We start from the raw sequence: 57,172 nt of genomic DNA on the forward strand, positions 1-57,172 counted from the left end.
ACGCCGGCCGACGGGGCGGGGGCGAGGCTGAGGGTCATGGTCATGGAGCCGTTCCGGTCTCTCGGGAGTGGACGCGCGCAAAAAGCCGAAGCCAAAACGCCTCAGACAAACAACGCGCGAAGATGATGAGGAGAGTGCGCATCCCGCCTTCTCATCAGATTCTTCGGACGGCGGTCCGCAAGAGCCATGCCACGCCTTTGTCCGGAACAGTGGCCGCCAGACCGATCAGGCGTCCGCCGCGCCCAGGGGCCGGGATTCCTGAGGACGACGGGATCTTGTCGCGCCGACCTCACGCGAGCCTCCGGCGGCCACGATGGTCTCGACGTCTCAAAACGGCGACAACGGTTGGCTTCGCCGAGACGGATCGGCCCTGCGGACAGCGATACTGACCGCCCGAAGCGGTTGGCACGCGGCTTGCCGACGACGGTCATGGACCAAGCGCGGGCGCCGAGCGCGGCCGTGGGCCGCTCGACGACGACGGACGCGCCGACGCGTTGCAACCCGCTTCTCTCGCACAGGTATCGGCATGAACGAGCACGACTATATCGTCATCGGAGCGGGCTCGGCCGGCTGCGCGGTCGCGGGCAGGCTTTCCGAGGACGCGGCTTCGAGCGTCATGGTGCTCGAAGCGGGCGGCTCCGACCGCAGCATCAACATCCAGATGCCGGCGGCGAGCTATCTCAAGGCGATCGGCAACCCTCGCTTCGACTGGCGTTACAAGGCGGCGCCGGACCCGACCCGCCGCGGCCGCATGGATTACATGCCGCGCGGCAAGGTGCTCGGCGGATCGAGCTCGATCAACGGCATGCTCTATGTCCGTGGCCAGCCGGAGGATTTCGACGACTGGGCCGAGCTCGGCTGCAAGGGCTGGGACTACGCGAGCGTGCTTCCCTATTTCAAGCGCTCCGAGGACAACGAGAACGGCGAGGACGACATCCATGGCGACGGAGGGCCGCTGACGGTCTCCAACCTCCGCTGCTCGCACGAGATATCGCAGGCCTTTCTCGACGCTGCGGTGGCCGCCGGACTGCCGCTCAAAAGCGACGTCAACCGCCCGCCCCAGGAGGGCGTGGGCTACACGCAGGCGACCCAGCGTAACGGTCGGCGCTGCAGCTCCGCGCGGGCCTATCTGTGGGACGCGATGAAGCGCAGCAATGTCCGCGTCGAGACCGAGGCCCATGTCCGCCGCATTCTGTTCGAGGGCGGCCGGGCGGTCGGAGTGGAGTATCAGCGCGGCGGCGAAATCCGGACCGTGAAGGCGCGCCGGGCCGTGGTGCTGTCGGCGGGCACGCTGTCCTCGCCGCAGATTCTTCAGCTCTCAGGCGTCGGGCCCGCCGGGCATCTCCGCCAGATCGGCGTGCCCGTCGTGATCGATCTTCCGGGCGTTGGCGAGAACTTCCACGATCATCCCGGCGTGAACCACACCGTCTGGGTGGACCGGCCGACCTACAACGTGCAGCACGGCCTCGGCCACATCCTGACGTTCGGCGCGCAATGGCTGTTCTTCGGAACCGGACCGGGCTCGACGCCCGACACGCATGTCCTCGGCTTCACGCGGTCGCGACGTGAACTCAACCGGTGCGACCTGCAGTACCATTTCACGCCGGTCGGATACGACCTCGCCGAGAACGGGCCGATCCTGTTCGACAAGCCTGCGGCCACCGGCCTCACCAACATCCACCGTCCTTATTCCCGCGGGCATATCAGGCTGAAATCACGCGATCCGCTCGAGCAGCCGGAGATTCAGCCGAACCTCTTCGGCGACGAGAGGGACATCGAGACGCTCGTCGCCGGCGCCAGATTCCTTCGACGCATCTTCGAGACGGAGCCGATGAAGCGCCACGTCGTCGGCGAGCTCAACCCCGGCAGGGACGTCCAGACCGACGACGAGTGGCGCAGCTTCGTGCTGCAGTCCGCGACCGGCATCTACCACCCAGCCGGCACCTGCAAGATGGGCGGGGGTCCCGAGGCCGTCGTCGACGACCGGCTCCGCGTGCGCGGGGTGGAAGGCCTCTATGTCGCCGACGCCTCTATCATGCCCGTCATCGTCAGCGGCAACCTCAACGCCAACTGCATCATGATCGGGGAGCGCTGCGCGGACTTCGTCAAGGCGGACGCCCGGTCCGCCGCACAGGCGGCGTAAGGCGCGCCACGCCGAACTTCGAGGCGGATGCTCCGGGGTCGCGGGGCCGCCGTCAAGGACGCGCCCGCCAAGCGGCGCGCCGCGCCAGCCACACAAGAGCCTGAGCCCGCGATGTCGAAGATCACCGCCGTCCGCGTCTACAGCGTGACGAGCTCAAAGCTTCACCCGATCGTCGTCGAGGTCGAGACCGCCGACGGCGTCGTCGGCGTCGGGGAGGCTGCGATCGCCTATGGCGTCGGCGGGCTCGCCGCGGCGGCCATGATCGCCGAAATGGCGGAACGCTATGTGCTGGGCTGGGACGCCTCGCGCATCGAGGCGCTCTGGCATGAACTCTACGACCATTCGTTCTGGGCGAAGGGCGGCGGCGCGATCGTCTTCGCCGCGATCGGGGCGATCGAGACCGCGCTCTGGGACATCAAGGGCAAGGAGCTCGGCGTTCCGGTCTACGAGCTTCTGGGCGGCCTCGTGCACGACAGGCTTCCGGTCTATGCCAACGGCTGGAACACCGAGTTCTCAGACGCCGAAGAGTGGGCGCGCGCGGCCGAAAGACCCGTCGCGGACGGCTACACGATGATCAAGACCTATCCGTTGGCGATGCCGATGGAGGAAGGCCGCACCTTGCGGCACGTGACGCGCCGCGCTCTCGACCGCGACATGACGAAGCTCGCCGTCGAGCGCGTCCGGCTGTTGCGCCAGGTCGTTGGTCCCGACATCGTCATCCTTCTGGATCTCTCCGGAGGACTGACGACGGACGAGACGATCAATTACTGCAAGCGCGTCGAGGAGTTCGACATCGGCTGGATCGAGGAGCCGTGCGACCCGTTCGACGTCGGGGCTCTCGCCCGGATCGCCGGGAAGATCGACATTCCGCTCGCGGCCGGCGAACGGCTCTACACGCGCTATGGCTTTCGCAAGGTTCTCGAGAGCCAGGCGATCGGGATCGTGCAGCCCGACATCGGAAACACCGGCGGAATGCTGGAGACCAAGAAGATCGCCGCGATGGCGGAAGCCTACAATATGCGGTTCTCGCCGCACAATTGCGCGAGCGGCGTCTCGACCGCCGCCGCCGCGCAGATCGGCGCCTGCACCAGCAACTTCATGACTCTCGAAGTCTACCCGTACTTCCGCGAGTATCCGAACTTCGTCGAGATCGCGAAATCGAACCCCGAGCTGCGGATCAGGGACGGGCGCCTCGATATGGATCGCAGCCCCGGCCTTGGCGTGGAGCTGGACCACGCCGTGGTCGACCGGTTCCTGTGGGCGGAGCGACGCCGGCCCGCCTAGCCGATGCGGTCGGCGCGCGCCTCGTCAGCGCGCTCCGAGGTTCGCCACCCTTGGCGCGACCTCCCGGCCGAGCAGTTCGAGGCTCCGCCTGAAGGCGTCGGGATCGTCGAGGAAATCAAACGCCGGCGTGACGAGAACGCCGAAACCGCCCAGCTCGTCATAGACCCGCGTGATCTTGTCGACGACAGTGTCGGGAGAGCCGACCAGCCAGACGTTCCGCGCCAGATAATCCGCTGTGATCTGATCCTCCGGCACGCCCGGCGCGAACGACCCGAGCAAGCCGAAGCGTTCGTAAACCCGCAGCACGAATTCGTCGAACACGCGGCGCACCGGAGCCGCTGTCGCAAGCGCCAGCGCTTCCTCGTCGCTTCGTCCGACGAAGATCATCTTGAACAGCCTCCAATCCTCCCGGCGCGGCGTCAGTCCGGTCTCCGCCGCTCCTTCCGCATAGGCGGCCCAGTGTCCGCGCAGATAATCCGGCGCGAGATCGAAGCTCATCGGAATGAAGCCGCGGCGCCCGGCCTCGCGAAGGCTCGAAGACCCGGCGCTGATGCCGGCGACGGCGACGCGCGGATGAGGCGTCTGGTGCGACGTCCAGTTGGGTCCGCCCCAGAACGGGTCGTAGGGCGGATAATCGACGCTGAAATGCGCGTTCACGAGCTTGAACGGCCGCGGCTGCGTCCAGATCGCCAGGATGACGTCGAGCGCGTCCTTGGCGATCAGCCGGCGTTCGTCGAGATCGGGCAGGCCGAACAGCTGCGCGTCCGTCTCGTAGCCGCCGGCGCCAAAACCCGCGATCAGGCGGCCTCCGGTCATCTGGTCGAGTTGCATGAGCCGATGCGCCAACGCGATCGGGTTATGATACGGGAGAAGGTTCGCCCCGATCGCCAGCCTGATGCGGCTCGTGACTTGGGAGGCCGCCGCCACGATCAGTTCCGGCGCGCAGGTGTTCTCCCAGCCCAAAGTGTAGTGCTCGGCGTACCAGGCTTCGTGGAGGCCGTATTCTTCCGCCCACCGGGTGACCTGGACGTCCCATTTCAGCCCGTCGGCGAGGCTCGTCTCTGGCAGCCGGAAGGGGACCGCGAATACGCCGAACTCCATGCGCCTGGCTCCTGCATCCTCGATCCCGCCCGGTCGGGCTCGCATAAGGCTGCGGTCAGCAAGTTGCGCGCCAGTGGAACGCGCCGCGGTTCGGATCTGGGAAACGCTCGCCGACCAAGACGCCGGGGGCGGCGATCGCGGGATGTCGGAGGTCACTAAGCCATTCGATTCTCATTAGATTCAGCCGCCGGATCGACTGTGGCGCCAGCGGTCCGGTGACATGCCCGCATGTCCTGGGCTTCGGCCGCAATCGCCGAAATCGCCTTGCTGGAGCGCCCATCTCGGGCGGCCCGCGCGCTGTCTCAGCTGTCTGTCTCAAGAAGCAGCGGCGCTCGGCCGACGTCCGCCGGCGTCTGCGGATAGGGACGAACCGGAATGATGCGACAGGGCGCCAGCGGGATCGCCTTTAATTTGGGCCCGCGAGGATTGATCAGGCAGCGTTTCCAACAATCCGGCTGCAGGCTCGGTGGAGATTTCCGCCGAAACCCTTGTGGGTCTTGAGTTTCAAGGCTTCTCGAAACAGTTAAACGAGTTGGCGCGGGTTTTGCGTCTCCTTGTATTCATCCCCAGTGACGCGTGCAGAAGGACCTGATGAGCGCTCCTCACACTCAAAAGGTGCTTTCGGCTCTGCGGGCGAACAATGGCGACGTCACGGCTCAGCCGCCGTTCCCGTTCTCGTCCTGGTTGCGGTGCTTGGTCGAGTACGATCTCGATCCGGGCGCGTCCAGCGACGTTCCTGTGGTCGGCAATCGGGAGATCAATCAGGCGCGCGACGCGCTCGAGGAGAACCTCACGATAGCCTACGACGAAATCGACCTTCTCTACTCGGTCGTCGGCGACATCGGCTATTCTGTGACATTGACGAACGCCGACGGATTGACTGTCGCCGAGAAGGCCGATCGCTGCTCGGCCTATTATGCGCGGCAAGATAAACCGGGCTCGATCTGGAGCGAACGGTACGCCGGGACGAACGGGGTCGGCACCTGCCTTCGCGAGGCGAGGATCACCTCGGTCTACCTGGACGAGCACTATTTCAGCGAATTCATCGACATGTCCTGCGCGGCGATTCCGCTGTTCGCGCCCGACGGCTCGTTATGGGCGGCGCTGAACGTCTCGACCCAGAATCCTGATTTGAGCCCCGAGACCCACGCTCTCGCCCTCGCGGTGGTGAGGAGCTCGGCCGAACGGCTCTCGGAGGCGATTTTTCGCAACCAGTTCCGCGACCAGACGATCGTGAAGCTCTGGCAGCCCGACGGACGGCCCTGCCTGCTGGCGGTCGATGACGACCAGACGGTCTCCGGCGCCGACGTCGCCGCACGGCGGATGCTCGAGATTCCGACGACGAATTTCTCGCCCTTCTCGTTGTGGAGATTGTTCGCGGAAGATCGAAAGGCGCTGCAGCAGCGCAGGGACGCTCCGGCTCCGCTGGAATTCCTGCGCCTCGATAACGGCCACACGGTGCGTGGCGTGGCGTCCCCCGCGCCGCCCAAAAGGATCAGCGTGAGCGTTCAGGCGAGGCCGCGCCCACTGGCCGGACAGCCGAGCGAGCAGCAGATCACGATGGATGGCTGGGCCGGCGGCGATCCCAGCATGATCGAAAGCGTCAGCATTCTACGCCGGCTGAGCCACACCCGGCTGCCCGTTCTGATCCTGGGCGAGACGGGCGTCGGCAAGGACACGCTCGCCCGCGGCTATCATGCTGAATCGCCACGAGCGGCCAAGCCGTTCGTCGCGCTGAACTGCGCCGCCGTGCCTGAATCCCTGATCGAGAGCGAATTGTTCGGCTACGCCAGCGGCGCGTTCACCGGCGCCCGCAAGGAGGGCTCGGCCGGACGGTTCGTCCAGGCCCATGGCGGCACGCTGTTTCTCGACGAGATTGGCGATATGCCGCTCCAGCTGCAGACGCGCCTGCTGCGCGTGCTCGAGTCCGGCGAAGTCTCTCCGCTTGGTTCCGGGCGGACGGAACGCGTCGATGTGCAGTTCATCGCGGCGACGAACCAGAAACTGGAGCAACGCGTCGCGGACGGCGCCTTCCGCGAGGATCTCTATTACCGCCTCGCCGGCGTCGTGATCGAGGTTCCGGCGTTGCGCGAGCGCGCGGACATGGCTGCGGTGATCGACAGTTGCGTCGAGCGCGTCACGAGCCGGCAGAACGTGCGGATATCCGAGGCCGCACGCGCCATGCTGCACGCCCATGTGTGGCCCGGTAATCTGCGCGAACTCTATCTTGTGGTCGGCCGGGCGGCGTCGCTTGCGACCGGAGGCGTCATCCAGCCGCGGGATCTCCTGCTTCGGAATGCGCTGACGACCGCTCCGCGGATCCAGGGTTATGCGCCGCCGCGTCCCGCCCCTGCGCTGGACGTTGTTCCGACCATCAAGGCGCGCGTCGACGAGGCGGAGCGCGCGGCGATCGTCGACGCCATCAGGGCCTGCGGGGGCGACGTGGCCGCAGCCGCCCAGACGCTCGGAATGAGCCGAGCCACGCTCTATCGCAGGATCAAAGGTCACGGCCTTTCGCGCCGGAGCTAGGCGGCGGGCCTCACCAGCCGAGCATGTCGCGGAGTTTGTATAGGCCCATCCCGGCCACCAGGAGCGGGGATCGCAATGCGCCGCTTCCGGGAAAGCGAGCCATCGGCAGGCGGCTCAGGAGATCGAACTCAGGCGACGAACCGCGTATCGCGTCGGCCAGAATCTTTCCGAAATACGGAGCCAGAACGACGCCCCGTCCGGAAAAGCCGGCTGCGGCGAAACCGTGCTGGCCGATCCGCCTGACATAAGGCATACGCGTCCGGGTGATGCCGAGCGTCCCGCCCCAGGCGTGGTCGATCGCAACGCCGGCGAGCTGCGGGAACACCTTCAGCATATGCGCGCGGACGAACGCCTTCGGGTCCCGAGGGTCGCGATAGCTGTAGGTTTCGCCGCCGCCGAAGATCAGCCGGCGATCCTTGTCCACGCGGAAGTAGTACACGACGAAGCGCGAGTCGCTCACCGCGGCGCCACGGCCGATGAGGCCGGCGGCGATCTCGGGCGCAAGCGGCTCGGTCGCCAGGATATAGTTGCGGATCGGCATGACGTGGCCGTCGATCGCAGGGTCGAGGCCGCTCATCATGCCGTTTCCGGCGTAGACGACGTGTCTGGCGCGGACTCCGCCGTCGGCGGTCCGCACCCGAACGCCGTCGCCCGCCTGCTCGACTCCGGCCACCATCGAGCTTTCGTGGATCGCGGCGCCCGCCGCCAGCGCGCGGCGCGCCAGCCCGGTCGCGAGCTTGAGCGGGTGCAGATGACCGGCGGCCCCGTCATAGACGCCGCCGTGATAAGCCTCGCTCGCCACGAGCCGTCGCGCGGCGTCCCGATCGAGCGGCTCCAGCGCGTCGAAGCCGTAGCGTCGGCGCATCATCTCGGCGTAGCGGTGCGTCGCCGCGACGGCCTCCGGCCGGTGCTCGAGCCGGAACACGCCGGGCGTGAAGTCGCAGTCCACGCCGCTCGCGATCAGGCCCTTCAGGTGCTCCATCGCCCCGACCGCGACGCGCCACAGCGCGCGGGCGTCGTCCTCGCCGACCATGCGCTCCAGCACGTCCTGCTTCAGCCGCATGCCGACGCTCGCCTGTCCGCCGTTGCGGCCCGAGGCGCCGTCGGCGATCCGGCCCCGTTCGAGCACCACCACGCTGCGGCCGGCCTCGGCGAGATGCATGGCGGCGGAAAGCCCGGTGAAGCCCGCGCCGATGACGCAGACGTCCGCGGAGACAGTCCCCGTCAGCGGGGGTTGCGGCGGAAGCGCCTCGCAGGTCGCCGCATAGGCGGTGTCCGGACGAGCGGCCGCCGTCAGAGATACCACTCGTATTCCTTCGGCAGATGCGTCCCGAGCAGGCGCCGAAGCTCCTTCCTCCGGATGTCCGCATAGAGGTCGACGTAGTCGCTCCCGAGATGGCGGCGCATCTCGGCGCTCCCGGTCAGCAGATCCAGCGCGGCGAGGACGTCGGTCGGGACGGCGTCGTCCTGGATCAGGTTGGCGTTCCCGGTTGACGAAGCTCCGGGATCGATCCGGTTCTCCAGTCCATGGATCACGCTCGCGAGCACGCTCGCGGCGACCAGATAAGGGTTGGCGTCGCCGCCCGCGATTCGATGCTCGATCCGCCGCGCCTCGGGCTTGCTCATCGGAATCCGGAACGCGACGGAGCGGTTGTCGCGGCCCCAGGTCCGGTTGATCGGCGCGAAGCTGCCGGGGACGAAGCGCCGAAAGGAGTTCAGGTTCGGCGCCTGGAGCGCCATCGCCGCCGGCATGAGGTCGCGGATTCCGCCGATCGCGTGGCGCAGCCGCTCGTCGCCGTCGTCGAGACCGAAGATGTTGCGCCCCTCGCCATCGATCAGGCTGAGATGGAGGTGCAGGCCGTCGCCGGGCTGATCTGCGAAGGGCTTCGCCATGAAGGTGACGTCGAGCCCGTTCGCCCGCGCCGCGTTCCACAGAATCTGGCGGAGCAGGATCACCTCGTCCGCGGCGCGGCCGGGCTGGTCGCCATGATGGAGGTTGATCTCGAACTGGCCGAGACCGGTCTCGGTGGTGACGCCGCCGATACGGATATCCATCGCGTCGGCAAAGGCCTCGACCGTCTGAAAGAAGGGCGCCAGCGCGTCCAGCACGGGGGTGCCGTGCGAGCGTGCACCCGCCGGGATGGCGGCGATCTGCGCGGGCAGCAGCGGGCCGCCGTCCGCCGCGCGCTGTTGCGCGATCACATAGAACTCGAGCTCGAACGCCATGACCGGGCGAAGCCCGAGCGCCGCAAGCCTCGCGACGACGCCGTCGAGGACGTTGCGCGGGTCGCAGCCGAGCGGCTCGCCGTCGAAGGCGTTCATGCGGAGCAGCACCTGTGCGGTCCGATCGGACCACGGCAGGCGGACGGCGGAGCCCGCGACCGCCGCTCCGACGCCGTCCGGATCGCCGTCCGAAATCCCTCGCCCGCCGGCGTCGAGACACTCGCCGGGCGTCGTCAGCGCCATGATCGCCTGCGGGATCATCACGCCGTTCCGGATCGCCTCGGCCGCCTTCTCGCGCGGGAGACGCTTGCCGCGGAGATGGCCGTCGAGGTCGACGAACACCGCGTCGACGTTTGCGATGTCGGGATGGGCGTCGAGCAGCTGCTCCAGATTGGACGGGGTCATGTTCGGTCCGGAGCGTGATAGCCGTAAGCCGCGCGCGCCTTCGATGGGCTGATCTTACCTTCGTGGAGGTCCCGCGCGATCCGCTCGATGGGACGGCTTGCGGGATCGCCCCAGCCGCCGCCGCCGCCCGTCACCGTCACCAGACGGTCTCCGGCGTCGACCAGCATGCGGTTCTTGGTGATGGGAATGCGGGTTCCGTCGGCCTTCTCGAGCACGAGGCGCGCTGGCTCGCCCGTCCGCCCGCCGTTCGCTCCCCAGGGCGCGAAGTCGGCGCGGGTCTGCTCGGTGTAGAACACCACGTCGCACCGATCGAGAAACTCGTAGATCCTGCGGATGCCCAGCCCCCCCTGGCGTTCGCCGGCGCCGCCGGAGTCCGGAACGAGCTCGGTCGTGGCGATGCGGATCGGATACTGCCGCTCGCAGACCTCCATGGGAAGCAGCCCGACATTCCCCAGGTAGGGGTCGACGGCGTTGAGCCCGTCATAAAACGCGTTGCCGCCCATGCCGCCGCCGAGGTCGTCGGCCATGACGACGGGCAGCCCGGTGCGGGGATGCCGGCATTCGGCGGCGAGGCTCGAGAAGCCGACGAAGGACCCCGCGACCGCGAGGTCCGGCTTGAACTGCGAGATCGCGCGCACGATCGTGTCGGTGATCCGCTGGGCCGCGAGATGGCGCAGGCTCACCGCCGCCGGGAACGCCGGGTTCACCGCGGTGCGCTCGGGCAGAACGATCCTCAGAGGACGCAGGCCGCCCGCGGTCTGATCGGCCTCTGGATCGAAGGCCGCCTTCACGGCGAAGATGACGGCCGAAAGGCTCGCCGTCCGCGAGCAATTCATGCCGCCGGACATCTGCGGATCGGTGCCGGTGAAGTCGACGATCAGCTCGTCTCCGGCGACCTCCACCGAGACCGCGATCTTCACGGGCTCGTCGCCCGTCCCGTCATTGTCCAGGAAACCTTCGGCCGCGCCGCGGCCGTCGGGGGTATCGGCGAGCACCTTGCGGATGCGGCGCTCGCCCTGATCCAGCCGCTCCGCCATCGCGGCCTCGAGCGTCTTTACGCCGTATTTGCCCACGACGTCGGCCATCCGCCGCACGCCGAGCTTCGCCGCGGCGATCTGCGCCCGCAGATCGCCGAGACTGGCGATCGGGTCGCGGGTGTTGTTCTCGAAGTAGCGCAGCAGAGCGACGCTCTCGCGGCCTGCCTCCACCAGCTTCACCCAGGGGAAGCGCAGGCCCTCCTCGTAGATCGAGCGGTTGGCGAAGCCTTCCGTGCCGGGGTTGGTGCCGCCGATGTCGTTGTGGTGCGCGAGGTTTCCCACCCAGGCGATCACGCGGCCTTCCGCGAAGACCGGCGCGAAGATGTGGATGTCGAGCGTGTGGGTGCAGCCGCGATAGGGATCGTTGCCGATGAAGATGTCGCCGGGCGCGATCGTCTCGGTCGGATTTTCAGCCAGCAGGTGCGGCATGGAGTAGGTCATGGATCCGAGCAGGGCCGGGATGTTCGCGTCCTCTGCGACCGCCTGGCCGCCCGCATCGAACAGCGCGCAGGAATAGTCGAGCATCTCGCGGATGATCGGCGAGTGCGAGCTGCGGCGGAGCGCGTCTCCGCTCTCGCCGATCAGCGCCTTGAGCGCGCTGCCGATCACCGCGACCGTGACAGGATCGATCATGACGTCGCCTCTTCCATCATGATGCAGTCGCGTTCGTCCACGACGGCCGACCAGCCCGGCGGCAACACGGTCGTGGCGTCGATCTGTTCGATGATCGCGGGGCCCGCGACCGTCTGTCCGGGCCGCAGGCTGAACCGCTCGAGGACCGGCGTGTCGAGATAGCAGCCGGACTCCTCGAACCAGACCTCCCGCCGGCCGCCCGCTCCATGCGGCGCATGAGAGGCGGAGGGCAGATCCCGGCCGTCGGCGAGACTGCGCCCGACGACGCGGGCGGCGGTGACTTCGACCTGGGCGTCCGGCGCGCTGTGGCCATAGGTCTTCTCGTGCATCTCGTGGAAGCGGGCGAGGATTTCGTGAAAGGCTTCGCCCGGACTGGTCGGGATGGTGACTGCGTATTCCTGGCCGAAATAGCGGACGTCGAGCGCATGGTCGCAGCGGCGTCGGTCTTCCGGAATGCCATCGATCTCGAGGTTCCGGAGCGCCCGGCGCTCCAGCTCGGCCTGCGACGCCTCGATCTCGGAGACCTCCAGCCGGGCGGCGTCGACCAGCATCGGCTGCGAAAGATCGTGCCTTAGTTCGGCGGAGAGCAGCCCCGCGGCGCTGAACAGACCGGGATGCGGCGGGATGAGCACACGCGGAATCTGGAGCGCCTTGGCGAGCGCGACCGCGCTCAGCCCGCCGGCTCCGCCGGCGGCGACCAGCGTGAACTCGCGCAGGTTGTCGCCATGGCGCGCGGCCGACCGCAGGATCGCGCCCGCCATGTTGGCCTCCATCACCGAGACGATCCCGAGCGCAGCCTGTTCGAGCCCCAGGCCCACTTGTGCGGCGAGACCGCCGACCGCGGCGCAGGCGGCGTCGCGGTCGAGCTTCAACCCGCCGCCGAGCAGGCCGGCGGGACTGAGGCGGCGGAGCACGAGCTGCGCGTCGGTCACGGTTGGTTTGTCGCCGCCAAGGCCGAAGCAGACTGGGCCCGGATAGGCGCCCGCGCTTTGCGGGCCGACCTGCAGGGCGCCGCCGCCGTCGATCCAGGCGATGCTGCCGCCGCCGGCTCCGATGGTCTCGATCTCGAGGTTCGCGACATGGAGCGGCAGGCCGTTGGGCAGGCTCATGTCGAACCGCAGGCGCGCCTCGCCCTCCGCTACGATCCCGATGTCCGCGCTCGTGCCGCCGACGTCCAGCGTGACGAGGTTGCGGACCCTAAGCATGGCGCCCGTCACCACGCCTGCGACGACGCCCGCCGCCGGCCCCGACAGCACGAGGTTGTGCGCCCGCTCGCCCATCGAGCGGAGCGCGGTCGCGAGTCCGCCGCTGCTCTGGATGATGTAGAGCTCCGCCCTGAAGCCGGCGTCCGAGAGCCGATGCTGCAGACGCCGGACGTACGGATCGAGCAGGGGGGCGAGAGCGGCGTTGACCGTAGCGGCCATGAAGCGCGGATATTCGCGCGGCTCCCGCGAAACGTCGGAGGACGCGATGCAGTAGACGCCCGCCGCCTCCTCGGCGACGAGCTCGACGAGGCGGCGCTCATGCGCCGGGTTCATGAAGGAGAACAGGCCGGTCACGGCGATCGCCGCGCTGCCTTCCGCGACGAGCAGCCGGATCGCCGCGCGCGCGGCGGCCTCGTCGAGCGGCTCGACCTCGGAGCCGTCGGCGGCGATGCGGCCAGCGATCTCGGCGCGGCGGTTCCGGGGCGCCAGCACCGGCTTAGGCCTGTGCAGCAGGTCGTATGGGCGCAGGCGCTGCTGCGTGCCGATCTCGATGACGTCGCGGCAGCCGGACGTCGCGAGAACGCCCGCCGGCGCGTAGGCCTCCTCGATCACCACATTGGTCGCGATGGTGGTGCCGTGCATCACCGCGTCGATGTCCTCCGGCGCCAGCCCGGCGCGCGCGATGAGACGCGATATGCCGTCGAGAATGGCGGCGTCCGGGCTCGCTGGTTGCGACGGAACCTTCTCCACGAGGAGAACGCCGGCCTCGTCGTCGACGAGGACGCAATCGGTGAAAGTGCCGCCCGTGTCGACGCCAATTCTTCGCATTCGCGAGTTTCCCGGAGAAAGCGCAAGTGTTGCGGAGGGTCGCTCCGACAAAGCAACAAACCGGAATTATCAGTTTTGGTCAAGCGACCAGATTTTAGATGGCTGATAGGACGCCGGCGCCTTCGCGTTCGAGGGCCGAACGCTCTATAGAGGCGGGCAGGGTCGGCCTCTGCGGGTCGAGGGGGAGCGGGATTTGGCCGCGAAGAAAGAGCATCTGGCCGTTGAGAAGGACTCGCCTGCGTCAGCCACGGTCGCCGGCGGCGTCACGGGTCGGCGGGCCGGCCGCAAGGCGCGCGAGACGCGGGAGCGGCTGATCGAGGGCGCTCTCCTCGCACTGTGCGAAGACGGGGTGATCGGGACCACGACCCGAAAGATAGCCGACAAGGCCGACGTGCGCCTCGGCACGTTGCACTACCACTTCGAGACCAAGGACGCCTTGCTGCTCGCCGTGCTGGACACGCTGGGATCGAAGCTTGCGCAGACCTTGCGGCGTGGCGTCGCCGGCAGCCGCGATCTCGACGAGTGCATCGAGCGCGCCCTTCTGACGGACTGGGCGTTCGCCGAAGAGAACATGGCGATCCAGATCGTGCAGTACGAGCTGACGCTCTATGCGCTGCGGACCGAGGGGGCCCCCTGGATGGCGAAGCGCCAATACCGCGACTACGTCCGCGCGCATGTGGACATCTTCGGCGTCCACGCGCCGAACGACCGGCCGTCGACGACCGAGAGCGTCCACAAGCTGTCCCAGCTGGTCATGGCCGGCATCGACGGAATCATCCTGCAGGAGCTGGCCGACCCCAATCTCGCGCGGTCCCGGATGGCGGTTCGCGGCCTGATCGGAGCGATGCAGGCGCTCGCTCGGTCGCTCTCGCTGATTTCGGGGTGACGCAGGCGGGAGCCGCTTCGGCGTTCCGCCTGCCTGTTGGTCGAGTGACCTAAAGCCGCGACGTCGCGTTTAGCCCTTTGCGATGGCATATGCTTAGCGGATACGCAGAGAGATGCTTAATGTGTCGCCATTTTGCAGGATGGCGACTGATAATCAGTTTTTTTCTTCAAGATTGTTGTTGACGTTTATGATCGTACGACCAAAAATCATGTGGCTTGCGATCGGTCCGGTCGCCGCCGGCTTGTCTCTCCCGCGACCGCGGGCGGCATGAGTGAGGCGCACTTGTTTCCGATTGATGGAAGGAGGCACAGCATGCAGTCCCCCTGGTCGCCCAGCGCCTCGCTCTCCCGCCGTCGGTTGCTCCAGGGCGCCGCTACGATCGGCGCCGTCTCCGCCTTCGGCGGCGTCGCGCGGCCTGCCTTCGCCGCTGACCCCAAGCGCGTCTCCTATGTGGGCTGGGAGGGCTACGACTCCGGCTTCCACGTCGGGAGCTTCCTCGCCGACAACAACGCGACCATCGACACGACCTACATCAACACGTCCGAGGACATGACCACCAAGCTGCGCTCCGGCGGCGTCGGGACGGTGGACCTCACGACCTACAATCACATGTACAACCCGCTGATGGGCGAGGCCGGACTGCTGACGGCGCTGGACGTCAAGCGGCTGCCGAGCTTTGACAAGCTTCTTCCGCAGTTCAAGAAGATGGCGGCGAGCGAGAGCGACGGAACCTGCTACGGCGTGCCGTTCACGTTCAGCTCCTGCGCGCTGCTCTACAATCCGAAGAAGATCCCGGTCGCGCCGACGTCGTGGAAGGATTTTCTGAAGCCGGAATACAAGGGTAGGGTCGCGCTGTTCAGCGACATGCTGACGAACATCCTCGTCTGGGCGCCCGTCGCCACCGGCGTCAAGGATCCGACCCGGATGAACAAGGCGCAGCTCGACCAGACGATCGAGATGCTGATCACGCTGAAGAAGGACCACGTCCGCGCCATGCCGGCGAGCCTCGGCGACGGCGCCGAGCTGCTGATCCGCGGCGAGGCCGACATGATCATGGGCTGGGAGCCGATGGTCTCCTGGTGCAAGGCCAAGGACGTCGAGGTGAAGATCGCAAAGCCCGTCGAGGGCACCTGGGCCTTCGTCGACACCTTCAACATCGCCAAGGACGCGCCGAACCTCGAACTCGACTATGCCTTCGTGGAGCAGGCGATCAGCGTTGAGGCCCAGGCCGCCTTCGGCAACGCCAACCTGCTTGGCGTCGTCAACGCCGACGCGGTGAAGAGCCTGACCCCCGAGGTCAAGGCGCTCTATGACTTCGACAACCTCGACGCCTATTTCCAGCACGCCCGGATCTATCCGCGGATGTTCGGCACGGAGAGCGACGGCGAGCACGTGACCTATGATGAGGTTCTGGACGGCTACGAGCGGTTCCTGAAGGCCTGACCCCGGAACCGCGATGCCCCCGGACGCGCTGCTGAGACTGGACGGTGTGACGAGGCGGTACGGCGATCATGTCGCCGTCGCTCCGACGGACCTGTCCATCCAGGCCGGCGATTTCTTCGCCATTCTGGGGCCGTCCGGCTGCGGCAAGACGACCTTGCTGCGCATGATCGGCGGCTTCGTCGCGCCCTCGGCCGGGACGGTCTGGATCGACGGCGCGGATGTCACCAGGCTGGGACCCGAACGCCGTCCGAGCGGGATGGTGTTCCAGAACTACGGCCTGTTCCAGCACATGACCGTGCGCCAGAACATCGCCTACGGCCTGAAGCTGAGACGCGAGCCCAGGGCCCGCATCGACGCCGCGGTCGACGAGATGATGGACCTCGTCCACCTCCGGCATCTCGCCGACCGGCCGGCTCCGCAGCTTTCCGGCGGGCAGCGCCAGCGCGTGGCGCTCGCCCGCGCGCTGATCCTGAAACCGAAGGTGCTTCTGCTCGATGAGCCGCTGGCCGCCCTTGATCTGAAGCTGCGCAAGACCATGCACGGCGAACTCCGCGCCCTCCATCAGGCGATCGGCGGCACCTTCATCCTGGTGTCCCATGACCAGAGCGAGGTCATGACGCTCGCGGACCGCGTGGCGGTCATGGACGGCGGCCGCATCGTCCAGGAAGGATCGCCGCGCGACATCTACACGAAGCCGGCCGACGCCTTCGTCTCGACCTTCATTGGCGAAGCCAACGTGATCCCCGGGATCCGGCGCGGCGGCAGGATCGATCTGGGGCCGGACGCGCGCCTCGACCACGCCGGGCGCGACGGTCCGGTCAACATCATGCTGCGCCCGGAGCAGATGGAGCTCGATCCGCCATCGGGCGCGCCGAGCCTCGAAGCCAGCGTCGTGGATCTGATCTTCCTCGGCCCCTTCACGCATCTGCATTGCGCGCTCGACGACGGAGTCCGGCTGCTGGTGCATCTGGAAAGCCGCAAGCTCGCGACGTTTCCCGCGCCGGGCGGCCGTGTCCGGCTGGGCTGGAACCCGAGCGAGCAACTGGTGCTGGACGCGCCGTGATGGGCGACGGCTTCGGCTCCCGCGCTTTCCGGTTCTCCTCCAGGCATGTCGTGACCGTGCTGTTGCTGGCGCCCGCCGCCGCGGTGTTCTTCGGGCTGTTCGTCGCGTCGCTGTCGTTCTTCTTCGTCCAGAGTTTCTGGAAGGCCACGACTTTCCGGGTCGTCCCCGACTTCAGGCCGTTCAATTACGTCGACGTCATCGCCGGATACGGCGGACCGCTGCTCCGCACGCTGTCGATGGGGCTCATCGTGGCGTCGGTGACGACAATGACGGCGTTCTTTTTCGCCTATGTGGTCCGCTTTTCTCTCGGGAGGTTCGGCCCCGCCGCGCTGCTCGTGGCGCTGACCACGCTGTTCGGCGGCTACCTCGTGAAGATTTACGCCTGGCGCACCATCCTGGGCGCCGACGGGATCATCAACTCGGCTCTGCTCAACCTCGGCCTGATCGACGCGCCGCTGCCGTTCCTGCTGTTCAACCTCGGGGCGGTGGTCGTCACCCTGACCTATTACCTGCTCCCGCTCGCCATCCTGCCGCTTTACGGCGCGCTGAGCGACATCGACGAGACCGAGCTTGCGGCGGCCCGCGACATGGGTGCGGGTGCGCTCCGGACGATCCTGGACATCGTGCTGCCGCAGGCCCGTCCGGCGCTCATGGCGAGCTTCGCCCTCTGCTTCCTGCTGGCGGCCGGCGACTACGTCACGCCGGCGATGGTGGGCAGTCCCGGTAACGCCATGTTCGGCAACTTCATCCAGTCGCAGTTCGGCCTGCGCATGAACACGCCCTCGGGCGCCGCGATGTCCTTCACGCTGATCGCCGCCTGCATGATCGTGCTGGCGGCGGTCGGGTCGGGCCTGCGCAGATGGCTTCAGCCGAGATGAGCGGCGCTTGGCTCCTGCCGCGCGTCTACGCCTTGGCGGTGCTGGCCTTCCTTGTGCTGCCGCTGCTGCTCTGCGTACTGTTCTCGTTCACGACGGGCAACAGCGCGGCCTTCCCGATCCCGTCGCTCGGTCTCGGCTGGTACGGACGGCTGGCCGAAAGCCCGCAGTTCCGGGCGGCCGCGTGGACCACCGCGCAGATCACGCTCGGCTGCGGGACGGCCGCAACAGCTATCGGGCTCGCGACCGCGCTCGGGCTCGAGCGCCTGAGCCGGCGGGCGGCCGTGCTGATCCTGCTGACGCTCTGTCTGCCGCTGATGGCGCCGCCGCTGGTTCTCGGCCTGTCGCTGCTGACCTTCTTCAACTTCATCGGACTGAAGCTCGGCGTGACGGCGACGGTGCTCGCCCACCTGCTGTTCACGCTGCCGATCGTCACCTCCGTGCTCTATGCGCGGCTTTCGACCATGGACAAGGCGGCGCTGGAGGCGGCGCGGGACCTCGGCGCGTCTCCCGGGCGCGCCTTCGTCACGGTCACGCTGCCGGTGATCGGGCCCTCGCTGATCGGCTGCATGCTGATCGCCATGGCGCTGTCGCTCGACGACTTCGTGATCGCGTTCTTCACGACAGGCAGCAACACGCTCTCGACTCTGATCTGGGGAATGATGCGCACCACGCTCAACCCCGGCATCAACGCCGTCGGCTCCTGCATCATCGCGATTTCGGTCGTGATCACCGCGGTCGCCTTCAAGTTCACCCGCTATCGCGGTTAGTCGGATCCGGCCGACGTCTTTCCGCGCGCCATGAAAGGCTCACGTCATGACCAAGCGCTTCCACCTCGGTTGGTTCATGGGCTTTTCGCCCGATGAATGGAACGAACCTTTCGCCAATGGCGGCTCCCCCTGGGACGGCGAGTTCTATGTCGACATGGCGAAATCGCTCGAGCGAGCCTGCTTCGACTTCATGATGGTGGAGGACACCCTGATGGTGTCCGAGGCCTACGGCGAATCCCGCGACGTCTATCTCAAGCACGCGCTGATGGCGCCGAAGCATGATCCGGCGCCGCTCGCGGCGCTGATGACGGCGGCCACGCGCAAGATCGGCGTCGTGATCACGATGTCCACCATGGCCTACGCGCCGTTCCAGCTGGCGCGCCTCGCCTCGACGCTCGACCATATCTCCGGCGGCCGCTTCGGCTGGAACATCGTCACCACCGGCGAGAACGCGTCGGCGCAGAACTTCGGCATGGAGGAGTTGCCGCCACGGGAGGTCCGCTACGAGATGGCGGACGAATATGTCGGCCTGGTGCGTCAGCTGTTCGAGACCTGGGAGCCGGACGCGGTGGTGATGGACCGCGAGAAGGGCGTCTACGCCGACGCCAGCAAGGTCCACCAGATCGATTTCAAGGGAAAATACTTCCGCTCGCGGGGACCGCTGAACACTGTCCGCTCGCCGCAGGGCAGGCCGGCCTTCTTTCAGGCCGGCGGATCGCCGCGGGGCCGCGACTTCGCGGCCAAGCACGCCGACGTCGTCGTCGCGGTCGGCAATGGCGTCGAGGGGATGCGCAAATACCGCGAGGAGCTGCGTGGGCGCGCCGAAAAGGCGGGCCGCGATCCGGACGACGTGAAGATCGTGTTCTGCATCACGCCGACGCTTGGCGAGACCGAGCAGGAAGCGCGCGACAAGCACGAGCGGATGATCAATTCCGACCGCTTCATCGAGCAGAGCCTCGCCTTCATCGCGGGCGTGACCGACATCGACTTCTCGAAGTTCCCGCTCGACGAGCCGTTGCCGCACCTGACGACCAATGGCGAGCAGGGCTCGCTCGACAAGTTCGCGCAGTGGGGAAGCGGCAAGACCCTGCGGCAGCTCGTGATCGAAGCCTCAGGCGGGCTGGTCTCGTCGGTCGAGCTGATCGGCACGCCCGACCAGGTGGCGGAGAAGATGGGCGAGGTCATGGAGCAGGTCGGCGGCGACGGCTTCCTGATCACCTCGCCCTCGCTCAGGATGAGCCGGCGCTATATAGTGGAGGTCACCGACGGCCTGGTGCCCGCGCTTCAGCGGCGCGGCCTTGTGCGGACCGCCTACGCCACCGACCACCTCCGCGATACGATCAAAGAGTTTTGAAGCAGGCCGGGTCACGGGTCCGTAAGCCGTCCTTCGCGCCGACCGGCCAGAAACGGAAATCATCCATGACCGAACCCCTCGCGCTTGTCGGCCGCATGGATGCGGCCGAGGAAACCGCTTGGCTCGACGCCCTCGCCGCCGCGCTGCCCGGAGAGAGCGTCGCGCCGTTTCGCGCTCTCGACGCGCAGGCGCGCGCACGGACCGAGATCGCGATCGTCGCCAATCCCGATCCGGCGGAGGTCAGGGCGTTGCCCCGTCTCGCCTTCGTGCAGAGCTTATGGGCCGGCGTGGAGCGGCTGGTGGGCGAACTCGGGCCGGGGGCCCCGCCGATCGTGCGGCTGGTCGATCCGTCGATGAGCCGGGTCATGGCGGAATCGGTTCTGGCCTGGACGTACTACCTCCAGCGCGACATGCCAGCCTATGCGCGCCAGCAGCGGAGCCGGGTCTGGGCGCCGCTGCCATACCGCAAGCCCCGGAGCATGACGGTGGGCGTGCTCGGGCTCGGAGCGTTGGGCGCCGCCGCCGCCTCGCGGCTTCTGGATGCGGGTTTCACGGTCGCCGGCTGGAGCCGTTCGGCGAAGGCGCTTCCGGGCGTCGAAACCTATGTCGGCGACGACGGCATGACTGCGCTCCTTGCGAGAAGCGACATCGTCGTATGCCTGCTGCCGCTGACCGCCGAGACCCGTGGACTGCTCGACGCCCGGCGCTTCGCCGAGATGAAGCCCGGCGCCGCCTTGATCAATTTCGGCCGCGGACCGATCGTCGTGGCTGGCGATCTGATCAGGGCGCTCGAGACGGGGGCGGTGTCGCACGCCGTTCTCGACGTCTTCGACGAAGAGCCGCTCGCTCCGGACTCGCCGCTCTGGACGCGCCCGGACGTGACCGTGCTGCCGCACGTCACCGGGCCGACCGATATGGAATCGGCCGCGGCGGTGGTCGCCTCAAACGTGCTCGCCTATCGCGCGACTGGTCGGCTTCCGCGGCAGGTCGACCTCATGCGCGGGTATTAGCACGGCTTGGGAAGTCGCATGGAAAGGGATCGCTATACCCATTTAAGATAGTAATTCGACGTATGTCTTATGACATAGAGAAATGACTTGGAACGAATGCCGCGCCCCCTTGTTAAAGATCTGTTCGACACCCGGTCAAGCTCAAAGAAGGCTTGCGGGCGTCAAGGAGACTCCTCCTAACCAAGGTGCGGCGGCTACCGCGTGCGCTTGGACAATTGCTTTAATCTTGGGAAGCGAAGATGACCGACGCAACATTGTCCCATGGCGCGCGTGTACGCGATCACGATGACACCAATTACAGCGATGTCACCCCGAGCGAGGATCTGCGCACGGTTCTGATCAATAAGGTCGCATGGGGGGCCGTGATCGCAGGCGCCGTCCTGGCGCTCGTGACGCAGTTGTTCCTGAACATGGTGGGGGTCGGCATCGGAGCCGCCTCGCTCGACGTCGCCGGCGCCGCCAGTCCTTCGGCGACCAGCTTTTCCGTCGGCGCCGGGATCTGGTTCGCTCTCTCGGCGATCATAGCGGCGCTGGTCGGCGGTTACGCCTCCGGGCGTCTGTCGGGCAAGCCCAAGACGTCGACAGCGGGATGGCATGGTCTGACGACCTGGGCGGTTACGACGCTGGTGGTGATTTACATGCTGAGCTCAGCTGTCGGCGGCATCCTGGGCGGAGCCTATACCGGAGTGACGAGCGCGGTCGGCGGAGCGGCGAACGTCGTCGGATCGACCGCCCAGACGGCGGCGCAGGTGGCGGCGCCGAATCTCCAGGGCATGGCCGACCCGATGAGCTCCATCAAGAATTCGATGCAGAACGCCACTGGCGGCAATGATCCTCAGGCTCTCAAGGACGCCGCGTATTCCGCCATGCAGGGCGTTCTGACCGGCGATCCGGCGAAGGCTGAGGAAGGCCGCGCGCGAGCCGCCGACGCCATTGCGAAGGCCCAGGGCATTCCGGTTGAAGACGCCCGCAAGCAGGTCGCTCAATACGAGCAGCAGTATCGCGAAACCGTCGAGCAGGCGAAGCAGAAGGCCATCAAGGCGGCTGACATGGCTGCGAAGGGCGTCTCGAGCGCCTCGCTGCTCGGCGCGCTCAGCTTGTTCCTTGGCGCGATCGCCGGCTGGTTCGGCGGCAGGATGGGCGCGGTCGACCCAACGGTCACCGGCCGCACGAGATTCGCAGCGCCCCGCGAACTCTGACGGCGCAGCGCTTTGAACCACACGCCTCGCGTCTGGTTGGACGCGAGGCGTTTCTGCTTCTGCACCGCCCCCGGTTCGTCATCGCGTCGTTGCTTTCTCGCGACGATGCTCTGCGGCGCCGCCGGGAAGCATCGAAGATCGCGGATGGCGTTCGGTCTGACGTCGAAGCCGACGAGGTGTTCACGACGACCACCGCAGGCGGTAATCGAACTCGACGGCGTTGCGGTCGGCGACGCCGCGCCCGGGTCGCTCACAGCCCGGTTGCGTGACCGCTTCTGGGCGATGATGGACGAACCCTCGGCCCTCATCGAGAAGATCAAGTACTGAGCGCCTGGGCGCAATCCATCGAGGGCGAGCCCGGCGGGCTCAAGAGGGGCCCTCCCGCCGGCAAAGCACCGCGCCCCTCTGGAGACATCGTGGACCCGCGGTTCGTGGGCGTGGTCAGACAGCGCCCGCGAACGCCCAGGCTGAGGTCGCGAGCTTCGCCTCGATCGAACCTCCGCCGCGAAGCGCGTTCCGGACGGCGTCGAGCCTGATGATCTTAAGGTCCGGCGCGACAGCCCGCTTTAATGGGCCTGTCGCGCCAAAGCTCGTAATCGAGATACGCATTGGCGTAGGCGTGTCGCCAAGGCGCAATCGGGTCCGTCTCCCGCCACGACATTCTGCTTTCTGTCCGAGGCTCAGACGATCCCGGCCTAGACCTGGGCCAGCAGTTCCCCAACGGTCACCCGCTCCGGAAGCACCTTGCGTTCGACCAGCCAGTCGGCAGCCTTCTGCAGTCTCCCGATAAAGGCCTCGTCGGTGACGGGATAGATCTCGTAGCGCCGCTTGAGCGACAGAAAGCGCTCGCGCACCACATCGCTGTAGCGCGGAGGCGAGCCCTGCGCGATCTTTTCGGCGTCGTCCGGGTGGGCGCTCGCCCATTCCGCCTCCGCCGCGAAGGCGGCGTTGACGGCGCGCACGATATCGGCGTTCTCCGTCGCGAATTTGCGCGACGTCAGCCAGGTCGTGAAATCGATCTGGAATTCGAGGTCGCGCTCCTCGAGGAAGACGTCGTGCGCCTTGTACTCGACGCGCGCGATGTCGACGCCGGGGCTCCACATCGACCAGGCGTCGACCTTGCCCGAGGCGAGCGCGGGCGCCGCGTCCGGCGGATTGAGATAGACGAAGTTCACCTTGCTCCGCTCGACGCCGTGTTTCTCAAGCGCGGCCACCAGCAGAAACTCGCCGAGCCCGGAGCGGTTCACCGCAACGGACTTGCCGACGAGATCCTCGACCTTGTCGATGCCCGACCCGTCCCGGGCGATGATCGCGGTCGTGCGCGGACGGTAGATCAGGAACTGCGTGAAGACGAGCGGAGAGCCGGCGATGATCGCGGCGAAGGCCGGCGTGGTGCTGCCCCCGAAGCTGAAATCGGCGCTGCCGCCGGTCACCGCCTGAAGCGTCGGCGCGTGGTTCGGGAACGGGCCGACCCACTCGACCTTGATCCCCTGGTCGCCGAGGGACTTCTCGAGCGCCCCCCGCTCCTTGGCGATGAGCGTCAGGCCGCCCGACGGCCCGAAAGTCAGGCGCACCTTGTCGGTGTTGCGCGCCAGCGCCCCACCGGGCTTCAGCCCGAGCCCGAGAGCGCCGGACGCGGCGACGGACGTCGCGAGAAAAGAACGACGCGATAGGTTGGGAAAGGACGACATTTTCGGGGCCTCAGACGACCGAGTGTGACGATGGGGTGGGGAAGGCAGGCGCGCGGGGCGTCGCCGCGACGCCAAGTTCGGCGAGGAGCTCGTCTCGAACGGCTTGCGGCGCGGCGCCGCCGGCGAGCCGCCGTTCGTAGGCGATTGCTCCGTCGCGCATCAGCAGAACGCGGTCGGCGAGCGCCACGGCCTCGTCGACGTCGTGGGTGACGAGCAGGACGCCTGGACGGTGGCGGGCGATCAGTTCCTTGACCAGCGCGTGCATGCGCAGCCTCGTGAGCGCGTCGAGCGCGGCGAACGGTTCGTCCAGCAGCAGGAGTTCCGGCTCCTGCACGAGCGCGCGGGCGAGGGCGACGCGCTGCGCCTGACCTCCCGACAGATTGCGCGGCCAGTCGTCGAGGCGGTCGCCGAGGCCGACCTCGGACAGCGCGGCCGCCGCGCGCTCGCGTGCGCCGTCTGCGGCAAGGCCGAGAGAGACGTTGCGCCATAGGCTTTCCCACGGCAGCAGGCGGTGCTCCTGAAACACCACCGCCGGTCGACGCGGCGCCTCGACCGAACCGCCGTCGATCGGGTCGAGGCCGGATAGCGCGCGGAGCAGGGTGGTCTTGCCGCAGCCGCTTTCGCCGAGCAGCGCGACGAACTCTCCGCGCGCGATCGTCAGGTCGAGACCGTCGATGACGGTGCGTTCTCCGTAGCGGCGGATCAGCCTGCGGACGAGGACGGCGGGATTTGCAGGCACGACGGACAGGCTCATCGGCCGCCTCCTCCGAAATTGGGGTGCCAGCGGAGAAGCCGCCGTTCGAGCAGGCGCGCGATCGAGTCGGAGCCCGCGCCGATCAAGGCGTAGATGACGATCGTGAGCACGATCACGTCGGTGCGCAGGAACTCGCGCGCGTCCATGGCCAGGAAGCCGAGGCCCGCCTGGGCGCCGACCGTCTCCGCCACCACAAGCGCGAGCCAGGCGACGGCGAGGGCGTAACGCACTCCGGTCAGGATCGATGGCAACGCGCCCGGCAGGACGATCCGGCGGATGGTGGTCCAGCCCGACAGGCCCTGAACCCGCGCGAGTTCGAGGAGTTTTGGATCGACCTGCCTGATCCCGAGCACGGTATTCACATAGATCGGGAACGCCACGCCGAGCGAGACCAGAAAGATCTTCTGGCCCTCGCCAACGCCGAACCAGATGATGGTGAGCGGAAGCGCCGCGAGGAACGGCACTGCGCGGATCATCTGCACGCTGCGGTCGACCGCGGCCTCCGCGAGGCGGAAGAACCCGACGAGAACGCCGAGCGAGAAGCCGATCAGGCCGCCGATGGCGAAGCCCGTCGCGGCCCGAAGAAGGCTGACGCCGAGATCGTTAAGCAGGCTGCCGGTGGAGGCGAGCTTCCACGCGGTCGACAAGACCTTGCTGGGCGCCGGCAGGATCTGGGGCGCGACGTAGCCGCTCCGGCACAGCGTCTCCCAGACCAGCAGAACGACGACCGGCGCGACCCAGGACAATGCGAGCAGGCCGGCTCGCCGGGAGCGGGCGCCGCCACTCCAGGGGGTCGCTCTGGCCGAGCTGGAAATCGCGGGCGACGAGGCCCCGAGGGCGGCGATCGCGTGGGGATCGGCCAGGCTCATCTCGCCTCCGAATAGCGCGAGGAGAGCGGCGCCGCGGCGGTCTTGCCGACACGCGGAAAGATCTGTTCCGCGAACCGCCGCATCTCGGAGCGGAGCGGCTGGAACTGCAGCATGAAGAGCTCGACTCCGGCCCGGTGGAACGCATCGATGCGCTCGGCGACCTGGTCGTAGCTGCCGACGAGCCCGGCCGCGGTGCCTCCATTGGTTCCGACAAAGCTCTGCTTCGCCATCGTCTGGAACATCACGACCTTGGGGTCGGTGTTCGCCTTCTGGATCGCCTTGGCGGGCTTGTCCTGCTCGGCGAGTGCGATCAGCCGCCGGTGCTCGGCCTGAGCCTCCGCCTCGGTCTCTCGCGCGATCACGAAAGCCGCAAGGCCGAAGCGCAGCGGTTCGAAGCGTCTCGGCCGCGCGCTGACGTCGGCGATCAGCGCCTCGACCGCCCCCAGCGCCTGCCCGTTGATGAACCAGACGTCGCTGTGATCGGCGGCCAGCGCGCGCGCCGGCTCGGACTCCCCGCCGAGATAGATCCGCGGCCGCGGCCGGAAGCGGCCGGCGGGCGAAAGCTTGTAGCCGTCGATCGAGAAATAGGCGCCTCGATGCCCGACCGTCTCGCCGCGCGTCAGCCGCTCGACGATCGACAGCCATTCCCGGCCATAGGCGTAGCGTTCGTCATGGTCGAGGAAGGGGAGGCCGGCCCGCTCAAATTCGGCGCGGTTCCAGGCGTTGACGAGGTTGATCGCGAAGCGCCCTCCGCTGATCTCCTCGATCTGCAGCGCCATCTTCGCGAGTACGACCGGGTGGTAGAGCGCGGGCTTGATCGCCGCGATGATCTCGATCCGGCTGGTCACCGCCGCGAGGGCCGCCGCGGCCGTCCAGGCTTCGAGCTGGTCGCGCTCCGCAAAGTGCGGATTGGCGGTGTGCTGCGCGACGAGCGTCGCTTCATAGCCGAGCGCCTCGGCTTCCAGAACCGTGGCGCGGTTGTGCGCCCAGGAGGCGTCGTAGGGTTCGAGGGGGTCCTGTGCGGCGGCGCGGGGACCATGCACCGGCGCCCATACGCCAAACCGGATCTTGGACATCTCACGCCTCCGACGAAATGTTCGCAGGTCCCCGTCCGCGACGGGATCCGAAATCCGGGGAACGCTCACTCGGCCGCCTGCGCGAGGCGCGCGGCCGGGTGGCGCGGATAGGGAAGGCCGAGGTTCTCTCGCAGGGTCCGCCCCTCGTATTCGCTGCGGAACAGGCCGCGCCGACGCAGCTCCGGAACCACGAGCTCGACGAAGTCGTCGAGCCCGCCGGGCAGGTGCGGCGGCATGACGTTGAAGCCGTCGGCGCCGCCGGCCTCGAAACGCTCCTGCAACTGATCGGCGATGTCCGCGGCGGAGCCGATGATCGTCCAGTGGCCGCGGGCTCCCGCGATCTTCTCGTAGAGGCCGCGGATGGTGAGGCCTTCACGCCGGGCGATCGCGAGCGAGAGCGCCTGCCGGCTCTTGTGCGAATTGGTCTCCGGCAGGTCAGGCACCGGACCGTCGACCGGATAGCCGGAGAGGTCGAAGCCCAGCATGCCGGAGAGCAGCGAGATGCCGACCGCGGGGTGGATCAGCGACTGGAGTTGGTCGAACTTGTCCTGCGCCTCCTGCCGCGTGCGCCCGACGAAAGCGGACACGCCGGGCAGGACCTTGACCGCGTCCGGATCGCGCCCGGCCTTCGCGGCGAGCGACTTGATGTCGGAATAGAACGAGACGGCCTCTTCGAGCGTCTGCTGGGCGGTGAACACCACCTCGGCGGTCTCAGCGGCGAGCTGCTTGCCGGGCCCCGACGAGCCGGCCTGCACGATCACCGGGCGTCCTTGCGGCGAACGCGCGGCGTTGAGCGGCCCGCGCACTTGGAAGTGCTCGCCCTGATGGTTGAGGATGTGGAGCTTCTCGGGGTCGAAGAACCGGCCTGACGCCTTGTCGCGCAGGAAGGCGTCGTCCTCCCAGCTCTCCCACAGCCCCGTGACGACGTCGGCGAACTCGCGGGCGCGCTCGTAGCGCTTGCCGTGCTCAAGATGCTTGTCGCGGCTGAAGTTCAGGGCTTCCGCCTCGGTCGCGGAGGTCACGAGGTTCCAGCCGGCGCGGCCGTTCGAGATGAGGTCGAGCGACGCGAACTTCCGAGCCACATGATAGGGCTCGTTGTAGGTGGTGGAGGCCGTGGCGATCAGCCCGATGCGCTCGGTCACCGCCGCGATTCCCGACAGCAGCGTCAGCGGCTCGAACTGCGCGACATAGCGCGCCGCGCGGCTCTGGGCGTCCAACGAGCCCTCGTGCATCGCGACCGTGTCGGCGAGAAAGACGGCGTCGAACTTCGCACGCTCGGCGGTGCGGGCGATCTCTACATAATGGCGGAAGTTCACGCCCGCGTCGGCCTGCGCCTCCGGATGCCTCCAGGCGGCGAGGTGGTGGCCCGCCGGGTGGAAGAACGCGTTCAGCTTCATCTGCTTCTGCGGCTTCGACGCCATTCGCTTTTCCTTCGCCGGCGCCGCGCTCGCTCCGTCGCGGGGCGCGCCGATTGCGTCGCCAGACCCAATTCCATTAATTGATAGATTTAGTTGACTTCAAACGTCAAGCCGTCCCACAAAAGGCCACGGCGCGCCCGACGAGGCGGCGGCGTTCATCGGAGGGTTTCATGAGACTGGGCGCGCGCCTCGCCGGATCGCTGATCGCGACGGCTCTCATCGGGATCTCGTCGTCCGCATGGGCGGAGGGGACGATCCGCATCGCCGAGCAGTACGGCATCGGCTACCTGCCGCTGCACGTCATCCGCGACCAGAAGCTGATCGAGAAGCATGGCAAGGAGCTTGGGCTCGACATCCAGGTCGAGTGGGCGAAGTTCGGCGGCGGCGCGACGGTGAACGACGCCCTGCTGTCCGGCTCCGTCGATATCGCGGCGGCGGGCGTCGGCCCGACGCTGACGATCTGGGACCGGACGAAAGGCGGCGCCGACGTCAAGGGGATCGCCTCTCTCGGCTCGATGCCGTCCTATCTCGTCACCAACAAGGAGAACGTGAAGGCCCTCAAGGACTTCACAAAGGACGACAAGATCGCCCTGCCGTCGGTCGGCGTCTCCGTGCAGGCGCGGACGCTGCAGATCGCGGTCGAGAAGGAGTTCGGCGTCGGGAACCACAAGGCGCTCGACGACATCCAGGTGTCTCTCGCCCATCCCGACGCGGTGGCCGCGCTGAACTCGGGCGCGATCACCGCGCATTTCACCACGCCGCCCTTCCAGTACCAGGAGCTGCAGAACCCCAAGAACCACAAGGTTCTCAGCTCCTATGACGTGCTCGGCGGCCCGGCGACGACGAACATCGCCTACGGGACGACGAAGTTCAGGACCGAGAATCCGAAAACCTACAAGGCCTTCTTCGAAGCGCTGAAGGAGGCGACGGACTGGATCAACGCCCACAAGGAAGAAGCGGTCGACACCTATATCCGCGTCGAGAAGTCGAAGCTCGACCGGGCCTTTCTGCTCTCGATCGTCACGAATCCGGAGATCGAGTTCAAGATCGCGCCCGAGCGCACGGAAGTCTACGCCGACTTCCTCGCCCGCACCGGAGCGATCAGAAACAAGCCGGCGAGCTGGAAGGACTACTTCTTCGAAGACGTCCAGGCGGTCGAAGGCAGCTGAGCGATGGCCGGCGCCGTCTCCGGGAGCCCGACCGTCCTCGAGGCGCGCGGGCTGACCCTCGATTTCCCCGCCGCCCAGGGTTCGCTGCGCGCGGTCGACAACGTCAGCTTCACGATCCGCCAGGGCGAACGGCTGGTGCTGCTCGGCCCATCGGGATGCGGGAAGTCTTCGATCCTCAAGGCGGCCGCGGGGTTTCTCAGCCCGAGCGCCGGATCGATCGCCCTCCGCGGCCGGCCGATCACCGGGCCGGGGCCTGACCGCGTCGTCGTGTTCCAGGAGTTCGACCAGCTCCTGCCCTGGAAGACCGTGCGCGACAACGTCCTGTTCGGCCTCAAGCGCAAACCGGGGCTGTCGACGGCCGAGGCCCGCGACAAGGCGGACGCCGCGATCGAGCGGGTAGGCCTCGCCCGCGCGGCAAGCGCTTACCCCCACACGCTGTCCGGAGGCATGAAGCAGCGCGTCGCGATCGCCCGCGCGCTCGCCGCCGAGCCAGAGATCCTGCTGATGGACGAGCCGTTCGCGGCGCTCGACGCGCTGACGCGCGAGCGGCTGCAGGAGGAGCTCGTCGGCCTCGCCGAGACGCTCGGCTTTACCTTGCTGTTCGTCACGCACGCGATCGACGAGGCGATCCTGGTCGGATCGCGCCTGCACCTCCTCAGCGCGCATCCCGGACGGACGGTGGCCACCTTCGACGTGAGCGCCTTCGGGCCGGGGTCGTGGGGCTCGCAGGACTTCGAGCACGTCGCCGGTGAGGTCCACCGCATCCTGTTCGGCGGCGCGCTTCGCCGATCGGCGCGTCCGGTCCTTCAGGAAGCAACCTATGTCTGAAATCTCCTACGGCCGTCACCTTGCTGCGGAGCGCCGGCCGGGCGTTCCCGGCCGGCGCGCGCGCTTGGCCGGCGCGCTGACCTCGCCCGCGACGCGGCGGCTCATCATCCTGCTGTTGATCGCGATCCTCTGGGAGGTCGGCGCGCGGCTCCAGAACAACCCGATCATGCTGCCGAGCCTGAGCCAGACGGCGGCCGTCTTGTTCGACGGCGAGACGGCGGCCGACCTGCTGGCCTCGTCCTTCGCTTCGCTCGCCGTGCTGCTCAAGGGCTATTCCATCGCCATCGGATGCGGGCTGGTTCTGGTGTCGATCGCGGTCGCAAACCGCTTCGCCCGCGACGTGCTGACGACGCTCACCGCCATGTTCAACCCGCTGCCGGCGATCGCCCTGCTGCCGCTCGCCATGCTGTGGTTCGGGATCGGCGAGAAGAGCCTCGTCTTCGTCCTCTCGTTCTCCGTGCTCTGGCCGTTCGCCGCGGCCGCGCTTGCGGGCTTCGAGACCGTGCCCGAGACGCTCCGGCTCGTCGGCCGAAATTACGGCTATCGCGGTCCGGCCTATGTGGCGCAGATCCTCATTCCCGCCGCGCTCCCGGCGCTGCTCACCGGCCTTCGCCTCGGCTGGGCCTTCGCGTGGCGCACGCTGATCGCGGCCGAGCTCGTCTTCGGAGTGACCGCGCGGCAGGGCGGGCTTGGCTGGTTCATCTTCCAGAACCGCAACGAGCTCCTGACCGACCGCGTCTTCGCCGGCCTCGCCGCCGTCATCGTCATCGGCCTGCTTGTCGACGCCCTCGTGTTCCGCTCGATCGAAGCCGCCACCGTCCGTCGTTGGGGGATGCAGAAGTGACAAATCTCGCAAAGCGGAATGACGTCGTGAATATCGCTCTTCACCGTGACCCCGGCCTCGCCGGCGCCCCCTTCGACGAACTCCTGGCCTTCATCGCCGAAGGCGCCGCCGAGCGCGATCGGGAGCGGATCCACCCGTTCGAAATCTTTGACCGCATCCGTGACGCGCGCCTCGGAGCCTATCGGCTGGCGAAGGAGGACGGCGGCGGCGGCGCGACGCTGCGCGAGACGCTCGCGCTCGTCATCCGGCTCGGCGCGGCCGACCCGAACGTGGCGCACGCGCTCCGCAACCATATCGGCTTCGTGGAGCGCTTCGCGCGGCCGAAGCATTCGCCGCATCGCGAGAAGTGGGCGCGGCTCATCGCCAGCGGCGCGGTGGTCGGGCTCGCCAACACCGAGCTTTCGAGCGCGAAGGTCGGGGGCAGTCCGTTTGAGACGAAGCTCAGCTCCGACGGCGACGGTTGGCGGCTCGACGGGACGAAATACTATAGCACCGGCGCCCTCTACGCCGACCTGGTGATCGTCCGCGCCGCGGGGCCGGACGATCGTGCGCTTTGCGCGATCGTGCCGACCGACCGGAACGGCGTCGAACTCGTGGACGACTGGGACGGCGCGGGCCAGCGGCTCACCGGCTCCGGCACGACCCATTTCCGCAACGTGCGCGTCGAGCCTGACGAGGTCGTGTTCGACGGGCCGAACGTCGGCTACGGCGTGCCCTACACGAACACGCTGCCGCAACTGCTCGTCACCGGCGTCGTCGCCGGCATCCTGCGCAATGTGCTGAGCGACGCGAAGGCCCTGCTCGCGAGCCGCAAGGACCGGCATTTCTATTACGCCACGGCGACGTCCGCCGATGGCGATCCGTTGCTGCAGGAGATCATCGGGGAGATCTCGACCGCCGCCTTCGCGGCCGAGACGCTGGTGCTCGCCTCGGCTGACGCGCTCGACGAACTGGCGTACGTCCGCGACCGTGGCCTGCCGGACGAAGCGCTCGCGCAAGAGGCTGCGGCGAAGGCCGCCAAGACGAAGCTCATCGTCGACGAACTCACGCTGAAGAGCGCCACGCGGCTGTTCGACGTGGGCGGCGCCTCCGCCACGAAGCGGTCGAAGAACCTTGACCGACACTGGCGCAACGCCCGGACGCTCGCCTCGCACAACCCCGCAGCGCTGAAGGCGCGGGCGCTCGGCGCCTACGAGCTCACCGGCGAGCCCCTGCCTTCGCAGGGCTTCTTCTGAACGGCGAGCCTTTGCCTCTTCCTTCCACCGAACCCGCACGAGACGATCAATGATCGCCCGAACCTTCCGCGCCCCTTCCGTCGCCGCTCGCGCCATGCTCCACTTGCCGCTCCTGGGCATCGGCTTGCTTTGCGCCGCTGCGCCGCTCACGAAGGCGCATGCGGAGGACGGCGGGCCGCGATCCGGCGGCGAACTGACCTTCGGCGTCACGACCGAGCCGGTCTGCTTCAATCCGCAGCGGTCCGAGCAACAGAACTCGTTCATCCTCATCCGCAACTTCGTCGACTCGCTGATCGCGAAGAACGCGGACGGGCGCTTCCTGCCCTGGCTCGCTACGGAATGGACGGTTTCGCCGGACGGCAAGACCTATGACTTCAAGCTGCGCAAGGACGTGACCTTCCACGACGGCGAGAGGCTCGACGCCGAAGCGGTCAAGTTCAACCTCGACTTCGTGAAGGACCCGGCGAACACCAACTCCGCCGGCCAGCTTCTCCAGTTCTATGAGAAGTCAGAGGTCGTCTCGCCCACCGAGATCCGCATCACCCTCACGAAGCCCGACTCCGCTCTGCTGGAATCGCTCGCCAGCATCCGGCTCGGCATCCTGTCGCCCAAGGCGCTCAAGTCCGGCGACCGGCTGTGCTCCGGCGGCCCGGCGCTCGCCGGCAGCGGCCCCTTCCTGTTCCAGAGCTACACCCGCGGGCAGTCGATCTCGCTCGTCCGCAACGAGCGCTATGGCTGGGCGCCGGGCTATGCGGCGCATCAGGGGCCAGCCTATCTCGACAAGGCGACCATCCGCTTCCTGCCGGAATATTCCGTCCGCGCCGGCGCGCTGTCTTCCGGGCAGGTCGACGTGATCGAGGGCGTGCAGCCGACCGACATCGCGCTCTTCAAGGACCAGCCGGGCTTCCAGCTTCTCGTCGGCCCGTCCGGGGCGCAGACCTCGTTCACGCTCAACATCAACTACACGATCCCGCCGGCGACGGATGTGCGGGTCCGGCAGGCGCTGCGTGACGGCGCGGACATCGACGGTCTGGTCAACGCCGTCTATCTCGGCGCCGTGCGGCGGGCCTGGTCGAACATCGCGCCCGACAACCCATTCTATAACAGGGCTCTTGAAGGCAGCTGGGGCAACGACGTCGCAAAGGCGAACGCGCTGCTCGACGAGGCCGGCTGGACCGGTCGCGATTCCGAGGGCTTCCGCACCAAGGACGGCCAGCGGCTGTCGATCGAGGTCGGCTATCCGCAGCCCTTCGTGCGCGACAACCGCGACGTGCTCATCCAGGGCGTTCAGGCGCAGCTGCGCAAGAATCTCGGCTTCGACCTGAAGCTCAGGCTCATCACCGGGGGCGAGTGGGCGCAGCAGAAGGCGAATGGGAGCTGGACGATCTACCCCAACACCTATCTGCCGGCCGACGCCGCGCAGGAGCTGCAGGGCAACATTGGCGAGAAGGGCTTCATCCAGGCCGTCGCCGACAAGGGCGACAAGGAGTTGTTTTCGCTCATCAACCAGGCGCTTTCCGCGACCGACGTCGAGGCGAAGAAGCAGTTCGTGGACGCTGCGCAGAAACGCGCCGTGGACTTGGCCTTCATCGTCCCGCTGTTTTCAGCGAACTATCAGCTCGCGGCGAAGGACAATGTGCGCGGACTCTCCTTCGAGGCGCAGCTCGACTCGCCGGCGAGCCTGCACGACGTGTGGCTCGCCGAGCAATGATCTTCGGTCCGCTCGGGCGCCGCATCCTCTCCCGGCTCGGGACCAGCCTCGTGGTGGCGTGGGGAAGCGTCACCGCCGCCTTTCTTGCGCTCCATGCGCTGCCCGGCCGGATCGAGGACATTCTGGCCGGCGACCTCGACTATCCCGGCCTGCGGGAGGCGATCGCCGCGGAGTGGGGGCTCGGGCGGAGCCTTCCCGAACAATATCTCGACTTCGTCGCGCGCATCGCTTCGGGCGACTTCGGCGTCTCCTATGTGCTGCGCCAGCCGGTCGCGCAGATCGTGGGTTCGCAGATCCTCCCCACGGTGCAGCTCGCAACGACCGCCGGCGCGCTCGCGCTCGCGCTCGCCGTGCTGGCGGCCACGTTGACGGCCGGGCGCGGAGGGGCGGCGCGCTCCGTCGCCTCGACCATCGAGCTGACCTGCGCCTCCGCGCCGGTGTTCTGGATCGGCATCCTGCTGCTGATGGCCTTCTCCTTCTCTCTGCGCTGGTTCCCGGTCTCCGGCGCAGGAGGGTGGAAGGCGCTTGTCCTGCCCTCGGCGGCTCTCGCCCTGCCGACCGCGGGACTGCTGGCGCAGGTGCTGCGCGAGGCGATGGAGAAGACCCTCGAACAGCCCTTCATCGTCACCGTCCGCGCGCGGGGCCTCGGCGAAGGGCTGATCCGCCTGCGCCATGTGCTGCGCCACGCCGCGCTGCCGGCCGTGACGCTCGGCGGCTGGCTGATCGGTGGCCTGCTCGGCGGCGCGGTCATCACGGAGAAGGTGTTCGGCCGTCCCGGCCTCGGCACGGTGACGCTGAACGCCGTGCTTACCCATGACGTGCCGGTGGTGCTCGCGGTCGTGCTGCTCGCCGCCTTCATACACGTGGCGGCCTCGACCCTTCTCGACATCGTGTATGTCGTCATCGATCCGAGGCTGAAGGCGCAATGACCGACACGCTGCGCCCCCTCGCGGGCTTCGGCGGGAGCGAAGGCCCGGCCGTCCGCCTTCGAGCCTTTTCGAACCTGCTTCCGCGCGCCCGCCTCACGATCCTCGCGGCGACCGCCTTCATCGTCGCGCTCGTCATCATGGCGGCCGCGCCGCATCTCTTCACCCATTACGATCCGCTCGCCGGCGACATGCTCGCCGCACTGAAGGCGCCGAGCGCCGACCATCTGTTCGGAACGGACAGGCTGGGGCGGGACGTCTTCGCCCGCACGCTCCACGGAGCGCGCTATTCGCTCTCGATCGGCCTTGGCAGCGCCGCCATCAGCGTGGTCTTCGGCGTGCTGCTCGGCCTCCTCGCCGGGCTTCGCAGCCGCCTGCTCGACGAGGCGATCTGCCGGCTGTTCGACGTGATCTCGTCATTCCCCGGCGTGCTGCTCGCGCTCCTCGTCGTCACCTTCCTCGGCGCCGGCATGGAGAACATCGCAATCGCCGTCGGGATCGCCGGCGTTCCGAAATTCGGCCGCGTGGTGCGCGCGCAGACCCGGCTCGTGCGCGACGCCGATTACGTCACCCACGCCGCGATCTATGGCCAAAGCCGGTTCGGAATCTTCGCGCGCCACCTGCTGCCGAACGTGCTCACCGCCGTGCCGGTGGTCGCGACCGTCTATGTCGGCACGACCATCCTCGCCGTGTCAGGCCTCAGCTTCCTCGGTCTCGGGCCGCAGCCTCCGACTCCGGAATGGGGAGTGATGCTGGCCGAGAGCCGCGACGTGCTGCGCGTCGCCTGGTGGCCCGGAGTCTTCCCTGGCGCTGCGATCACGCTCACCGTGATCTCCTTCACCGCGCTCGGCAACGCGCTGCAGCGCCGCTTCGAGAGGCGCGTGCCATGACGCAGGCTCCGCCCGGCCCTCTGGTGGAGATCGAAGGCCTGTCGATCCGCTTCGACGGGCTGGACGGACCGAAGACAGTGGTCCGCAATCTGGACCTTGTCATCCGACCGGGCGAGTGCGTGGCGCTCGTCGGCGAATCCGGTTCGGGCAAGAGCGTGACGGCCCGCAGCCTGCTCAATCTCGCGGGCGACGGCGCCCGGGTCGACGCGCGCCGCTTCCTGATCGAGGGCGAGGACGCGCTCGCTTTCTCCGGCGCGCGCTGGCGCGCCCTGCGCGGCGCCTTTGCAGGCCTCGTGATGCAGGACGCGCTGACATCGCTCGATCCGCTCCGCACCATCGGGCAGGAGGTGTCGGAGGTCGCCCTGCGGCACGGCCTCGTCCGTTCCTCAGGGCGCGACGCGCTGGTGTCGGCGACTCTCGCCAGCGTCGGGGTGCCCGAGCCTGAGGTCAGAGCGCGCCAATACGCCCATCAGCTTTCCGGCGGACTGCGGCAACGCGCGCTGATCGCTGCGGCGATCGCCGGACGACCACGCCTGATCATCGCGGACGAGCCGACGACGGCGCTCGACGCCACCGTGCAGGTTCAGGTGATCGGCGTGCTGAAGGAACTCGTGCGGCAGGGGGCCGGCCTCCTGCTCGTCAGCCATGATCTTTCCGTGGTCGCAGGGATCGCGGATCGCGTGCTGGTGATGCGCGACGGCGAGGTGGCGGATGCGGGGCCCACAGCGGACGTGCTGGCGCGGCCGCGGCATCCCTATACGCGCGAGCTCATCGCGGCCGTTCCATCCGCAGACTCCCGCGGGCGGCTTCTGTCTTCGGGCCGCATCGTCCCCGACGATTCCGGCGCCATCCGCATCACGCGCGATCCGCTTCCCGCACGGCGCGCGATCGGGGACGGCGCGCTGCTGGAGGCGACCGGCCTCACCAAGCGCTATCGGCGGAACGTGGCCGGGCCGGGCGGACGGGAGGCCTTCACGGCGCTCGAGGACGTGTCCTTGGTCGTCCGCGCCGGAGAAGTGGTCGGCCTGGTCGGCGAATCGGGCTCCGGCAAGTCGACCTGCGCCAAGATTCTGCTCGGGCTTCTGGAGCCGGACGCCGGCGCGGTCATGCTGCTCGGGCAGCCCTGGTCGAACGTGCCGGAACGGCGGCGTAGAAGTCTGCGCTCGCGGCTGCAGTACATCCCGCAGGATCCGCTCAGCAGCTTCGATCCGCGCTACCGGGTCGCCGAGGTCATCGGCGAGAATCTCTCCGGCATCGAGCCGCATGTCCGGCGCCGGCGCATTCTCGGCCTGCTGGAGCGGGTCGGCCTCGACGGGGCGTTCGCGGATCGCAGCCCGCGCTTGTTGTCCGGCGGGCAGCGCCAGCGCGTCGCGATCGCCCGGGCGCTGGCGGCGGATCCGGTCTTGATCGTCTGCGACGAACCGGTCTCGGCGCTCGACGTCTGCATCCAGGCCCAAGTCGTCGACTTGATCGCCGAGCTTCAGTCACGGCTCGGCACCGCTCTCCTGTTCATCTCCCACGACCTCGGGCTTGTGCATCACCTCGCCGACCGCGTGATCGTGCTGAAGGACGGGCGTGTCGTCGAAGAGGGCGCGGCGGAGCGCGTCTTCCAGTCTCCGGCTCACGACTACACCCGCGCTCTCATCGCCGCGGCGCCCCGCTCGCTCGTCGGCGGCGCAGCGGCCCGTGCGGTCGCTTGAGGATCCCGATGTCCGACCGTCAGCTTCACCTCAACGTCAACATCCTGAACGTCGGGTTCTACGGCTCCGCCTGGCGGACGCCCCGCGCCGATCCGCAAGGCTTCGTCGATGTCGGGCATTATGTCCGGACCGCGCAGATCGCCGAGCGCGGGACCTTCGACGCGATCTTTCTCGCCGACGCGCCGGCTCTGAGCGACCGGCCGGAATACCGGCCCTTCTACGCTCTGGAGCCGACGATCATCCTCGCCGCGGTCGCCGCCGCGACCACGCATATCGGGCTGATCGCGACGGCCTCGACCACCTATAACGAGCCCTTCAACATCGCGCGGCGGTTCCAGAGCCTCGACCTCGCGAGCGGCGGGCGCGTCGGCTGGAACGTCGTCACCACCGCGGACGCCGCGGCCTCGCGCAATTTCGGCTTCGACAACGTGACGGCGCACGCGACCCGCTACGAACGCGCGGCCGAGTTCACGGAGGTCGTTACAGCCCTCTGGGAAAGCTGGGAGGACGACGCGCTGATCGCCGACAAGGCGACCGGCGCGTTCCTCGATCTGTCGCGCGTCCACGCGATCAACCATTCGGGCCGGCACTTCACGGTGAAGGGGCCCCTCAACCTGCCGCGCTCGCCCCAGGGTCACCCCGTCGTGGTTCAGGCCGGCGCCTCCGAGGACGGCCGCCAGCTCGCCGCGCGATACGCCGAGGCGATCTTCTCGGTCGCGAACACGATCGAGGAAGGCCGGGCTTTCGCGGACGACATCCGCCGACGCGCGGCGCGTTTCGGCCGTCGCGGCGAGGACATCGTCGTGCTGCCCGGGCTCGCCACGGTGATCGGCTCGACCGAGGAGGAGGCCCGGCGGCGCGAGGAGGAGCTCTGGTCGCTGATCCCAGGCGACTACAGCCTCGTGCGTATCGCCGGCATCCTCAAGGTCGATCCCGCGGGCCTCACGCTCGACCGGCCCCTGCCGGACGACATCGCGCTTCCCGTCGACGGCTCGCAGACCTTCTTCCGCGCGACCCTGGACATCGCGCGGCGCGAGGGGCTGACGCTGCGTCAGCTGCTGCGCAAGCTCGGCGGCGGCACCGGCCATCGCGTGATCGTAGGGTCGCCGGAGTCGATCGCCGACGACATCGAGCGCTGGTTCCGCGCCGGCGCCGCCGACGGCTTCAACCTTATGCCCGACGTGCTGCCGGAAGGCCTTGAAGCTTTCGTCGACCACGTCGTGCCGATCCTGCGCAAGCGCGGCCTGTTCCGCTCCGAATATCGCGGCGCCACGCTGCGCGACCATTTCGGGCTTCAGCGCGCGCAAGGCCGTCCTTCCATCCCGGCGCTCGCCGGCTAAGTCGCCCGCAACCGGAATTGCGCCGGCCTGACGCGTCAGCGATAGAAGAACACCGTCCGGTGACCTTCGATCTCGTGGACGGTGACGTCCAGGTCATAGATCTCCCGGATCACCTCCGGCTGGACGATCTCCTCGGGGGGCCCCGAACGCCGCACTCGCCCGTCGCGCATGGCTACGATGCAGTCGGAGTAGCAGGATGCGAAATTGACGTCGTGCAGCACCACCACGACGGTGCGCCCGAGCTCGTCGGCGGCGCGGCGCAGCAGCCGCATCATCGCCGCAGAATGCTTCATGTCGAGGTTGTTGAGCGGTTCGTCCAGCAGCACGTAGTCGGTGTCCTGCGCGAGGACCATGGCGACGTAGGCGCGCTGCCGCTGGCCGCCTGACATCTCATCGATGAAACGGTCGGCGAGCGGCTCAAGCTCGAGGAAGCGGAGCGCCTGGTCGACATGCGCCCTGTCCTCGAAGGTCAGTCGGCCGCGGGAGTGCGGGTAGCGGCCGAAGCTGACGAGGTCGCGCACCGTGACGCGCGCGGCGATGTGGTTCTCCTGCCGCAGAATGGCGAGGCGGCGCGCAAGCTGATCGGTCGGGGTGCGGCTCACATCGAGACCGTCGACCCACGCGGAGCCGGAGGTCATCGGCGTCAGCCGGCTGATGATCGACAGCAGGGTCGATTTGCCGGCGCCGTTCGGGCCGATGATCGAGGTCAGTCCGCCGGTGGGAATCTTGAGGTCGACGCCGTCGAGGACGACCGCGTCGCCATAGGCCTTGGTGACGCCGGAGGTTTCGATCATCGCGGCGTCTTTCGAAGCAGAAGCACGAGGAACACGACGCCTCCGACGAATTCGATCACCATGGAGAGCGCGGCGTCGAGACCAAACACACGTTCGAGGACGATCTGGCCGCTGACGAGCATGGAAATCGCAAGCAACGCGGCCGCGGGCAGAAGCATCGCGTGACGATGGGATGGGATGGCCAGATAAGCGAGGTTCGCAACCAGCAGACCGAAGAAGGTGACGGGGCCGACGAGCGCCGTCGACACGGAGACGAGGATCGCGACGAGGCCGAGCGCGACGGTCAGCGTCCGGCGGTAATCGACGCCTAGATTGACGGCGTGGTCCCGGCCGAGCGCCAGGACGTCGAGCTTCGGGACGAGCCGCCACAGCGCTACGCCAGCGCCGGCGACGAGCACGGCCGAGACCGCGAGCAACCTGCCGTCCACTGCGTTGAAGTTCGCGAACAAGCTGCCCTGCAAGACAAGAAAGTCGGTGGGATCGACCAGCCTGTGCATGAAGTTCGACAGACTACGGAAGAACACGCCGGCGATCACCCCGACAAGCAGCAGGAGATGAAGACCTTCGGCGCGATCCGTCAGCAGCCAGCGGTAGAGGAGGCTCGCGAAGCCCGTCATCAACACGACGTTCACGGCGAAGGCGAGCCTGGGATCGAGGGCCGCGAAGCCGCCGGCGCCGAGCAGGAACAGCGTCGCCGTGCGGATGAGAGCGTAGAGCGCGTCAAAGCCCATCAGCGAGGGCGTCAGGATGCGGTTGTTGGCGATGGTCTGGAACGTGACGGTGGAAACCGCGACGGCGGTGGCGACCAGCACGAGCGCGGCGAGCTTGGCTCCGCGAAAAGGCAGAATGAAGCTCCACGGGCCACGCGCGCCGATCGTCATGTAGGCGAGCGCCGAAATGATGGCCGCGATCGCCAGCACGGCGAGGACCGCGGCGGGCCTTGTTCGGGTGTGATCACGCATTCCGCGCCCGTCGCCGCAGCAGCAAAACGAGGAACAGGCCGCTGCCAAGCGCGCCGGCCACGACGCCGATTGGGATCTCGAACGGAAAGTTCGCGAGCCGGCCCGCGACGTCGCAGGCGAGGGTAAAGACGGCGCCAAAGGCGGCGACGAAAGGCAGCGTGCGCCTGAGATTATCTCCCATGGCGAGACTGACGACGTTCGGCACGATGAGCCCGAGGAACGGTATGGAGCCGATGGTGGACACGGTCGCTGCGGTGATCATCGCGACGATGGCGAGGCCGCCGGCCATGACGTGCGCATGCTTGAGACCGAGACTGGTCGCGACGTCGTCCCCGAGCCCCGCCACTGTCAGGCGGTCGGCGATGGCGTACCCTGCGACGGCGAGAGCGAGCGCCAGCCAGAGCAACTCGTAGCGCCCGCGCAGCACGACCGAGAAGTCGCCGGTGGTCCATGCGGAGAGGGATTGCAGCAGATCGAACCGGTAGGCCAGGAACGTGGTGGCCGAGCCGATGACCCCGCCGAGCGTCAGCCCGATCAGCGGCGGCGTGAGCGGGGATCGCAGCGGCGCCATGCTGAGCAGCCGCAGGAATAGCGCGGTCCCCGCGAGCGCGAACAGCGTCGAGGCCGCTGTCTTGGCGAAGACCGGCGCGGCCGGAGCGAAAAGAGCCATGACGAGCATGCCGAGACTCGCCGACTCCACCGTCCCGGCGGTCGACGGCTCGACGAAGCGGTTGCGCACCAGGATCTGCATGATGAGCCCGGCGACCGCCAGGCCGACGCCCGCGAGGATGAGAGCGAGCGTGCGCGGCAGCCGGCTTTCCACCAGCACGAGAACGGCGTTGGAGTCGGCGCGGAACGTCAGAACGTCGACCGCGCTGAGCGGGCTTACGCCGACGAGCAGGCTCAGCGCGAACAGGGACGCGAGAAAAGCTCCCGCGATCAGGGCCGGCTTCATGGAAAAACCGCGTCACACCATCCGCGCGCTCAGCCGCCGCCGTCGACGGCCTTGGAAATCTGGGCGATCGCCCGCAGAAGAGAGTTCGGCCCGCCCGACGCAAGATACCAGTCGGCGGGGTCGAGATAGACGATGTGCTTTTCTCTCCAGGCTTTCGTTCGGCGCACGATCTCATTGTCGAGGAGAGCGCTCGCCGCTCCTCCTTCTCGACCGATGGCGGCGTCGCGATCGACCACGAACAGCCAGTCCGGATCGGTCTCAAGGATGAATTCGTAGGAGATCGGCTGGCCGTGGGGCCCTTCGGCGAGGTTCTTCGCCGCCGGCGCGAATCCGAACGTCTCGTGGATCACCCCGAAGCGTAAACCCGGTCCATAGGCGCTGATCTTGCCGCCGGTGGTCAGGATGATCAGAGCGTTCCCGGCCTTCCCGGCTTTCGTCTTCAGAGCGGCGGCGGCGGCGCGCATCTCATCGACAGCGGCGGCGACTTCCTTCTCCTTGCCGAAGATGCGGCCGAGCGTATCGAGGTTGCGGACGGATGAGCCGAACATGTCCTTCGGGTCGGTCGTCATGTCGAGCGTCGGAGCGAGCTTCGCGAGCTCCTGGTATTTGGGCGCGGATCGTCCGCCAATCAGGATGAGGTCAGGACCGCCCGCGACGACGGCCTCGAGGTCAGGCTCGAACAGCGTGCCGATCTTGGCCGTCGCGCCTCCGTCGTACGTCTTCAGCCGCTCCGGCTTTGGCCCGCCGGGGACGCCCGCCACCGGCGCCCCCAGGCGATCAAGCGCGTCGAGCGCGGAAAGGTCGAACACGAAGACCTTCGCCGGCGTGGCCTTGATCGTCGTCTCGCCGAGCGCGTGACGCACGGTCACCGGTTCTGCGGCGGCGGAAGAAGCGCTCGGGAGAGCGGCGACAGCGCAGAGGAGAAAGGCCGAGAAGAGGCCGGAGGCATAATTACGCGCGACGTTCATTGCGGCTCGTTCCAGTGGAAATCGCCGTCGCCACCCCTTGCGGCCGGCGCGTGACTCTAACGGGTCGGATATACGCTTGATGATGTGCCCACAACGTCTTGTCGTCCTCGTAAGAAGAAGTGTTCATTCTCAAATAGAAATAAATCCAAAGAGCGCCGGCAGGTCGGTGGGGCTCGTCTGCGTGTTCAGGAATTCAACCGCTCGCCGCAACTCCTCTTCCCGATTACCTCGCCGCGGATGCGCTTATCCCTCGATCGCGTGACTGAACGGGGTCGGAACGCCGTCCTGGTCGATCAAGAGATCGTCCACCACCGGCGGCCGCGCTTCTTATCGGCGATGGACAGATCGCGAGCGCAATGTTGGTCACCTAAAAGCAGCGTCGACCAGCGCCTGAACCCGCGCAAACGCCGACTGCGCGCTGGCTTCCACGAGGGCCTCGCCGGACTCGTCGAGGTCGATGGCGTCGAGCGCCACTGTGAACGTCCGCCAGTGCAGCCCGCGACCCTCCGGCGCGCCGGCGAGGTGACGCGCGCCGAACGCTTCGAACAATCCGAGCTTCGCCGCCTCCTTCAACAGGAAGGCTGCGCCGAGATTGGAACCCTCGGCGACGTAGAGCCAGCCGAGCGCGGTCGGAAGATCGGCGTCGGGGCCGAGCGACGGCGGGGCGTCGGATTTTGGGGCGGCGCGGGCGAGATCCGCAAGGTCGCGCTCGATCAGTCCGAGCCGCCGCCGGCCGACGAGGTCCGGCAGGATCGCCGCCAGCGGTGCGGAGCCGTAGAGCGCGTCGATGTCGCGGTGGAAGCCGTGCTGGACATCAAGGAAGCGCCCGTAGCGTTCGCGGTCGGCGAAGGGCCTGCCGGCCATGATCGCCGCGTCCAGCCGCTCGTGCGACGACGACGTCAGCGCCCTCAGGCGCCGTGAGCGGGAGGGCTCGACCACAGTCGGGGAGATGTCGGAGACGAGGAGCGTCATAGGGGGCGTCCGTGGCGGTGAAACTCCGTCGGCGGCTGCGTTCGACACGCGGGGCCGCCGGCCGAGCTCTGGGATCAGAAGCGGGCGGCGAGGCTCGTGCGGATGGTGCGGCCGGGAGAGGGCACGATGCCGGCGGCGAGCGGGTCGAGATAGTATTTGTCGCCAACGTTCTCGACGCTGACGTCCAGCGATATGTCGTCGGTGAACTTGTAGCTGCCGAACAGGTCGACGATCGTGTTCTTCTTGTAGTAGGTCGGCGGGTTCACCGCGCCTGGAGCGATCTTGTAGCCGCCGAACCGCTCGCCGATGATGTAGAGCCGGCCACCGAGGGTCAGTCGGCGGTCGAACAGGCGGACGCCGCCGGTGAGACTTGCGGTGTATTTGGGCGGCACGGTCATCACGCCGTAGTCGGTCGCGACAACGTTCAGGCCGCAGACGCCGTCGTTGCAGAACTTGACGTCGTCATAGCGCGTGAACGCCGCTTCGGCGAAGGCGAAGCCGGCGTCATACTCCGCCGACAGTTCGAAACCCTTGAACTTCGCATGGTCGACGTTCGACCATGTGTAGTTGAAGGAGGCGTCCCGCGACCGGATGATGTAATTGTCATAGGTGTTGTCGAACCGGGCCGCCTTGACGCGAAGCCGGTCGCCTTCCCGAAAAACGGAATCGCGCAGGACGTTCGCGCCGAATTCGAAATTACGGGAGGTCTCGGGCTTCAGCTCGGCGCTGGCGAGGATGCCGCCGGCCCCGACCGAGGCGGTCTCCCTCAGGCTCGGCGGCCGCCAGCCTTCGACATAGGCGCCGAAGATCTGCAGACCATCGATCGGCGTCACGGTGACGGTGGCCGACGGGCTGACCCGGCCGCCGTCCACCTTGCTGGCGTAGTCCGCCGTGTCGCCCTTGCCTTCGGCCCAGAAGTGGTCGTAGCGCAGGCTTCCCGCGACGCTGAGCCAGTTCGTGAGGTCCAGCTTGGTCTGATCGAATACGCTCGCGAGGTCGCGGGTTCCGTTGGGGTTGAAGCTCATGGGCACTGTCGCCCAGGGATAGACCAGGATCATCTGGTCGCCGCTGGCGCGCTCGGCGACGAACTCCACGCCGTTCTTGGTCGTCAGCCGGCCGAACGGGGTGTCGAACACCGACGTGTTGGCCGCGTCGCCGCCATAGGTCCTGACATGGGTCTCGCCGCTCGAATTGGGATCCGAGGCCGCGAGCTGCCGGACCGCGTCGCTCTTCGAGCGCAGGTCGCTAGCCCACAGATGGGTCGTCACGTCGATGAGGCCGTCGCCCGCCGGCTTGTAGTTGTATTCGGAAGTGAAGGTGTTCGTCGTCGTCTTGCTGAGAGCGAGTTGGCTGGCAGGGATCACGAACGACGTGCCGAGAGCGAAGTTGAGTAGGGTTTCGTAGTTCTCGCCGTATTTGTTCTCGTAGCGGTTGTAGCCGAGCTTCAGCGAATGGCCGTCCCCCCATCGCACCGCGCCCTTGGCGAGGAACGACGTCACGTTCTGGGAGGTGTTGAGGACCTCCTCTCCCGGGCCGAACGGAGACAGCCGCCATTCATACGGCGCGCCGAGATTGCGGTCGTCCAGGAAGGTCGCCTTTCCCTTCTTGCCAGCGAAGTAGTTGCCGGACTGGCGGCGCGAGAAACCGGCGACGAAGTCGTAGGCCTCCTCGGTCACGCCCGCCGCGACGCTTCCCGACCATGCGTCGCCGTTGAAAAATCCGGGACCGCCGCCGCCGCGAATGTCCGTCGTGCCGGTAGAGGGCGGATTCCTGGTGTTGCTGCCGAGGCTGGTCTTCACCTTGGCGCCGTAAGTCTGGCCGGGCTTGACCACGTCCTGCGCCTCGATCGTGCGCAGGTTGACGACGCCGCCCATCGCGCCGACGCCGCCGGCGCCGCCGAACGGTCCTTTGGAGATGTCGACGCCGCCGATGAAGTCGGGGTCGACATAAACCTCGTTGCGGGCGCCGCGATAGCCCCGATAGGTGCCGCCGGTCTGGCGCGTGCCGTCGACCATGACGTTGACGCGGTTCTGGCCCTGCAGGCCACGGATGTTGACGTCGATCGAGGCGCCGATGTGGTTGCCTGCGGAGATCACGCCGGGCGTCGACTTGAAGATGTCGCCGGCCGAGGTCGGGGGCGTGCGCCCGATCTGCTCGGCCGAGATATGGCTCGAGGAGCCGGGAGTCATGTAAGGCGCATCTGCCGCCGTGACGCCTCGAGCCGCGTTGACGTCGATAACGTCAAGCAGCAGCGACCCGTCGTCGGGAACGCCTGCGGCGCCGGCAGAAGCGGTCGGGATCAGGGCGGCGGCGTTCGGTCCGGTGAGCCTCGCGCTGACGCCCGTGCCGGCGAGCATCGTCCTGAGAGCGTCCGCCGGGCTCATGGTCCCGAACAGCGCCCGCGTCGTCTGGCCCGCGACGGCGCCGGAGGGGTAGCCCACCTGCCATCCCGTCGCCCGGACGAACGCGTCGATCGCGGAGCGCAGCGGTTGCGCAGGTATCGAGAAGGCGATCTGCCCGGTCGACGCGCCATTCGCCTGCTGAGCGTATACGGGCGAGGAGGCGACGCAAGCGCAGCCGATCACCGCGGTCGTGAACATCAGTGACGCAAGCCGCGCCCTGCAGAGTCTTGACCTCGCTAAAGGCCGACGTCGCACCGGCGCGCGCAATTGTCCTGTCATTTTCGGAGTCCCCCAACGCCTGTCCGTTCGAGGGCGCCGTCGACCTCAAATTTCGAACGGCGCCCTCGGAGACCTGACGCGCGGGGCGGCGCGGACTCACAAAAAAAGTCAGGGAGACTTCGGCCGGACTATCGCAGGACGATCACGCCTCCCGGCAGGCGCGTCATCGTGGCCCCCGCGGCTTCCGCAAGGTTTTGGATCGCGCCTTCCGGATCATCGAGCCTGTAGTTGCCGCTTACGGCGATTCCGCGGAGCCGCGGGTCCATGATGAGGATCGCGCCGTCGTAGTAGCGACGCAGGATTCCGATCGCCTTCGAGAACGGCTTCTCGTAGAAGACGATGCGTCCCTCAGTCCATCCGAAGGCTTCGGCGGGATCGACCCGCGTGACGCTCGACAGCGCAGCATCTGTCGCCGTCACCATGTCTCCCGGAGACAGTTCGGCAGTGTCGCGCCGATCCGGCAGACGCGAGACCTCGACGCGCCCATAGTCTAGCGCGATAACGTCTTCGGCGGCGTCGGCATGCACGGCGAAGGCGGTGCCCTTGACCTCCACCTCGCTGAAGCGGCTGGTCACCCGGAACGGATGAGCCGCATCCGGGATGACCTCGAAGAAGGCCTCGCCATCGAGCAGCCGGACGCCCCGTCGCCCGCCCTCGAAGTCGAGCGCTGCGGCCGATGACGCATTCAGCGTCATGCGCGAACCATCCGGCAGCGTGATTTTGCGCTGGTCGCCGGCCGCGGTCACATAATCCGCTGTCCAGCGCCGCATGAGCGAAGGCGCGTACTCAAGCCCGGTCGCCAGCAACAGCGCCGCGGCCGCCGCCAAGCCGGCCACCCCCCAGCTTATCTTTCTGGACGACTTGGGCTGAAGCGGCACGACGTTTGAGCCAGGCGCGGCGGCGGCCGCGAGCGTCGCCTCACGCAGTTCCGGCATGGCGAGCATATCGTCCAATCGCGCGAAAGCGGCGGCGTTGCGCGGGTCGCTCGCCAGCCACGCCTCGAAGGAGGCGGTCTCTGCCGGATCGCTGTCGCCGGCTTTGAAACGAAGCCGCCATTCGAGCGCCTGATCAGTGACAGGCTCCTGATGGACGTATCCGCCCCGACCGTTCTGTTCGCTCGCCGTCTCGTTTCCCACTGAGGCCATCCGCAGGTCGCCGTTGCGCGCGTCCATGACATAAGACGCGCGGCGCGCCACGCTCTCACAAAAATGCGGGCGAACCGCTGGCCGAAGGCGCTGATCCCAGTCGGGATCGCACGTGTCCGGCAACTCCGCAATCGTAACGTTAGGTCCGCTCGTTTCGGTTGAGCGCGTCCAAGCAATGGCCCATCGCCATCTTCATATCGTTGAAGACGGTGTTAGCCGAGACGCCGAGATGGGCGGCGATCTGGGTGTAGGTCCATCCGTCGATGCGGTTGAGCGTCCAGACCCGCCGAGCCCGTTCCGGCAAGCCGGCGAGGGCTGTCTCGAAACAGCGGAAGCGTTCGCGCTGGATCACGGTCTCCTCCAACGAGGGACCGTCGGCCGGAATGTTTTCTAGGTCGGAGGCCGGGACGTCAGGCCGTTCGACTCGCTCGCGGATCGAGCGCCTGCGGACGTGATCGAGAGCAAGGTTCCGCGCGGTCTGATGAAGGAAGGCCTCGATATGCTCGATCGGCCCGGACTCCATCGCCCTACGGGCGCGCAGGTAGCTTTCTTGAGCGACGTCCTCCGCCGCCTGCGTGTCGCGGACGATCCGCATTACGCTCCCCATGAGAGAGCGGCGCTGGGAGAGATAGGCGGCGGTCAGCGTGGCGGGCATGGAGCGACGCCCGTAGCGATCGAACTTTGGGCTATCGTTGGTTCGACCGAGCTGTGCATCGCCCGCGCCAGTTCCTGATAAAGTCCGGCCAGAAGCGGCAAGACGGCGATGTGAAATAGACTGAGAGTTATTGTCTAGCAATAACAATAATTTAGAATTACTATAAATCTACTTTAATTTCAGTATCAAATTTGGGGCGACTGCCGCCGCCGTATCCTGGTTGCGTCGATCCTTGATCAAACCTAGTCCAGACCGACCTTGCCCTGCGCCCAATAGGCTTTGGTCTTCACTCGTGAGGATCGGACGTCGGCGGCTTTCAAGGTCCGGCTTATGCGCTGGATCGACGACGCTTTTCCCGTCAGGACGAAATGCGCGCCGCCTGCGGCAAAGCGCAACGCTTCGGCTTCGGCGGCGGCGAGATGAGCATCGTCGGCGATGCGCTGAATCAACACAGCTTGCCCGAGGCCGAGCGCCTCCAGCACCGGCCGCGACTCCGCGACGTCCGACACCTCGAACACGTGGATGGCATCGGCGCCTCTCGGGAGACAACAAAGCGCCGCCGCCAGGCCGAACGACGTCTCATCGCCGAACAAAACGACTGGCGATTCCACGTCCGAGAGATCGATTGAGCGGCGCGGACCAAAGAACTGGCATGTGTCGCCTTCGCTCAGGCCGCTGGCCCATCGGCTGCCAGGACCGTCGCCATGCGCGAATGTGAGTATTTGTGTCCTGCCCCCTTCGATGTCCCATTCAATCGGCGTGTAGGTTCGCGCGACGAACGCCGAGCCCATCGCGATCTGGATTTTCAGTCCGGGCGTCCATGCCACGCCCTCCAGGGCCGAGCCTTCAAGCGTAATCAGCCGGAAGCGATCGGTCAGACGCTTGGTCGCGACCACGGTCGCCCGCTTCATCAGCAAGCCCAGCAGCGCCCTGCTCAGCCGACCAGCGACTTTGTCCGAGCGATGCTTGGACGAGTCCACCGGGAGCATTCAGGCGGTCCTCACGCTGAATTCGTTGCCACGACCCTCGTCGATCGGGAGCGGATGCGAGACGTATCCGTTCGCAGGATTGCGGACATATTCCAGGTATTCCGGGTCGAACGCGTTCTCCCCGAGGACCGCGGCGCCTGCCGTCAACCGCGCTTCGAGCAGCTTGAGGACCGGCAAGTAAAGCGACCACGCGCCGTCGATCAGCAGCAGATCGATATCGCTTCCGGTTTCCGCGAGCGTCTCCAACGCATCGCCTTGCCGGATGTCCACGAGATCGGCGAGGCCCGCCGCTTCGATGTTGGCGCGCGCCCGCGCCACCTTGCTGGATTCGAGCTCAGAGCCAATGAGCTGGCCGCCGCCGTTGTCGCGCAGCGCCGCCGCGAGATAGATCGTAGACACGCCCATCGACGTGCCGAACTCGACAATGCGCTTCGCCTTGGCGCTTCGCGCGATCGAATAGAGAAACCGTCCATAGGCCGGCGAGACGGCTAGGAAATGATCGGCGTGGCCTCGGTATGTCGTCCGATAATCCCCCCGTTCCGCTATCATCCATCTGGCTGCAGTTTGCTCGATCGTCTCTCCGGATTCCGCGATCTCCGCCATGACCTTGGCGATGAAGTGGAGGTCGGCGGCCTCGGCGTCCCGGTGAAGCGTGTTCAGCGTCTTGAAGACGCGCTCGCTGCTCAAAGAATTCACGAGAGTTCCTTTCCCGACGCCGAGCGGCCTCGACTGATCCGCGAGGACGGTGTAGCGGGGAGGGGGCGCTGGCGTCATTCCGAAGACCGGACTGCTTGTTATTCATTTGCGCCAAACGAAATGGAGGGTCTGCGGATTCCCATTCTGACTGACACGTCGCATTCGTCGGAATGGGTCGAGCCGGACGAGGTGGCGCGGCCGGTGGTCGCCTATGGCGTCGCATCCGATGAAATCGGTGCGTTCGAGCTGGACATGCACCGCCACGCCAAAGGCCAAATGCTGCTTGTGCAGCGCGGTGCGCTGAGTATCAAAGTCGAGGGCGGCCTTTGGATCGTCCCGCCGCGCAGCGCCATCTGGGTGCCCTGCAATGCGCTCCACGCCATCAAAGTCACCGGCGCGCTTGAGGGCTACAGCGCATTCATCGCTCCTGACGTCGACGCGCGCCTGCCCCAGGCCTGCTGCACCGTCTCGGTGACGCCCCTGCTGAGAGAACTGCTGGTCCGCGCTGCTCACCTGCCTTTGCTCTATGACGAAGGCGGCGCGAACTCACGGATGATCGCGGTGCTGCTCGACGAGATTGCCGCCGCCAAGGTCGAAGACTTGCATTTACCTATGCCGACCGACGCGCGCCTGCGTGCGATGGCCGATCTCATGATGGCCGTACCGTCGGATCGCAGCACGCTGGAGAGTTGGGCGAAGCGGGTGGGTTTGAGCGAACGCACGCTCGTGCGTTTGATCAGGCGTGAGACAGGAATGAGCTTCGGACGATGGCGCCAGCAGCTAGGGATCATCCTCGCTGTTCAGTGGTTGGCTGACAGCTCCTCGATCCAGCAGGTCGCCGCCGACCTCGGCTACGAGAGTGCGCCCAGCTTCGTGACCATGTTCCGCAAGACGCTTGGAGCCCCGCCGGGCCGCTATATGGCGGAACGGCATTTCGCCCGACGGCTGTAGCGCAGACCTGATCATCTGCGCAAAGGCGACCACCGGACGTCCGTCTCCATCCGAAGCGGAGGGACGATTTTCTTCCAATGTCGCTTCAAGGGAAGGGGCGTCGGCCTATGCCGCGGCCCGCTGATAATCCATCTTTTTGAGATCGGCGATCAGCCCCGGCCCGGTCGGCGACCACCCGAGCCATTCGCGCGTCTTCACGCTCGACGCCGGCATGTCCAGGCCGGCGAACATCGCGAACCATCCAAAATGCCCCGGCGCTTGTTCAGGAGAGATGGAGACTGTGGGCAGGTTCAGTCCGGCGCCCACCGTTTCCGCGATCTCGCGAGCCTGGAGACCCTCTTCGGCGACGGCATGATACCGCGCGCCCGCTCGACCCTTCTCGAGCGCCAAGGCATAGAGCTTCGCGACGTCGAGAACGTGCGCAGCCGGCCACCGGTTAAGGCCGCCGCCGACATATGCGACGACGCCCTTCTCGCGCGAGATTGCGATAAACGGAGTGATGAGCCCCTGTCTCACCGTGTCGTGGACCTGCGGAAGCCGTACGACCGAGACGTTCACCCCCGCCTCCAGCATCGCAGCGCCCGCCAATTCGGATGCGATGCGCGGGTTCGGGTGATCCAGATTGAAGACGTCCTCGGTCGCCGGCTCGCCGGGCCTTGCGCCGCCCATTCCTGTTCCGGACGTGATGATCAGCGGTCGATTGGAGCCCTTGAGCTCAGAACCCAACGCTTCGATGACCCTTCTGTCCTTCTCGCAATTCGCTACGAAGTTCGTGAAATCATGGTCGAAGGCGGTGTGTATCACAGCGTCCGCCCGGGCCGCTCCCCCGCGCAGACTCCCGGCGTCCTCCAGAGTTCCGCGATAGGCGTCCGCGCCGGCTGCGGCCAGCGATTGCGCGCCGGCGTCGGATCGCGTCAGGCCAAGGACCTCGTGCCCGGCTTGGAGCAGCTCGGGGATGATGCGGGATCCGATGAAGCCCGTCGCGCCCGTCAGGAAGATTCGCATGGAATGGGTCTCCGGTATTGTCCGGAGGGGAAGGTCGGTCTAAACAGAGTCCTATTAAAGTAGTGATGTTATCGTAGTATAACCGCTAACAGGATCGATATGGCGGTCGAGACTGGCAACGCGCTCGGCGGCTTTCTGCGCGATCGACGCATGAAGCTCGACCCCGCCGCGTTCGGCTTCAAGGTCGGGCGGCGCCGTACGCCCGGGCTGCGGCGGGAAGAGGTGGCGCAACGCTCGAACATCAGCCCGACCTGGTACACCTGGCTGGAACAGGGGCGGGGCGGCGCGCCTTCCGCGGACGTCCTCAATCGCATCGCGACGGGGCTGATGCTGACGGAGCCCGAGCGCGAGCACCTCTTCATCCTGGGGCTTGGACGTCCGCCCGAGGCCCGCTATCGGCACGTTGACGCGGTGACCCCCCGGCTGCAGCGCGTGCTGGACGCGCTGCCGAACAGCCTAGCGATCATCAAGACCGCGACCTGGGACGTCATCGCCTGGAATCGGGCGGCCGCGACCGTTCTGACCGACTATTCCAAGATTCCCCGAGAACAGCGCAACATCCTGCGCATCATGTTCTCCAACGCGCGGGTGCGGGCGGCGCAGGACGATTGGAGAAGCGTCGCACGGTTCGTCGTCGCGGCGTTCAGGGCGGACGCCGCGCGGGCCGGCGCCGGCGCCGAGATCGCCCAGCTCGTTGAAGAGCTTTCCCGGACCAGTCCGGAGTTCAAGGAGCTCTGGCAGGAGAACGACGTCGCCGGCCACGGCGATGGCCTGAAACGCATTCGACATCCGGAGATCGGGCTGATCGAGCTCGAGTTCTCCAATTTCGCCGTCGATGGCCGTCCTGATCTCGGGATGATCGTCTACAATCCGGCGACGCAGGAGACGGCCGAGCGGATCAGGTCGTTCATCGCCTCCCGCGCGGCGCTACGCTGATCTGCAAGCGCCAAGATGGATCGAGGCGGCCGATATATGCGCACAGCGTGTCGGGCGCGGACGTCCGAATAGGCCTCGATCCCCTCTGACGTTCGGGAGCGTTCCGAGAAGCGCTTCCGGGCGCAAGTTCGCGGGGATTTGGCGTCCGCCAAGTCCGCGGGCGTTCCGAGCGTCTGCTCATCTGAGGGAGAACGCCACCGGCGCCGTGATCGTCCGGTTGGCTTCGGCTGGCGGAGGCGGGACAGGGGAGGCGTTACGGACAAGCGCCAGCGTGGCTTGGTCGAGCTCCAGATGCCCCGACGAGCGGGCGAGCGTCGCCGAAAGCACGTTCCCGGACCCGTCGATGCGGAAGCGGACATACGCGACGCCGGTCTCGCCGCGCGCCTTGGCTTCCGACGGATAAACTTTCTTCCGTTCGAGATGGGCCATCAGTCGAGCCCGCCACGTCGCGGGACTCATGCCGGATGCGCCGTCCGCGCTGTCGGCCGCCGCGGTGCGGGACGATCGCTGAACCCGGGCGCTCGCCTGCTCCGCCGCCTTCGAGGCCTCCGACGCCGTGCTTGGAGCAGGGCGCTCCGGCCGCTTCCTGGGCGGCCGCTTTTTAGGCTCCGCGATCTCCGCGGGCTTGGGCCTCGCCGGCGGGAGCGCCATCTCCGCGGCGGCGGTCGTGGGCGCGTCGAGCGTTTCCTCGACGGTCTCGGCTTCGGCGACGACGGCCGTTTCAGCAGGAGTGGCCTCTTCCGCCGCTTCGGTCTCCGTTTCGATGGGGCTCGGCTCGGGGTCGGCCTTCGACGCGACGGCGGCTTCCGCGGCTTCCGCGAAAACCTCGTCCGGCGCGGCCTGATCGGCGTCGACGGCGACAGCCTCGGGAAGGGGAGAAAGCTCGAGCATGATCGCGAGCGGAGGTCCGGCCAGGACCTCGCTCGCCGGAGTCCATAGCATCCACAGCACCGGACTGGCGTGCAGCGCGAGCGCTGCGAACGCGGCCGCGCCCCAGCGGGCCGCGGATCCTCCGTCCGATCCGCGGCCGATGACGGCCGGATCGACCAGCGTCACGTCGTGTTCAGCCGAAGGCGCGCGCGACCAGGCCGCTCACGTGGGCGAAGGCGGCGTCAGCCGCGCGCTCGGCGCGCCTGGTCTCTTCCAAACCGAGCGCGAGGTCGTCGAGGGCCGTCGCGAAGGTCTTCCAGCTCCGGCCTCGTCCTTCTGGCGCAGCCGCCAGATGCCGGGCGCCGAAGCTCTCGCAGAGGCCCAGCTTCGCCGCAGCCTTGAGGAGAAAGGCCGCCCCGAGATTCGAGCCCTCGGACACGTAGAGCCAGCCGATCGCCTCCGGCATATCGACCTGCGCTCCCGCTTCGAAGACGGGGGTCGTCTCGCTCAGAGCCTCGCCGATCGCCAGATCGTCGAGGTCCTGCTCGATGAGGCGAAGACGCGCGCGTTTCGGAAGGCCGGGCAGCGCCCGCCCGAGCGCTTCATCGCGATAGAGCGCGTCGATGTCGCGGTGGAAGGCGTGCTGCACGCGTAGAAAAAGACCGTAACGTTCTCGGCTCTCGAATGGGCGTCCCGCCATGATGGCTAGGTCCACCCGGTTGTGGGCGGCGGCGGTCGCCGCTTTCAGCCGGTTGCAGAGGCCGTCGACATGGCTGACGAGATCGAGCGTTTCCATTGGACTTTCCATGCTGCGAGGTCGGCGCGCCGCGGGCCTCTTCTCAGAACTTCGCGGTGAGGGAGGCGGTGAAGGTGCGGCCGGGCGCAGGCTGCATGACCAGCGACAGCGGGTCGACGTAATACCGGTCGGTAAGATTCTCGACCCCGGCGTTCGCAGTCAGATATTCGTTGATCTTGTACTCGGCGAAGACGTCCACGAGCGTATAGGGCTTCCAGTTCACCAGGGAAATGAACTGGCCGGCGCCCTGAGCTGTGGCGTCGCCGTGGCCAATCGCCCGCTTGCCGACATGCTGGATGCGGCCGCCGACGGTGAGCTTCTCCCAAAGCTTCTGAGAGGCGGTCAGGCTCAGCGAATATTTCGGCGGCACATGGTTGGTGCCGTAGTCTGCATAGAGCGACTTATGCTCGCAGGCGCCTGCTGTGCGGCAGAAGGTGACGTCGAGATAGTAGTTAGCGGTCAGCTTCGCCTTGAACCCGCCATTCTCATAGACGCCGGAGAATTCGAGACCTTCGAACTTCGCCCGATCGATATTAAAGATCTGCATGCTCGAGATCGCGTCGACCGTATGCCACTGCCGGGCGATGTAGTCCTTCACATCCCAGTTGAAGTAACTGAACTTCATCATCCCCTTGTCGCCCTCGGCGAGCAGGTTCTCCTTTCGGAAGTTCGCTCCGATCTCCCAGTTGCGCGAGCGCTCCGGCTTGACGTTGGAATTGACGTTCATGGAGAAGCCGGTCGCGGCCTCGATGATGCTCGGCGCCCGCAGCGCGCTTGAATAGGTCGTATAGAGCTGGACTCCGTCGAGAGGTTCGACGGTCACCCCGACCGACGGGCTGAAACCGCCGTCGTCGCGCTTCAGGCCGTAGTCGTAATCGCGCACGAGATAAGGATCGTTGCGGTCCTTGGCCCAGAAATGAGAATAGCGGAGACCTCCGTTCAGGGTGAGCCAGTCAAGCGGCTTCCAGGACGACTTCACATAGGCGGCACCCTCGTGGCGCGCGGCGTCCCGGTAGTCGAGCCATGTCTCGGCATCCCGCGTGCCCTTGCTCGGCCGGGTGTCTTCGCCGCGATAGGCGACTCCGTATGTGAAGTCGAACTTGCCGGAGGCGAGGTCGAACTTCGAGGTGTTGGAGACCTCGCCGCCCCACATGTCCGTGTCGGCGCCGGGACGGAAGTCGCCGCGTTGCGGCGCCATCCAGCCTGTCAGTTTCGGATTGCGAACTTCGAGATGACTCCAATAGGTGTTGGCCGTCAGGTCGATCAGCGGGTTGCCGGCGGGGTTCCAGCGATAGCGGACGGCGCCGGTGTCGAGGTCGGTCCCGGTCGTCTGCGCCAGTTGGCTGGCCTGGGTGCGATCGGTGGTGAGGCGCGAGGCGAGGACGGCTGCGCCGGTCTCGGCGCGGAAGCCAGTGTAGCCCACCTGCAGGCTCTGGTCGTCGTCGAAGAGGACCTTGCCCTTCAACAGCCAGGACTTCGTCTCGAGCTGGATGTTGAGCACCTCTTCGCCGCCGCGATAATTGGTGAGACCGCCGTTCTCCAGATATTCAGGCCAAGTCTGGCACCAGTTGTAGGCGTTGCAGATGGTGCGCTCGCCGACGTTCTTCGGGTCGGCGGTCGGCCCATGCTTGCCCGCGAAGTAATTGCCCTGCTTGCGATAGGCGAATGCGCCGATCAGCTCGTAATTGTCCTGCTTGACCGCCGCCGCCGCGCTGCCCGAGCCGCTCGTCGGCTCAAGGAAACCCGGTCTGTCCATGCCCGTAGCCGAAGGCGTCGCCACGGCCCCCAATCCCGGCAGCGCCGGCCAGTTGTAACCGCTGAGCGCTCCGGCCTTCGGCTTCGTCGTGTTCGTCCCGAAGCCGCCTTTGACGCGGACGCCGTAGTCCTTGCCGTCCTCGACGATGTCGGAGGCGTCCAGCGTGCGCATCGCGACGGTTCCCGCGATGCCGAAGGAGGAGACGTCGGAGCCCTTCGTTATGTCGATCCCGCCCAGCAGGTCGGGATCCATGTAGGTGCGGTTGGAGACGCCCTGATAGCCCTGGTAGACCGTCATCGCGTTTTCGGCGCCGTCGACCGTCGTCGCGACCCGCCCCATGCCCTGCATGCCGCGGATATTGACGTCGATGGACCCCGCTCCGTTGCGCGCCTCGCCGGACATCACGCCGGGCGTGCCGCGGAAGATGTCGGCCGGGCTGGAGCCTCGGAAGCGCTCGATGTTCTCCGGAGAGATGTTGGCGGTCGGCGCGGGTGTGTAATAGGGAGCATCCGCCGGGGAGACGCCGCCGGCGCCCATCACCCGGATCGGATCGAGCATCAAGGAGCCGTCATCCGCCGGGGCCGCGGTTGCGACATCGGCCTGCGCTGGGCTCGTGATGACGGCGGCGCGCTTCGATGTCAGTCGATAGGAAAGCCCGGTTCCGCTCAGAAGTTTTTGCAGCGCCTCGGATGGACTGGCCGATCCCGTCAGGCCGCTGGTGGAACGCCCTGTCGCGACGTCCGGCCGGTAGGCGAGCTGGAAGCCCGCCTGACGGCCGAATGCGTTGAGCGCCGCATCGAGGGGCCCCGCCGGAATCGAGAAGGAGCGGGCGACTTCCTCTTCGGCTTGGGCCGCGGTCCCCGAAAAAGACGCGCTTGCGAGAAGCGCCGCGACGAGACGAAACCTGCGCGAGCGCTGGAAACGCTGAACCCCCGAAACCACTGCCGTCATCCCTGAATACAGACGCGAGCGTCGCCCCCCGTGGCGCACTCTCCTGTTCAGGAACGATCGAGCGTTCCGCGTTTCCTGCGAATGCCGCAGATTTCGTCAGAAGCGGGTCAGGACGATCAGCCAGGGCGTCAGCGCGCGAGCCGAGCCCCCAAGCGGCGCGACGGCCGCTTCAAGGGCGGCGAGCGGAGCGCTGGGATCGAACACGCCGCTGATGCGCTCGTTCCCGAGGCTTGCGTCTGCGACCGTCACGTGCGCCGGGCTCCACCGCCCGATGCGCTCGGCCACCGCCGCGAGCGGCTCCCGATCCGCGATGATGAACCCTTTGCGCCAGGACGCGATCTGATCCCTCGCCGAGCGGCCCCGCTCGATGACGGCGCCGTCCGCAAGCGCGCACCAGTCTCCGGCCTGAAGTTGCGCCGACGCGCCGGAGGAAATCTCTGCGCCTCCGCTTTCGACCGCGACGGTGACGCGGCCGGCCTCCTCGCGGAACTCGAATGCGCCCGCTTCGGTCGAGACGAGGCCGATCCCGGCGCGCGCGACGAACGGCGCGATCGACTTGACGGCCTCGAAGAACGCCATGCCCTTCAGCAACTCGACTTCGCGCCGCCCCTGCGAGAAATGAAACTTCAGCGCGGTGTCCGGGCCGAGCTC

At 67.3% G+C, this 57,172-nt stretch carries 48 protein-coding genes (1 of these 48 cut by a window edge); 23 read left to right on the top strand and 25 right to left on the bottom strand.

The features are described 5' to 3' along the window. Positions 1-526: 526 nt before the first annotated feature. Together PKE75_RS13525 and PKE75_RS13530 are read left to right on the top strand one after the other, a co-directional pair. Positions 527-2,143, top strand: coding sequence for a GMC family oxidoreductase (locus PKE75_RS13525; RefSeq protein ID WP_271169268.1), 1,617 nt, complete (start codon positions 527-529; stop codon positions 2,141-2,143). Positions 2,144-2,254: 111 nt separating this feature from the next. After that, a complete protein-coding gene (locus PKE75_RS13530) occupies positions 2,255-3,427 on the top strand; it encodes a mandelate racemase/muconate lactonizing enzyme family protein (protein WP_271169269.1) in 1,173 nt (390 codons plus the stop codon). A gap of 24 nt (positions 3,428-3,451) precedes the next feature. Here the strand turns inward: PKE75_RS13530 and PKE75_RS13535 are convergent, their stop codons facing one another. Beyond that, a complete protein-coding gene (locus tag PKE75_RS13535) occupies positions 3,452-4,528 on the bottom strand; it encodes an LLM class flavin-dependent oxidoreductase (protein WP_271169270.1) in 1,077 nt (358 codons plus the stop codon). A gap of 591 nt (positions 4,529-5,119) precedes the next feature. Here PKE75_RS13535 and PKE75_RS13540 point away from each other — a divergent pair. Beyond that, positions 5,120-7,057 (top strand): sigma-54-dependent Fis family transcriptional regulator, encoded by a 1,938-nt coding sequence (locus PKE75_RS13540; protein ID WP_271169271.1) that lies wholly within the window; start codon positions 5,120-5,122, stop codon positions 7,055-7,057. 10 nt (positions 7,058-7,067) lie between these two features. Here PKE75_RS13540 and PKE75_RS13545 read toward each other — a convergent pair whose 3' ends face one another. Genes PKE75_RS13545 through PKE75_RS13560 form a run of 4 tightly spaced genes read right to left on the bottom strand, consistent with a single transcriptional unit; the run spans position 7,068 to position 13,388 of the window. Then, the gene (locus PKE75_RS13545) at positions 7,068-8,363 is read right to left on the bottom strand and encodes an NAD(P)/FAD-dependent oxidoreductase (RefSeq protein ID WP_271169272.1); all 1,296 of its coding nucleotides are present in this window, start codon (positions 8,361-8,363) and stop codon (positions 7,068-7,070) included. Next, complete coding sequence (locus PKE75_RS13550; protein WP_271169273.1) at positions 8,351-9,685, bottom strand: glutamine synthetase family protein; 1,335 nt, start codon at positions 9,683-9,685, stop codon at positions 8,351-8,353. The genes PKE75_RS13545 and PKE75_RS13550 overlap by 13 nt, the downstream gene beginning before the upstream one ends. Further along, a complete protein-coding gene (locus PKE75_RS13555) occupies positions 9,682-11,355 on the bottom strand; it encodes a hydantoinase B/oxoprolinase family protein (protein ID WP_271169274.1) in 1,674 nt (557 codons plus the stop codon). The genes PKE75_RS13550 and PKE75_RS13555 overlap by 4 nt, the downstream gene beginning before the upstream one ends. Next, positions 11,352-13,388, bottom strand: coding sequence for a hydantoinase/oxoprolinase family protein (locus PKE75_RS13560; protein ID WP_271169275.1), 2,037 nt, complete (start codon positions 13,386-13,388; stop codon positions 11,352-11,354). The genes PKE75_RS13555 and PKE75_RS13560 overlap by 4 nt, the downstream gene beginning before the upstream one ends. Positions 13,389-13,581: 193 nt before the next feature. Here PKE75_RS13560 and PKE75_RS13565 point away from each other — a divergent pair, with 193 nt between their 5' ends. The 9 genes from PKE75_RS13565 (at position 13,582) to PKE75_RS13605 (ending at position 22,315) form a co-directional block, all read left to right on the top strand. Then, positions 13,582-14,274, top strand: a complete 693-nt coding sequence (locus PKE75_RS13565) for a TetR/AcrR family transcriptional regulator (protein ID WP_271169276.1) — start codon at positions 13,582-13,584, stop codon at positions 14,272-14,274. Positions 14,275-14,586: 312 nt separating this feature from the next. Beyond that, complete coding sequence (locus PKE75_RS13570; RefSeq protein WP_271169277.1) at positions 14,587-15,717, top strand: ABC transporter substrate-binding protein; 1,131 nt, start codon at positions 14,587-14,589, stop codon at positions 15,715-15,717. 13 nt (positions 15,718-15,730) lie between these two features. Further along, a complete protein-coding gene (locus PKE75_RS13575; protein WP_271169278.1) occupies positions 15,731-16,780 on the top strand; it encodes an ABC transporter ATP-binding protein in 1,050 nt (349 codons plus the stop codon). After that, positions 16,780-17,658, top strand: coding sequence for an ABC transporter permease (locus PKE75_RS13580; RefSeq protein WP_271169279.1), 879 nt, complete (start codon positions 16,780-16,782; stop codon positions 17,656-17,658). The genes PKE75_RS13575 and PKE75_RS13580 overlap by 1 nt, the downstream gene beginning before the upstream one ends. Continuing rightward, entirely contained in the window at positions 17,655-18,425 is a 771-nt protein-coding gene (locus PKE75_RS13585; RefSeq protein ID WP_271169280.1) for an ABC transporter permease, read from the top strand. The genes PKE75_RS13580 and PKE75_RS13585 overlap by 4 nt, the downstream gene beginning before the upstream one ends. A gap of 46 nt (positions 18,426-18,471) precedes the next feature. Then, positions 18,472-19,779, top strand: coding sequence for an NtaA/DmoA family FMN-dependent monooxygenase (locus PKE75_RS13590; protein WP_271169281.1), 1,308 nt, complete (start codon positions 18,472-18,474; stop codon positions 19,777-19,779). 65 nt (positions 19,780-19,844) lie between these two features. Then, on the top strand, positions 19,845-20,789 hold the full coding sequence (locus PKE75_RS13595; protein ID WP_271169282.1) for a 2-hydroxyacid dehydrogenase: 945 nt from the start codon (positions 19,845-19,847) through the stop codon (positions 20,787-20,789). A 239-nt stretch (positions 20,790-21,028) separates the two neighbouring features. After that, entirely contained in the window at positions 21,029-21,988 is a 960-nt protein-coding gene (locus tag PKE75_RS13600; protein ID WP_271169283.1) for a PhnA-like protein, read from the top strand. 144 nt (positions 21,989-22,132) lie between these two features. After that, positions 22,133-22,315, top strand: coding sequence for a hypothetical protein (locus PKE75_RS13605; protein ID WP_271169284.1), 183 nt, complete (start codon positions 22,133-22,135; stop codon positions 22,313-22,315). A gap of 368 nt (positions 22,316-22,683) precedes the next feature. On the opposite strand, the gene PKE75_RS13610 is transcribed toward PKE75_RS13605, so the two are convergent. The 5 genes from PKE75_RS13610 to PKE75_RS13630 all read right to left on the bottom strand — a co-directional run bounded on the left by PKE75_RS13610 (position 22,684) and on the right by PKE75_RS13630 (position 27,799). After that, positions 22,684-23,679, bottom strand: a complete 996-nt coding sequence (locus PKE75_RS13610; protein ID WP_271169285.1) for an NrtA/SsuA/CpmA family ABC transporter substrate-binding protein — start codon at positions 23,677-23,679, stop codon at positions 22,684-22,686. Positions 23,680-23,689: 10 nt separating this feature from the next. Beyond that, on the bottom strand, positions 23,690-24,433 hold the full coding sequence (locus PKE75_RS13615; RefSeq protein ID WP_271169286.1) for an ABC transporter ATP-binding protein: 744 nt from the start codon (positions 24,431-24,433) through the stop codon (positions 23,690-23,692). Further along, on the bottom strand, positions 24,430-25,302 hold the full coding sequence (locus tag PKE75_RS13620; RefSeq protein ID WP_271169287.1) for an ABC transporter permease subunit: 873 nt from the start codon (positions 25,300-25,302) through the stop codon (positions 24,430-24,432). Before PKE75_RS13620 ends, PKE75_RS13615 begins: the two co-directional genes overlap by 4 nt. Then, positions 25,299-26,378: an LLM class flavin-dependent oxidoreductase gene (locus PKE75_RS13625; RefSeq protein ID WP_271169288.1), complete on the bottom strand. Its 1,080-nt coding sequence runs from the start codon at positions 26,376-26,378 to the stop codon at positions 25,299-25,301. Before PKE75_RS13625 ends, PKE75_RS13620 begins: the two co-directional genes overlap by 4 nt. Before the next feature lie 65 nt (positions 26,379-26,443). Next, on the bottom strand, positions 26,444-27,799 hold the full coding sequence (locus PKE75_RS13630) for an LLM class flavin-dependent oxidoreductase (RefSeq protein ID WP_271169289.1): 1,356 nt from the start codon (positions 27,797-27,799) through the stop codon (positions 26,444-26,446). Between the two features lie 167 nt (positions 27,800-27,966). Here PKE75_RS13630 and PKE75_RS13635 point away from each other — a divergent pair, with 167 nt between their 5' ends. From PKE75_RS13635 to PKE75_RS13675, 9 genes are read left to right on the top strand one after another with little or no spacing between them, the layout of a single operon-like run. Then, entirely contained in the window at positions 27,967-28,965 is a 999-nt protein-coding gene (locus tag PKE75_RS13635) for an ABC transporter substrate-binding protein (protein ID WP_271169290.1), read from the top strand. 3 nt (positions 28,966-28,968) lie between these two features. Then, positions 28,969-29,793, top strand: coding sequence for an ABC transporter ATP-binding protein (locus tag PKE75_RS13640; RefSeq protein WP_271169291.1), 825 nt, complete (start codon positions 28,969-28,971; stop codon positions 29,791-29,793). Continuing rightward, positions 29,786-30,637 (top strand): ABC transporter permease, encoded by an 852-nt coding sequence (locus PKE75_RS13645; protein ID WP_271169292.1) that lies wholly within the window; start codon positions 29,786-29,788, stop codon positions 30,635-30,637. The genes PKE75_RS13640 and PKE75_RS13645 overlap by 8 nt, the downstream gene beginning before the upstream one ends. 26 nt (positions 30,638-30,663) lie before the next feature. Continuing rightward, positions 30,664-31,872 carry an acyl-CoA dehydrogenase family protein gene (locus PKE75_RS13650; RefSeq protein WP_271169293.1) on the top strand — a complete coding sequence of 403 codons (1,209 nt, stop codon included), beginning with the start codon at positions 30,664-30,666 and terminating at the stop codon, positions 31,870-31,872. 49 nt (positions 31,873-31,921) lie between these two features. Then, positions 31,922-33,583, top strand: a complete 1,662-nt coding sequence (locus PKE75_RS13655) for an ABC transporter substrate-binding protein (RefSeq protein WP_271169294.1) — start codon at positions 31,922-31,924, stop codon at positions 33,581-33,583. Then, on the top strand, positions 33,580-34,512 hold the full coding sequence (locus PKE75_RS13660; RefSeq protein ID WP_271169295.1) for an ABC transporter permease: 933 nt from the start codon (positions 33,580-33,582) through the stop codon (positions 34,510-34,512). The genes PKE75_RS13655 and PKE75_RS13660 overlap by 4 nt, the downstream gene beginning before the upstream one ends. Continuing rightward, positions 34,509-35,399, top strand: a complete 891-nt coding sequence (locus tag PKE75_RS13665; protein WP_271169296.1) for an ABC transporter permease — start codon at positions 34,509-34,511, stop codon at positions 35,397-35,399. Before PKE75_RS13660 ends, PKE75_RS13665 begins: the two co-directional genes overlap by 4 nt. Next, the gene (gene nikE / locus PKE75_RS13670) at positions 35,396-37,099 is read left to right on the top strand and encodes a nickel ABC transporter ATP-binding protein NikE (protein ID WP_271169297.1); all 1,704 of its coding nucleotides are present in this window, start codon (positions 35,396-35,398) and stop codon (positions 37,097-37,099) included. The genes PKE75_RS13665 and nikE overlap by 4 nt, the downstream gene beginning before the upstream one ends. An 8-nt stretch (positions 37,100-37,107) precedes the next feature. Beyond that, complete coding sequence (locus PKE75_RS13675; RefSeq protein WP_271169298.1) at positions 37,108-38,439, top strand: LLM class flavin-dependent oxidoreductase; 1,332 nt, start codon at positions 37,108-37,110, stop codon at positions 38,437-38,439. Positions 38,440-38,474: 35 nt separating this feature from the next. Here the strand turns inward: PKE75_RS13675 and PKE75_RS13680 are convergent, their stop codons facing one another. The 10 genes from PKE75_RS13680 to PKE75_RS13725 all read right to left on the bottom strand — a co-directional run bounded on the left by PKE75_RS13680 (position 38,475) and on the right by PKE75_RS13725 (position 49,256). Continuing rightward, positions 38,475-39,233 carry an iron ABC transporter ATP-binding protein gene (locus tag PKE75_RS13680; protein WP_271169299.1) on the bottom strand — a complete coding sequence of 253 codons (759 nt, stop codon included), beginning with the start codon at positions 39,231-39,233 and terminating at the stop codon, positions 38,475-38,477. Next, complete coding sequence (locus PKE75_RS13685) at positions 39,230-40,195, bottom strand: iron chelate uptake ABC transporter family permease subunit (protein ID WP_271169300.1); 966 nt, start codon at positions 40,193-40,195, stop codon at positions 39,230-39,232. Before PKE75_RS13685 ends, PKE75_RS13680 begins: the two co-directional genes overlap by 4 nt. Next, positions 40,188-41,150, bottom strand: a complete 963-nt coding sequence (locus PKE75_RS13690) for an ABC transporter permease (protein WP_271169301.1) — start codon at positions 41,148-41,150, stop codon at positions 40,188-40,190. Before PKE75_RS13690 ends, PKE75_RS13685 begins: the two co-directional genes overlap by 8 nt. Before the next feature lie 29 nt (positions 41,151-41,179). Continuing rightward, positions 41,180-42,118, bottom strand: coding sequence for a siderophore ABC transporter substrate-binding protein (locus PKE75_RS13695; protein WP_271169302.1), 939 nt, complete (start codon positions 42,116-42,118; stop codon positions 41,180-41,182). A 363-nt stretch (positions 42,119-42,481) separates the two neighbouring features. After that, the gene (locus PKE75_RS13700) at positions 42,482-43,090 is read right to left on the bottom strand and encodes a biliverdin-producing heme oxygenase (protein ID WP_271169303.1); all 609 of its coding nucleotides are present in this window, start codon (positions 43,088-43,090) and stop codon (positions 42,482-42,484) included. A gap of 74 nt (positions 43,091-43,164) precedes the next feature. Further along, complete coding sequence (locus PKE75_RS13705; protein WP_271169304.1) at positions 43,165-45,690, bottom strand: TonB-dependent receptor; 2,526 nt, start codon at positions 45,688-45,690, stop codon at positions 43,165-43,167. Between the two features lie 209 nt (positions 45,691-45,899). Then, complete coding sequence (locus PKE75_RS13710; RefSeq protein ID WP_271169305.1) at positions 45,900-46,916, bottom strand: FecR family protein; 1,017 nt, start codon at positions 46,914-46,916, stop codon at positions 45,900-45,902. Between the two features lie 139 nt (positions 46,917-47,055). Further along, on the bottom strand, positions 47,056-47,571 hold the full coding sequence (locus PKE75_RS13715; RefSeq protein ID WP_271169306.1) for an RNA polymerase sigma factor: 516 nt from the start codon (positions 47,569-47,571) through the stop codon (positions 47,056-47,058). Positions 47,572-47,813: 242 nt separating this feature from the next. Further along, positions 47,814-48,560, bottom strand: coding sequence for a siderophore-interacting protein (locus PKE75_RS13720; protein ID WP_271169307.1), 747 nt, complete (start codon positions 48,558-48,560; stop codon positions 47,814-47,816). After that, positions 48,561-49,256 (bottom strand): O-methyltransferase, encoded by a 696-nt coding sequence (locus tag PKE75_RS13725; protein WP_271169308.1) that lies wholly within the window; start codon positions 49,254-49,256, stop codon positions 48,561-48,563. Positions 49,257-49,391: 135 nt separating this feature from the next. Between PKE75_RS13725 and PKE75_RS13730 the strand changes: the two genes are divergently transcribed. Beyond that, positions 49,392-50,207 (top strand): AraC family transcriptional regulator, encoded by an 816-nt coding sequence (locus tag PKE75_RS13730; protein ID WP_271169327.1) that lies wholly within the window; start codon positions 49,392-49,394, stop codon positions 50,205-50,207. Between the two features lie 105 nt (positions 50,208-50,312). On the opposite strand, the gene PKE75_RS13735 is transcribed toward PKE75_RS13730, so the two are convergent. Then, a complete protein-coding gene (locus tag PKE75_RS13735) occupies positions 50,313-51,212 on the bottom strand; it encodes an SDR family oxidoreductase (RefSeq protein ID WP_271169309.1) in 900 nt (299 codons plus the stop codon). 99 nt (positions 51,213-51,311) lie between these two features. Here PKE75_RS13735 and PKE75_RS13740 point away from each other — a divergent pair, with 99 nt between their 5' ends. Continuing rightward, complete coding sequence (locus PKE75_RS13740; RefSeq protein ID WP_271169310.1) at positions 51,312-52,148, top strand: helix-turn-helix transcriptional regulator; 837 nt, start codon at positions 51,312-51,314, stop codon at positions 52,146-52,148. A gap of 177 nt (positions 52,149-52,325) precedes the next feature. On the opposite strand, the gene PKE75_RS13745 is transcribed toward PKE75_RS13740, so the two are convergent. From PKE75_RS13745 to PKE75_RS13760, 4 genes are all read right to left on the bottom strand, one after another. Next, entirely contained in the window at positions 52,326-53,204 is an 879-nt protein-coding gene (locus PKE75_RS13745) for an energy transducer TonB (protein WP_271169311.1), read from the bottom strand. Between the two features lie 7 nt (positions 53,205-53,211). Further along, a complete protein-coding gene (locus PKE75_RS13750; RefSeq protein ID WP_271169312.1) occupies positions 53,212-53,814 on the bottom strand; it encodes a biliverdin-producing heme oxygenase in 603 nt (200 codons plus the stop codon). Between the two features lie 43 nt (positions 53,815-53,857). Beyond that, a complete protein-coding gene (locus PKE75_RS13755; protein WP_271169313.1) occupies positions 53,858-56,521 on the bottom strand; it encodes a TonB-dependent receptor in 2,664 nt (887 codons plus the stop codon). A gap of 96 nt (positions 56,522-56,617) precedes the next feature. Continuing rightward, positions 56,618-57,172, bottom strand: partial view of a FecR family protein gene (locus PKE75_RS13760; RefSeq protein WP_271169314.1) — the 3' portion only. It continues 378 nt past the right edge of the window; 555 of the gene's 933 nt are visible here — the last part of the coding sequence; the start codon falls outside the window, past its right edge — the gene reads right to left on this strand; its stop codon occupies positions 56,618-56,620.

Source organism: Hansschlegelia plantiphila (assembly GCF_027922265.1).
Taxonomy (GTDB): Bacteria; Pseudomonadota; Alphaproteobacteria; order Rhizobiales; family Methylopilaceae; genus Methylopila; species Methylopila plantiphila.

Excerpts from the sequence above, each read along its gene's own strand:
- PKE75_RS13620 (WP_271169287.1), bottom strand. The coding sequence starts at position 25,302 with ATGAGCCTGGCCGATCCCCACGCGATCGCCGCCCTCGGGGCCTCGTCG.
- PKE75_RS13535 (WP_271169270.1), bottom strand. The coding sequence starts at position 4,528 with ATGGAGTTCGGCGTATTCGCGGTCCCCTTCCGGCTGCCAGAGACGAGC.
- PKE75_RS13660 (WP_271169295.1), top strand. The coding sequence starts at position 33,580 with ATGATCTTCGGTCCGCTCGGGCGCCGCATCCTCTCCCGGCTCGGGACC.
- PKE75_RS13605 (WP_271169284.1), top strand. The coding sequence starts at position 22,133 with ATGGCGTTCGGTCTGACGTCGAAGCCGACGAGGTGTTCACGACGACCA.
- PKE75_RS13615 (WP_271169286.1), bottom strand. The coding sequence starts at position 24,433 with ATGAGCCTGTCCGTCGTGCCTGCAAATCCCGCCGTCCTCGTCCGCAGG.
- PKE75_RS13640 (WP_271169291.1), top strand. The coding sequence starts at position 28,969 with ATGGCCGGCGCCGTCTCCGGGAGCCCGACCGTCCTCGAGGCGCGCGGG.
- PKE75_RS13680 (WP_271169299.1), bottom strand. The coding sequence starts at position 39,233 with ATGATCGAAACCTCCGGCGTCACCAAGGCCTATGGCGACGCGGTCGTC.
- PKE75_RS13690 (WP_271169301.1), bottom strand. The coding sequence starts at position 41,150 with ATGAAGCCGGCCCTGATCGCGGGAGCTTTTCTCGCGTCCCTGTTCGCG.
- PKE75_RS13645 (WP_271169292.1), top strand. The coding sequence starts at position 29,786 with ATGTCTGAAATCTCCTACGGCCGTCACCTTGCTGCGGAGCGCCGGCCG.
- PKE75_RS13675 (WP_271169298.1), top strand. The coding sequence starts at position 37,108 with ATGTCCGACCGTCAGCTTCACCTCAACGTCAACATCCTGAACGTCGGG.
- PKE75_RS13750 (WP_271169312.1), bottom strand. The coding sequence starts at position 53,814 with ATGGAAACGCTCGATCTCGTCAGCCATGTCGACGGCCTCTGCAACCGG.
- PKE75_RS13685 (WP_271169300.1), bottom strand. The coding sequence starts at position 40,195 with ATGCGTGATCACACCCGAACAAGGCCCGCCGCGGTCCTCGCCGTGCTG.
- PKE75_RS13705 (WP_271169304.1), bottom strand. The coding sequence starts at position 45,690 with ATGTTCACGACCGCGGTGATCGGCTGCGCTTGCGTCGCCTCCTCGCCC.
- PKE75_RS13665 (WP_271169296.1), top strand. The coding sequence starts at position 34,509 with ATGACCGACACGCTGCGCCCCCTCGCGGGCTTCGGCGGGAGCGAAGGC.
- PKE75_RS13740 (WP_271169310.1), top strand. The coding sequence starts at position 51,312 with ATGGCGGTCGAGACTGGCAACGCGCTCGGCGGCTTTCTGCGCGATCGA.
- PKE75_RS13590 (WP_271169281.1), top strand. The coding sequence starts at position 18,472 with ATGACCAAGCGCTTCCACCTCGGTTGGTTCATGGGCTTTTCGCCCGAT.
- PKE75_RS13695 (WP_271169302.1), bottom strand. The coding sequence starts at position 42,118 with ATGAACGTCGCGCGTAATTATGCCTCCGGCCTCTTCTCGGCCTTTCTC.
- PKE75_RS13735 (WP_271169309.1), bottom strand. The coding sequence starts at position 51,212 with ATGCGAATCTTCCTGACGGGCGCGACGGGCTTCATCGGATCCCGCATC.
- PKE75_RS13715 (WP_271169306.1), bottom strand. The coding sequence starts at position 47,571 with ATGCCCGCCACGCTGACCGCCGCCTATCTCTCCCAGCGCCGCTCTCTC.
- PKE75_RS13560 (WP_271169275.1), bottom strand. The coding sequence starts at position 13,388 with ATGCGAAGAATTGGCGTCGACACGGGCGGCACTTTCACCGATTGCGTC.
- PKE75_RS13525 (WP_271169268.1), top strand. The coding sequence starts at position 527 with ATGAACGAGCACGACTATATCGTCATCGGAGCGGGCTCGGCCGGCTGC.
- PKE75_RS13550 (WP_271169273.1), bottom strand. The coding sequence starts at position 9,685 with ATGACCCCGTCCAATCTGGAGCAGCTGCTCGACGCCCATCCCGACATC.
- PKE75_RS13655 (WP_271169294.1), top strand. The coding sequence starts at position 31,922 with ATGATCGCCCGAACCTTCCGCGCCCCTTCCGTCGCCGCTCGCGCCATG.
- PKE75_RS13555 (WP_271169274.1), bottom strand. The coding sequence starts at position 11,355 with ATGATCGATCCTGTCACGGTCGCGGTGATCGGCAGCGCGCTCAAGGCG.
- PKE75_RS13530 (WP_271169269.1), top strand. The coding sequence starts at position 2,255 with ATGTCGAAGATCACCGCCGTCCGCGTCTACAGCGTGACGAGCTCAAAG.
- PKE75_RS13625 (WP_271169288.1), bottom strand. The coding sequence starts at position 26,378 with ATGTCCAAGATCCGGTTTGGCGTATGGGCGCCGGTGCATGGTCCCCGC.
- PKE75_RS13630 (WP_271169289.1), bottom strand. The coding sequence starts at position 27,799 with ATGGCGTCGAAGCCGCAGAAGCAGATGAAGCTGAACGCGTTCTTCCAC.
- PKE75_RS13585 (WP_271169280.1), top strand. The coding sequence starts at position 17,655 with ATGAGCGGCGCTTGGCTCCTGCCGCGCGTCTACGCCTTGGCGGTGCTG.
- PKE75_RS13540 (WP_271169271.1), top strand. The coding sequence starts at position 5,120 with ATGAGCGCTCCTCACACTCAAAAGGTGCTTTCGGCTCTGCGGGCGAAC.
- PKE75_RS13600 (WP_271169283.1), top strand. The coding sequence starts at position 21,029 with ATGACCGACGCAACATTGTCCCATGGCGCGCGTGTACGCGATCACGAT.
- PKE75_RS13700 (WP_271169303.1), bottom strand. The coding sequence starts at position 43,090 with ATGACGCTCCTCGTCTCCGACATCTCCCCGACTGTGGTCGAGCCCTCC.
- PKE75_RS13575 (WP_271169278.1), top strand. The coding sequence starts at position 15,731 with ATGCCCCCGGACGCGCTGCTGAGACTGGACGGTGTGACGAGGCGGTAC.
- PKE75_RS13610 (WP_271169285.1), bottom strand. The coding sequence starts at position 23,679 with ATGTCGTCCTTTCCCAACCTATCGCGTCGTTCTTTTCTCGCGACGTCC.
- PKE75_RS13710 (WP_271169305.1), bottom strand. The coding sequence starts at position 46,916 with ATGGCCTCAGTGGGAAACGAGACGGCGAGCGAACAGAACGGTCGGGGC.
- PKE75_RS13635 (WP_271169290.1), top strand. The coding sequence starts at position 27,967 with ATGAGACTGGGCGCGCGCCTCGCCGGATCGCTGATCGCGACGGCTCTC.
- PKE75_RS13570 (WP_271169277.1), top strand. The coding sequence starts at position 14,587 with ATGCAGTCCCCCTGGTCGCCCAGCGCCTCGCTCTCCCGCCGTCGGTTG.
- PKE75_RS13595 (WP_271169282.1), top strand. The coding sequence starts at position 19,845 with ATGACCGAACCCCTCGCGCTTGTCGGCCGCATGGATGCGGCCGAGGAA.
- PKE75_RS13720 (WP_271169307.1), bottom strand. The coding sequence starts at position 48,560 with ATGCTCCCGGTGGACTCGTCCAAGCATCGCTCGGACAAAGTCGCTGGT.
- PKE75_RS13755 (WP_271169313.1), bottom strand. The coding sequence starts at position 56,521 with ATGACGGCAGTGGTTTCGGGGGTTCAGCGTTTCCAGCGCTCGCGCAGG.
- PKE75_RS13580 (WP_271169279.1), top strand. The coding sequence starts at position 16,780 with ATGGGCGACGGCTTCGGCTCCCGCGCTTTCCGGTTCTCCTCCAGGCAT.
- nikE (WP_271169297.1), top strand. The coding sequence starts at position 35,396 with ATGACGCAGGCTCCGCCCGGCCCTCTGGTGGAGATCGAAGGCCTGTCG.